The 57671-nt window shown below is 44.7% G+C and carries 49 protein-coding genes, 1 tRNA gene and 1 riboswitch (2 of these 51 cut by a window edge); of the genes, 30 read left to right on the top strand and 20 right to left on the bottom strand.

Features of this window, described 5'->3' with window-relative positions; genetic code table 11:
- A protein-coding gene (locus AB4263_RS06235) for a cation-transporting P-type ATPase (RefSeq protein WP_017061173.1) crosses the window boundary here: on the top strand, positions 1 to 1311 show its 3' end. Its footprint begins 1443 nt before the window's first position; only the last 1311 of its 2754 coding nucleotides appear in the window; the start codon falls outside the window, past its left edge; it ends in the stop codon at positions 1309 to 1311.
- Positions 1312 to 1491: 180 nt separating this feature from the next.
- On the opposite strand, the gene nth is transcribed toward AB4263_RS06235, so the two are convergent.
- The 8 genes from nth to AB4263_RS06195 all read right to left on the bottom strand — a co-directional run bounded on the left by nth (position 1492) and on the right by AB4263_RS06195 (position 8853).
- Positions 1492 to 2127, bottom strand: a complete 636-nt coding sequence (gene nth / locus AB4263_RS06230) for an endonuclease III (RefSeq protein WP_048610522.1) — start codon at positions 2125 to 2127, stop codon at positions 1492 to 1494.
- A gap of 164 nt (positions 2128 to 2291) precedes the next feature.
- Positions 2292 to 2984: an electron transport complex subunit E gene (locus AB4263_RS06225; RefSeq protein WP_012603531.1), complete on the bottom strand. Its 693-nt coding sequence runs from the start codon at positions 2982 to 2984 to the stop codon at positions 2292 to 2294.
- Positions 2984 to 3613, bottom strand: a complete 630-nt coding sequence (gene rsxG, locus AB4263_RS06220) for an electron transport complex subunit RsxG (protein WP_017061171.1) — start codon at positions 3611 to 3613, stop codon at positions 2984 to 2986. Before rsxG ends, AB4263_RS06225 begins: the two co-directional genes overlap by 1 nt.
- A gap of 13 nt (positions 3614 to 3626) precedes the next feature.
- On the bottom strand, positions 3627 to 4673 hold the full coding sequence (rsxD, locus tag AB4263_RS06215; protein ID WP_017063459.1) for an electron transport complex subunit RsxD: 1047 nt from the start codon (positions 4671 to 4673) through the stop codon (positions 3627 to 3629).
- Positions 4673 to 7108, bottom strand: coding sequence for an electron transport complex subunit RsxC (gene rsxC, locus AB4263_RS06210; RefSeq protein ID WP_372097889.1), 2436 nt, complete (start codon positions 7106 to 7108; stop codon positions 4673 to 4675). Before rsxC ends, rsxD begins: the two co-directional genes overlap by 1 nt.
- A gap of 7 nt (positions 7109 to 7115) precedes the next feature.
- Entirely contained in the window at positions 7116 to 7709 is a 594-nt protein-coding gene (gene rsxB / locus AB4263_RS06205; protein ID WP_004734040.1) for an electron transport complex subunit RsxB, read from the bottom strand.
- A gap of 2 nt (positions 7710 to 7711) precedes the next feature.
- Positions 7712 to 8290 carry an electron transport complex subunit RsxA gene (gene rsxA, locus AB4263_RS06200; protein ID WP_004734039.1) on the bottom strand — a complete coding sequence of 193 codons (579 nt, stop codon included), beginning with the start codon at positions 8288 to 8290 and terminating at the stop codon, positions 7712 to 7714.
- Between the two features lie 487 nt (positions 8291 to 8777).
- A tRNA-Asn gene (locus AB4263_RS06195) sits at positions 8778 to 8853 on the bottom strand.
- Positions 8854 to 9361: 508 nt separating this feature from the next.
- Here AB4263_RS06195 and uvrB point away from each other — a divergent pair.
- The 3 genes from uvrB to luxU all read left to right on the top strand — a co-directional run bounded on the left by uvrB (position 9362) and on the right by luxU (position 13452).
- The gene (gene uvrB, locus AB4263_RS06190) at positions 9362 to 11392 is read left to right on the top strand and encodes an excinuclease ABC subunit UvrB (RefSeq protein WP_372097887.1); all 2031 of its coding nucleotides are present in this window, start codon (positions 9362 to 9364) and stop codon (positions 11390 to 11392) included.
- A gap of 302 nt (positions 11393 to 11694) precedes the next feature.
- Positions 11695 to 13083 (top strand): quorum-sensing sigma-54 dependent transcriptional regulator LuxO, encoded by a 1389-nt coding sequence (gene luxO / locus AB4263_RS06185; protein WP_004734031.1) that lies wholly within the window; start codon positions 11695 to 11697, stop codon positions 13081 to 13083.
- Between the two features lie 24 nt (positions 13084 to 13107).
- The gene (luxU, locus tag AB4263_RS06180) at positions 13108 to 13452 is read left to right on the top strand and encodes a quorum-sensing phosphorelay protein LuxU (RefSeq protein WP_372097885.1); all 345 of its coding nucleotides are present in this window, start codon (positions 13108 to 13110) and stop codon (positions 13450 to 13452) included.
- A 74-nt stretch (positions 13453 to 13526) separates the two neighbouring features.
- On the opposite strand, the gene AB4263_RS06175 is transcribed toward luxU, so the two are convergent.
- A complete protein-coding gene (locus tag AB4263_RS06175; protein WP_017062178.1) occupies positions 13527 to 14414 on the bottom strand; it encodes a YvcK family protein in 888 nt (295 codons plus the stop codon).
- Between the two features lie 195 nt (positions 14415 to 14609).
- A riboswitch (molybdenum cofactor riboswitch) is annotated at positions 14610 to 14762 on the top strand.
- On the opposite strand from AB4263_RS06175, the gene moaA reads away from it, so the two are divergent.
- The 11 genes from moaA to AB4263_RS06120 all read left to right on the top strand — a co-directional run bounded on the left by moaA (position 14751) and on the right by AB4263_RS06120 (position 24918).
- On the top strand, positions 14751 to 15740 hold the full coding sequence (gene moaA, locus AB4263_RS06170; protein WP_009848642.1) for a GTP 3',8-cyclase MoaA: 990 nt from the start codon (positions 14751 to 14753) through the stop codon (positions 15738 to 15740). (Overlaps the previous riboswitch by 12 nt.)
- A gap of 86 nt (positions 15741 to 15826) precedes the next feature.
- Positions 15827 to 16339, top strand: a complete 513-nt coding sequence (moaB, locus tag AB4263_RS06165; protein ID WP_004734027.1) for a molybdenum cofactor biosynthesis protein B — start codon at positions 15827 to 15829, stop codon at positions 16337 to 16339.
- A gap of 12 nt (positions 16340 to 16351) precedes the next feature.
- The gene (gene moaC / locus AB4263_RS06160) at positions 16352 to 16831 is read left to right on the top strand and encodes a cyclic pyranopterin monophosphate synthase MoaC (RefSeq protein WP_004734026.1); all 480 of its coding nucleotides are present in this window, start codon (positions 16352 to 16354) and stop codon (positions 16829 to 16831) included.
- Complete coding sequence (gene moaD, locus AB4263_RS06155) at positions 16828 to 17073, top strand: molybdopterin synthase sulfur carrier subunit (protein WP_017063465.1); 246 nt, start codon at positions 16828 to 16830, stop codon at positions 17071 to 17073. The genes moaC and moaD overlap by 4 nt, the downstream gene beginning before the upstream one ends.
- 2 nt (positions 17074 to 17075) lie before the next feature.
- Positions 17076 to 17531, top strand: a complete 456-nt coding sequence (moaE, locus tag AB4263_RS06150; protein WP_102332513.1) for a molybdopterin synthase catalytic subunit MoaE — start codon at positions 17076 to 17078, stop codon at positions 17529 to 17531.
- 632 nt (positions 17532 to 18163) lie between these two features.
- On the top strand, positions 18164 to 19825 hold the full coding sequence (locus AB4263_RS06145; protein WP_372097883.1) for an ABC transporter substrate-binding protein: 1662 nt from the start codon (positions 18164 to 18166) through the stop codon (positions 19823 to 19825).
- Between the two features lie 120 nt (positions 19826 to 19945).
- Positions 19946 to 20866: an oligopeptide ABC transporter permease OppB gene (oppB, locus tag AB4263_RS06140; protein ID WP_017062174.1), complete on the top strand. Its 921-nt coding sequence runs from the start codon at positions 19946 to 19948 to the stop codon at positions 20864 to 20866.
- Between the two features lie 15 nt (positions 20867 to 20881).
- Positions 20882 to 21784 carry an oligopeptide ABC transporter permease OppC gene (gene oppC, locus AB4263_RS06135; protein WP_012603543.1) on the top strand — a complete coding sequence of 301 codons (903 nt, stop codon included), beginning with the start codon at positions 20882 to 20884 and terminating at the stop codon, positions 21782 to 21784.
- A gap of 42 nt (positions 21785 to 21826) precedes the next feature.
- The gene (locus AB4263_RS06130) at positions 21827 to 22798 is read left to right on the top strand and encodes an ABC transporter ATP-binding protein (protein ID WP_012603544.1); all 972 of its coding nucleotides are present in this window, start codon (positions 21827 to 21829) and stop codon (positions 22796 to 22798) included.
- The gene (gene oppF, locus AB4263_RS06125) at positions 22795 to 23781 is read left to right on the top strand and encodes a murein tripeptide/oligopeptide ABC transporter ATP binding protein OppF (RefSeq protein WP_017062172.1); all 987 of its coding nucleotides are present in this window, start codon (positions 22795 to 22797) and stop codon (positions 23779 to 23781) included. Before AB4263_RS06130 ends, oppF begins: the two co-directional genes overlap by 4 nt.
- A gap of 198 nt (positions 23782 to 23979) precedes the next feature.
- Complete coding sequence (locus AB4263_RS06120; RefSeq protein ID WP_102321139.1) at positions 23980 to 24918, top strand: glutathione S-transferase family protein; 939 nt, start codon at positions 23980 to 23982, stop codon at positions 24916 to 24918.
- An 82-nt stretch (positions 24919 to 25000) separates the two neighbouring features.
- On the opposite strand, the gene pta is transcribed toward AB4263_RS06120, so the two are convergent.
- Both pta and AB4263_RS06110 read right to left on the bottom strand, forming a co-directional pair.
- Positions 25001 to 27166 carry a phosphate acetyltransferase gene (gene pta, locus AB4263_RS06115; RefSeq protein WP_372097881.1) on the bottom strand — a complete coding sequence of 722 codons (2166 nt, stop codon included), beginning with the start codon at positions 27164 to 27166 and terminating at the stop codon, positions 25001 to 25003.
- Between the two features lie 147 nt (positions 27167 to 27313).
- Positions 27314 to 28510 carry an acetate kinase gene (locus AB4263_RS06110; protein WP_017062169.1) on the bottom strand — a complete coding sequence of 399 codons (1197 nt, stop codon included), beginning with the start codon at positions 28508 to 28510 and terminating at the stop codon, positions 27314 to 27316.
- Between the two features lie 341 nt (positions 28511 to 28851).
- On the opposite strand from AB4263_RS06110, the gene yfbV reads away from it, so the two are divergent.
- The 3 genes from yfbV (at position 28852) to AB4263_RS06095 (ending at position 32290) form a co-directional block, all read left to right on the top strand.
- Positions 28852 to 29304 (top strand): terminus macrodomain insulation protein YfbV, encoded by a 453-nt coding sequence (gene yfbV, locus AB4263_RS06105; RefSeq protein WP_017062168.1) that lies wholly within the window; start codon positions 28852 to 28854, stop codon positions 29302 to 29304.
- 302 nt (positions 29305 to 29606) lie between these two features.
- Positions 29607 to 30572 (top strand): ABC transporter substrate-binding protein, encoded by a 966-nt coding sequence (locus AB4263_RS06100; protein WP_017062167.1) that lies wholly within the window; start codon positions 29607 to 29609, stop codon positions 30570 to 30572.
- A gap of 251 nt (positions 30573 to 30823) precedes the next feature.
- Complete coding sequence (locus tag AB4263_RS06095; protein WP_136981693.1) at positions 30824 to 32290, top strand: sensor domain-containing diguanylate cyclase; 1467 nt, start codon at positions 30824 to 30826, stop codon at positions 32288 to 32290.
- 138 nt (positions 32291 to 32428) lie between these two features.
- Here AB4263_RS06095 and dusC read toward each other — a convergent pair whose 3' ends face one another.
- Positions 32429 to 33385: a tRNA dihydrouridine(16) synthase DusC gene (dusC, locus tag AB4263_RS06090; RefSeq protein ID WP_017069187.1), complete on the bottom strand. Its 957-nt coding sequence runs from the start codon at positions 33383 to 33385 to the stop codon at positions 32429 to 32431.
- Positions 33386 to 33560: 175 nt separating this feature from the next.
- On the opposite strand from dusC, the gene AB4263_RS06085 reads away from it, so the two are divergent.
- Positions 33561 to 34181 (top strand): YecA family protein, encoded by a 621-nt coding sequence (locus AB4263_RS06085; RefSeq protein WP_017062164.1) that lies wholly within the window; start codon positions 33561 to 33563, stop codon positions 34179 to 34181.
- A 121-nt stretch (positions 34182 to 34302) separates the two neighbouring features.
- Here AB4263_RS06085 and dsbB read toward each other — a convergent pair whose 3' ends face one another.
- Both dsbB and nhaB read right to left on the bottom strand, forming a co-directional pair.
- Positions 34303 to 34818 (bottom strand): disulfide bond formation protein DsbB, encoded by a 516-nt coding sequence (gene dsbB, locus AB4263_RS06080; RefSeq protein WP_372097895.1) that lies wholly within the window; start codon positions 34816 to 34818, stop codon positions 34303 to 34305.
- 147 nt (positions 34819 to 34965) lie between these two features.
- Complete coding sequence (gene nhaB, locus AB4263_RS06075; protein ID WP_372097879.1) at positions 34966 to 36558, bottom strand: Na(+)/H(+) antiporter NhaB; 1593 nt, start codon at positions 36556 to 36558, stop codon at positions 34966 to 34968.
- Between the two features lie 640 nt (positions 36559 to 37198).
- On the opposite strand from nhaB, the gene fadR reads away from it, so the two are divergent.
- Positions 37199 to 38038: a fatty acid metabolism transcriptional regulator FadR gene (gene fadR / locus AB4263_RS06070; RefSeq protein ID WP_372097877.1), complete on the top strand. Its 840-nt coding sequence runs from the start codon at positions 37199 to 37201 to the stop codon at positions 38036 to 38038.
- 194 nt (positions 38039 to 38232) lie between these two features.
- Here the strand turns inward: fadR and AB4263_RS06065 are convergent, their stop codons facing one another.
- Both AB4263_RS06065 and metG read right to left on the bottom strand, forming a co-directional pair.
- The gene (locus tag AB4263_RS06065) at positions 38233 to 38712 is read right to left on the bottom strand and encodes a DUF1456 family protein (protein WP_016783812.1); all 480 of its coding nucleotides are present in this window, start codon (positions 38710 to 38712) and stop codon (positions 38233 to 38235) included.
- A 221-nt stretch (positions 38713 to 38933) separates the two neighbouring features.
- Entirely contained in the window at positions 38934 to 40994 is a 2061-nt protein-coding gene (metG, locus tag AB4263_RS06060; RefSeq protein WP_017062160.1) for a methionine--tRNA ligase, read from the bottom strand.
- A gap of 157 nt (positions 40995 to 41151) precedes the next feature.
- On the opposite strand from metG, the gene apbC reads away from it, so the two are divergent.
- From apbC to AB4263_RS06045, 3 genes are all read left to right on the top strand, one after another.
- Positions 41152 to 42228: an iron-sulfur cluster carrier protein ApbC gene (apbC, locus tag AB4263_RS06055; RefSeq protein ID WP_017063474.1), complete on the top strand. Its 1077-nt coding sequence runs from the start codon at positions 41152 to 41154 to the stop codon at positions 42226 to 42228.
- A gap of 276 nt (positions 42229 to 42504) precedes the next feature.
- Positions 42505 to 43146, top strand: coding sequence for a uridine kinase (gene udk, locus AB4263_RS06050; RefSeq protein ID WP_004734002.1), 642 nt, complete (start codon positions 42505 to 42507; stop codon positions 43144 to 43146).
- Between the two features lie 106 nt (positions 43147 to 43252).
- A complete protein-coding gene (locus AB4263_RS06045) occupies positions 43253 to 45391 on the top strand; it encodes an AsmA family protein (RefSeq protein ID WP_372097875.1) in 2139 nt (712 codons plus the stop codon).
- Positions 45392 to 45614: 223 nt separating this feature from the next.
- Here the strand turns inward: AB4263_RS06045 and cobO are convergent, their stop codons facing one another.
- The gene (gene cobO / locus AB4263_RS06040) at positions 45615 to 46220 is read right to left on the bottom strand and encodes a cob(I)yrinic acid a,c-diamide adenosyltransferase (RefSeq protein WP_017062158.1); all 606 of its coding nucleotides are present in this window, start codon (positions 46218 to 46220) and stop codon (positions 45615 to 45617) included.
- 84 nt (positions 46221 to 46304) lie between these two features.
- Between cobO and AB4263_RS06035 the strand changes: the two genes are divergently transcribed.
- The gene (locus AB4263_RS06035) at positions 46305 to 46754 is read left to right on the top strand and encodes a low molecular weight protein-tyrosine-phosphatase (protein WP_017067202.1); all 450 of its coding nucleotides are present in this window, start codon (positions 46305 to 46307) and stop codon (positions 46752 to 46754) included.
- Positions 46755 to 46868: 114 nt separating this feature from the next.
- On the opposite strand, the gene AB4263_RS06030 is transcribed toward AB4263_RS06035, so the two are convergent.
- Positions 46869 to 48416, bottom strand: coding sequence for a SulP family inorganic anion transporter (locus AB4263_RS06030; protein ID WP_017063477.1), 1548 nt, complete (start codon positions 48414 to 48416; stop codon positions 46869 to 46871).
- Positions 48417 to 48674: 258 nt separating this feature from the next.
- Positions 48675 to 51842 carry a ribonuclease E gene (gene rne / locus AB4263_RS06025; RefSeq protein ID WP_372097873.1) on the bottom strand — a complete coding sequence of 1056 codons (3168 nt, stop codon included), beginning with the start codon at positions 51840 to 51842 and terminating at the stop codon, positions 48675 to 48677.
- A 618-nt stretch (positions 51843 to 52460) separates the two neighbouring features.
- Between rne and rluC the strand changes: the two genes are divergently transcribed.
- Positions 52461 to 53405 (top strand): 23S rRNA pseudouridine(955/2504/2580) synthase RluC, encoded by a 945-nt coding sequence (gene rluC / locus AB4263_RS06020; RefSeq protein ID WP_017078123.1) that lies wholly within the window; start codon positions 52461 to 52463, stop codon positions 53403 to 53405.
- Positions 53406 to 53664: 259 nt separating this feature from the next.
- Here rluC and AB4263_RS06015 read toward each other — a convergent pair whose 3' ends face one another.
- Positions 53665 to 54246: a nucleoside triphosphate pyrophosphatase gene (locus AB4263_RS06015; protein ID WP_372097871.1), complete on the bottom strand. Its 582-nt coding sequence runs from the start codon at positions 54244 to 54246 to the stop codon at positions 53665 to 53667.
- Between the two features lie 149 nt (positions 54247 to 54395).
- Between AB4263_RS06015 and yceD the strand changes: the two genes are divergently transcribed.
- From yceD to fabD, 5 genes are all read left to right on the top strand, one after another.
- Positions 54396 to 54923: a 23S rRNA accumulation protein YceD gene (gene yceD, locus AB4263_RS06010; protein ID WP_017062153.1), complete on the top strand. Its 528-nt coding sequence runs from the start codon at positions 54396 to 54398 to the stop codon at positions 54921 to 54923.
- A 35-nt stretch (positions 54924 to 54958) separates the two neighbouring features.
- Positions 54959 to 55129, top strand: coding sequence for a 50S ribosomal protein L32 (rpmF, locus tag AB4263_RS06005; RefSeq protein ID WP_004737376.1), 171 nt, complete (start codon positions 54959 to 54961; stop codon positions 55127 to 55129).
- A gap of 9 nt (positions 55130 to 55138) precedes the next feature.
- Positions 55139 to 56164: a phosphate acyltransferase PlsX gene (gene plsX / locus AB4263_RS06000; RefSeq protein ID WP_017062152.1), complete on the top strand. Its 1026-nt coding sequence runs from the start codon at positions 55139 to 55141 to the stop codon at positions 56162 to 56164.
- 5 nt (positions 56165 to 56169) lie between these two features.
- On the top strand, positions 56170 to 57120 hold the full coding sequence (locus tag AB4263_RS05995) for a beta-ketoacyl-ACP synthase III (protein WP_017054985.1): 951 nt from the start codon (positions 56170 to 56172) through the stop codon (positions 57118 to 57120).
- A gap of 80 nt (positions 57121 to 57200) precedes the next feature.
- Positions 57201 to 57671 carry the 5' portion of an ACP S-malonyltransferase gene (gene fabD, locus AB4263_RS05990; protein ID WP_017063479.1) on the top strand. Its footprint extends 453 nt past the window's final position, so the window shows 471 of its 924 coding nt (coding positions 1-471); the start codon lies at positions 57201 to 57203; the stop codon falls past the right edge of the window.

Genomic DNA, 57671 nt, shown 5'->3' with positions numbered 1-57671 from the left:
TTCGTACCAACGGTTGGCTGTGAAGTTTCAGGCAACTTGGCTCTCGATACCGCACCGTCTCAAGAGCTTCATTTAAACTTTGAAGCGGCAATCCAAACCTTTGGTGGTGATGCTCTGCGTACACTTGCCGTTGGTTTCCGTGAATTAAAAGAAGAAGAGCTTGAGTTAGATTTCCCTGAGCTTGAAAAAGACGTCAGCATCCTGGGTATCTATGGCATCATGGATCCACCACGCCCAGAAGTACGCGATGCAGTAAATAGCTGTTATAGCGCTGGTGTTCGTACGGTAATGATTACCGGTGACCACGCAGTCACGGCAGCAGCGATTGCTCGTGAAATCGGAATCATCCGTAGCGAAGACGATCTAGTGGTAACGGGTGCTGAGCTTGACCAAATGGATGACGAGAAGCTGTTGTCTATCTGTTCTCAGGTTGCAGTATTTGCCCGTGTTACTCCAGAGCACAAGCTGCGTATCGTAAAAGCGCAGCAAGAGAACAATGAAGTTGCCTCTATGACCGGTGACGGCGTGAACGATGCGCCAGCACTGCGTCGTGCAGACATTGGTGTTGCGATGGGTATTACAGGTACGTCTGTTGCGAAAGACTCAGGTGACCTTATCCTGTTGGATGACAACTTCAGTACTATCGTGAAGGCGGTACGTCAGGGTCGTCAAATTTTCGATAACCTACGTAAGTTTATCCGCCAAGCACTTACAGCGAACGTGGGTGAGGTTTCGGTAATCCTATTTGCATTCCTACTCATGGGACCAGATGTAGTACTTCCGCTAACTCCACTAATGATTTTATGGGTTAACCTCGTTTCTGATGGTCTACCAGCACTCGCACTCGGTGTTGAGCCAGAAGAGAAAGATCTCATGGAGCGTAAGCCAGGCAAACGTGACCAAGGCTTCTTCTCTAATGGTCTAGGCGCTCGTATCCTAACTCGTGGTCTCGCATTAGGTGGTCTAAGCTTTGTGACATTCTCTTACGCACTCGACGGTGGTTACAGTGCTCAATACGCACAAACCGTTGCGTTTTTAACACTGATCTTTGCTCAACTTTGGAGCTTGTTCGATGCACGTACGTTTACAACGATTTATCGTAAGAATCCGTTCACTAACCACTACCTACTTGGTGCGGTGGCAGTATCGGCTATCTTGTCTTTAAGCGTTGTGTACACAAGCTTCGGTCAGTTGGTATTCAGCACAGAAGCGCTAGAGTTTAATCACTTAATATCGTTAATCTTCATTGCAGCAGTACCAACATTTGTTCTATCTGCTATCAAAGAAGTGACTAAAGTGGAGTTTATCTAAGACAGACTTCTTAGCTAAATAATTGAATCCCGCCATAAAAGGCGGGATTTTTTATGCCTGTTGTCTTGGGAACGCAGAATTAGAAGTGAAAACTTATGTAGAGGCGGATTCTAGAGAGTGGCAATAAAAAAGCAGCGCTTTAAGCGCTGCCGTATTGATTAATCGTTGTGAACGGAAAGACTAATCTTCGCTCTTTTCTTTGAATTCACAGAGGTCTTCAATGATACAGCTGCCACAGCGTGGTTTACGTGCGACACAGGTGTAACGTCCATGAAGAATGAGCCAATGGTGGACATCCAGTTTGAATTCTTTTGGGATAACTTTAAGTAGTTTTGCTTCGACATCGTCGACGGTTTTACCCATCGCTAGCTTAGTGCGGTTTGATACACGATAGATGTGAGTATCAACGGCAATGGTTGGCCAACCGAATGCGGTATTTAACACTACGTTTGCTGTTTTACGACCGACACCTGGAAGGGCTTCTAATGCAGCGCGATCTTCCGGTACTTCACCATTATGTAGGTCAAGCAGCATACGACACGTTTTGATGGTGTTTTCTGCTTTTGAGTTAAATAGGCCGATGGTCTTGATGTACTCTTTTAAGCCATCAACACCTAGGTCGAAAATTGCTTGTGGCGTGTTGGCTACAGGGTACAGCTTATCCGTCGCCTTGTTCACACTAACATCGGTTGCTTGTGCTGACAATAGAACGGCAATCAGCAGCTCGAATGGGCTGTTCCAGTTAAGCTCAGTCTCTGGCTTTGGATTGTTTTCTCTTAAACGCTCAAGTATTTCTACTCGTTTTACATTGTTCATAGCGACATTACTTTCAAATAGTTAGGGCATGAAGCTTGGATTGCTTCTGCTTTATCATCGGTTACGCGCTCTTATGAGCGTCATTATTATATGTACTGTTTAGATCTGATTTCTCCCGCTGAGTGGTTGAGCTAACTCAGCGAGGTTTAAGCTAATTTAACTTATTAGGCATTGGTAACGCGAGCGCGTTCAATGACTGGTTTTTCTTGTTTTGGTTGTCTAGATTTTGCTTGGTTATCGATGATATTTTTCAAAGCAATTAAGAAACCAACACCAATGAAGGCACCCGGTGGAAGCAGGGCTAACAAGAAGCTGTTATCAAATTGGAATATCTGGATTCGTAACACCGAAGCCCAGTCACCAAGCAGCAGGTCTGCGCCATCAAATAGGGTCCCGTTACCAATAATCTCACGCATCGCACCTAACACGACCAATACTGATGTCATGCCTAGACCCATCCAGAAACCATCTTGAGCCGCTGGTAGCACTTCATTTTTTGAAGCGAAGGCTTCCGCACGACCAATGATGATGCAGTTGGTTACGATCAGCGGGATGAAGATACCCAAAGAGAGGTAAAGCCCATAGGCGTAAGCGTTCATCAGCAATTGAACACAGGTTACTAGCGAGGCAATGATCATTACGAATACTGGGATACGTACTTCTTTTGGCACATGATTACGAACCAAAGAAACAGAAACGTTTGAGCCGACCAATACAAGCAAGGTAGCAATGCCTAGCCCAAGTGCGTTAGTGACTGTTGACGATACAGCCAGCAGCGGACATAACCCAAGAAGTTGCACTAGGGCAGGGTTATTGGCCCACATGCCATTTTTGATCAATGTTTTATGGTCACTCATTATTCACCACCACAATTTAGAGGTTGAGCAAGCAATGCTTGGTTGTTTTGGTTAACGTACTGGACCGCTTGTTTGACTGACTTCACGACTGCTCTTGGCGTGATAGTAGCGCCAGTAAACTGGTCAAAATCACCACCGTCTTTACGAACCTTCCAACGGTCTAGATTAGAATCCGTCACTTGCTTACCTGCAAACGAAAGAATCCAATCACTCACACGCAGATCAATCTTATCACCCAAGCCCGGAGTCTCTTGGTGAGAAAGCACGCGAGTACCTAAAATAGTACCGTCAGTTTTCATTCCAACAATGACTTTAATCGCGCCATTGTAGCCGTCTGGTGCAATCGCTTCGATCGCAATCGCGCTTGGCTCACCATTAAGCTTAGCAATGTAAGCCGGCATCGCTTGCTCAGTACCAAGCTCTTCTGCTTGAACCAAAGTACAAGACGAAAACAGCTCGTTGTCGTGCTGATCGTGTGGGATCACTTGGTTAAGAACAGACAGTAACTGAGCCTGTTCTTGTTGTTTGATCTGATCTTTGGTCAGGTAGTGAGTTACCGCGACCAAACCCGTCGAAGCACACGCAAAAATCGCGAGTACAAGGCCGTTTTTCTTAATTGCATTTAGCATGGTATCCGCTCCCTTAGTGACCGTATGTGCGAGGTTTGGTGTAGTAGTCAATCAGTGGAACACACATGTTGGCTAACAATACAGCAAACGCCACGCCATCAGGGAAACCACCCCAACTGCGGATGATAAAGACTAAACCGCCGATCAGAGCGCCAAACACTAAGCGACCTTTGACTGTCGTGGATGCTGAAACTGGGTCGGTTGCAATAAAGAATGCACCAAGCATAGTCGCGCCAGACAGAAGGTGAATGGTTGGAGAAGCGGTTTCTCCAGGAGTGAGCACTAAGAACACTAAGCTAAACAGAGTAAGACTGCCGATGAAAGCCACAGGGATATACCATTGAATAACACGTTGCTTAATCAGCACTAAACCGCCGATTAGGTAAGCAAGGTTTACCCACTCCCAGCCTACGCCAGCTAACCAACTAAATTGAGGTTGAGATAGTGCTTCTGAGGCAGTATTGCCTGCCGTTAATGCCGTTTTGAATGCATCAAGCGGCGTCGCCATTGTGGTGCCATCAATGCCAAGGCGTGCTTGTTGCAGAGACAAACCTTCGTTATTGAAGCCAGTAAAGATCATCAAGAATGAGTCAATAAAGCTTGTTGCTTCTGCTGTCAGGCTCGCGGGAGCATTCCAACTGGTCATTTGAACTGGGAATGAAATCAGCAAAACAACGTAAGCGACCATCGCAGGGTTAAATGGGTTCTGCCCTAGGCCGCCGTATAAGTGTTTCGCGATAATAATAGCGAAGAACATACCAATGACGAGGATCCACCACGGAGAGTGTGGGGGAATCGCGACACTCAGTAGCCAAGCGGTTACAACAGCACTGTAATCACGCAGTGCCATTACTGGCGGGCGTTTTCTCAATAGCATGACGGCTGCTTCAAAGGTAACAGCAAGTGCAATAGCAAATACTAACTGGATGAGGGTACCCCATCCAAAGAAGTAGGTTTGAGCTAGTAGACCTGGCAATGCACAAATAGCCACCCATTTCATTAGATCTGGGGTGCTTCTACGGCTATGCGCGTGCGGTGAGCTGGCGATAAAGAAGGCCACTACTCTTTCTCCTCATTGTTCTTTTTATCTAGCTCTTGCTGGGCTTTTTTCGCTTTAGCACGAGCGATAGCTGCAGCAACAGCAGCTTTCTTCGGATCGACCTGTTCAGATTGAGTATCAGTTTCTACTTCAACTACTGGTTCAGATGTTTCTGCTTGCTTAGCTTGCTGTGCTTTTTTTGCTTTAGCACGGGCTATAGCGGCAGCAACGGCGTCTTTCTTAGCATCGCCAGAACTTCCAGCTTCAGTTTCAACTGCAGGTTCAGGAGCTTCGGTTGTTTCTTGTGTCGCTTGCTGTGCTTTCTTAGCCTTAGCGCGAGCGATGGCCGCAGCAACAGCAGCTTTCTTAGGGTCGACTTGCTCCGATTGAGTCTCGGTTTCAACTTCAACCACTGGTTCAGATGTTTCTGCTTGCTTCGCTTGCTGGGCTTTTTTGGCTTTAGCACGAGCGATAGCGGCAGTAACAGCATCTTTCTTGGCATCGCCGGATTTTTCAGCAGGAGCTTCAGCAGCAGATTCAGCTTGTTGAGCTTTCTTGGCTTTAGCACGAGCAATGGCCGCAGCGACAGCATCTTTCTTAGCATCGCCAGAGCTTTCAACAGGAGCATCCGAAGCAGATTCCGCTTGCTGTGCTTTCTTCGCTTTAGCGCGAGCAATCGCAGCAGCAACGGCGTCTTTCTTCGTATCGCCTGAGCTTTCTGCAGGAGTATCGGCTGCTGCTTGTTGTGCCTTGCGCTCTCTCGCTTGACGCTTGCGCTCTTCACGCAGTTTAGACATTTCAGAGTTGTCTGGTTCAGCGCCTTCCGCTTTTTGAGCTGCAGCTTGTTTCGCTTTTGCCTTCGCAATAGCGGCAGCAACCGCAGGTTTCACTGCTGGTTCTTCATTCGGAGCCTGATCCGCAGCGGCTTTTTGTGCTTTAACACGAGCAATCGCAGCAGCAATAGCATCATCACCGCCGGATGTTTTCATATCTTTACGGCGGTTATCTGCGGCTTTTTTAAAGCGGTTTTCACGTTCGGCTTTATCACGCTCCATACGAGCGTTCTTCTCTTCAAAACGAATCTTGGCGCGTTCTGCAGCAGCGGCTTCATCTTTTCGAGTTTTGATTTCAGCTTTTGCTTGGCGATAGTACTGAACAAGAGGGATTTCGCTTGGGCAGACAAATGCACATGCACCACATTCAATACAGTCTTTAATATTTAGCTCTTCACACTTATCCAACTCGTTGGCTTTGGCGTGCCATTGCAGTTGTTGAGGAAGTAGAGACGCAGGGCAAGCTTCAGCACATGCGCTGCAACGGATACATTCCATCTCGTAAGTGCTTGGTGAGATCTCACGACGCGTTGGCGCCAAAATACAGTTCGACGTTTTGGTGATTGGTACATTGGCATGCGGCAAGGTAAAGCCCATCATCGGGCCGCCCAAAATTAAACGCGGCAGTTTTTTATCTGCTTTGTAGCCAAACTCTTCAAGTAACTCATGTACTGGTGTGCCTAATAGCGCCCAAACGTTACGAGGTTGCTTAAAGGTTTTACCGGTTAATGTCACAACGCGGTTAACCACAGGTTCGCCGTCAATTACTGCTCGCTTAATCGAGTAAAGAGAGCCGACGTTCTGAACCAAAACACCAATATCTGCAGGTATACCACCAGCTGGAACCTCTTTATTGGTGAGGATCTTGATGAGCTGTTTCTCACCACCCGAAGGGTATTTAGTTGGGATAACTCGAATGACGATGTCTTTGTTTTTCGCTGCAACCTCAAGTGCTTTTATTGCATCAGGTTTGTTGTCTTCAATACCGATAACGGTCAGCTTTGGTTGAAGAATGTGTTCAACCACTTCGATGCCGTTTAATACTTCGTCGGCATGTTCTTGAAGCAACTTGTCATCAGAGGTGATGTAAGGTTCACATTCCGCAGCGTTGACGATCAAAATGTCGGTACGACCTAAGCCTGATTGAAGCTTCTTAGCCGTAGGGAAACCTGCGCCGCCCATGCCTGAAATACCAGCTTGGCGAATCACATCAAGCAGTTCGTCAGAAGTCTTTGTCGAAAAATCTTCAACTGGATTTTTTTCAATCCAAGTGTCTAGGCCATCAGGTTTAATAACCACGCATATTTCGCTCAAGCCTGAAGGGTGAGCGGTAGTTCGCGGTTCGATAGCGGTAATCACACCCGATGTTGGTGCGTGTACTGGCAAAGTAAAACCTGTGTCTAAGGCCGTAAGTTGCTGACCTTTTAACACAGTGTCGCCAGCAGCAACCAATAGGTTCCCCGGCTTACCGATGTGCTGTTTCACAGGAAGAACGATTTCTTCTGGAAGCCTTGCATGGACGATATCAGTAGTATTCGACTGTTTCTTGTTTTCAGCAGGGTGCACGCCACCAGGGAAGTTCCAAATAGAGCCCGTGCGAATTTGTTCAATTAAAGAGATCATACTAACCCTATGCTTTAGGCTCTGACGCAGTCGCATCAGTCGCTTGGTTAGTGATATCAGTAACAGGAATGATGTTCATCTGCCATTTCCAATTTTCAGTCGTTGTTGCCACTGGAATCATTTCAATACAGTCAGTAGGGCACGGTGCGACACATAGATCACAACCTGTACATTCATCTTTAATTACTGTGTGCAGTGCCTTGGTGCCACCAACAATGGCGTCAACAGGGCAGGCTTGAATACACTTGGTACAGCCGATACACATATCTTCGTGAATGAAGGCAACGGTTTTTACTTTGTTATCTAAGTCATGAGCGGAGTCTTCAACTTCTACGCCCATTAAATCTGCTAGCTTCTCAATGGTTGCTTGGCCGCCCGGAGGACATTTGTTGATCTTGTCTCCGTTAGCGATCGCCTCTGCGTATGGGCGACAGCCAGGGTAGCCACACTGGCCACATTGAGTTTGCGGTAAAATGGTGTCGATTTGATCGACGATAGGATCAGCTTCAACTTTAAAACGGATAGAAGCAAAGCCCAAAATAGCGCCAAAAACAGCGGCTAAAACGGCTAGCGCAATGATCGCAATTAAAATGGTACTCATGTTTATTTCACCAACCCAGTAAAGCCCATGAATGCCAGAGACATTAGGCCTGCTGTGATCATCGCAATCGATGCGCCTTTGAATGGCATTGGAACATCAGCAACCGCAATACGTTCACGCATTGCAGCAAATAAGATCAATACAAGAGAGAAACCCACCGCTGCGCCGAAACCATAGATGATCGACTGAATGAAGTTGTGGTTTTCATTGATGTTCAGAAGTGCCACACCTAATACCGCACAGTTGGTGGTGATAAGAGGCAGAAAGATACCCAGCAGGCGATAAAGAGTCGGGCTGGTTTTGTGAACGACCATTTCCGTAAATTGAACAACCACCGCGATAACCAAGATGAAACTCATGGTACGCAGGTATTCAATACCCAGTGGGGTAAGGATGTAGGTTTCTACTAGGTATGCAGAGACCGACGCTAACGTTAGAACGAAAGTCGTCGCGAGGCCCATGCCAATCGCAGTCTCCAGTTTCTTGGAGACTCCCATAAATGGACATAGTCCTAAAAACTTCACTAGCACAAAGTTATTGACCAGCACTGTGCCAACCAACAACAAAAGGTATTCGGTCATAATGGATTAATTCTTGAGATTCCGATCCCGATATTATCCTGCTTTGCTCACCTAATAACAACCAAGGATCACTAGGGATTTAGACACTTGGTGAAAAAAACATCAGGTAATCGATTGATTATTAAAGTTACCGTAAGTATAGACGGCCAATTTTTACTTCGTGAGACAAGTTTGTAGGAGTAGTTGAATTGGATCTTTCATAAGATCATTCTTGAATTGAACTCGATTTGCTTCCTACGAATAGGGTCATATTTGTGGCTTTTTGTGCTCAGAACTATCAAAAAGAGGAGTGAAAGAGGCGAGTAAAATACGAGCCCAAAGCACTAAAACGCAAAAAGCCGCATCGAATGATGCGGCTTCTTTAAATTTGGCCCCCTTGTCGAGACTTGAACGCGGGCGGCTAGGTTTGTGACATTAACTTGGAACAAGTTAGTCGCAGTTATATACGAAAAGAGCCCAATCTTTCGATTGGGCTCTTTTCTGAATTTGGCTCCCCTTGCAAGACTTGAACTTGCGACATACGGATTAACAGTCCGCCGTTCTACCAACTGAACTAAAGGGGAATTGCTTGTTAGCGACGCGAATTCTAATAATTGTCCGGATTTCTGTCAATAAAAAATATCAGAAAAAAGTAAGATAAAAAACTTTACTTTCTTGAACGCCTTATAGGATTTAGCTTTGCTTTAGTTATCCACCAAAATTGTGGATAAGTGTGTGTGTGAAACTTTAACAACAATAATCGGGATAAATCGAAAAATGTAAAAACCTTATCTAACGTAATGTATTTAAAAGATTTATAGCAAAATGTCGCAATTGTATAACTTCTGTAGATTATAAAACGAACAGTAAAACAAGCGGTATTTTTAGGTTTTTTGGGGAAAAGTAGTGGATTAAAATTCGAGTAATTTAGCTGGGGAAACTTTGCAGGGCACGGATAATACCAAGTTCTAAAAATAAAAGCTATAACTGATCTCTGATCTTAAGATGCATTTCTCTAGATAATTGTTGCAACGACACTCCTCCTAGAGTGACAATGACCTGATTAAAAAAACAGTATGGAAATGGCGACCTATGAGTAAACTCTTTGACTTGGTATCGGACTACAGCCCGTCCGGTGATCAGCCGACAGCGATAACCAAATTACTAGACGGATTAGATTCTGGTTTGGCACATCAAACTCTACTAGGGGTAACGGGCTCAGGTAAAACCTTTACCCTTGCCAACGTCATTTCCCAATCTCAAAGACCTGCGATTCTGTTAGCGCCTAACAAGACATTGGCGGCTCAACTTTATGGTGAGATGAAATCTTTCTTTCCAAACAATGCCGTTGAGTATTTCGTTTCTTACTACGATTACTACCAACCTGAAGCCTACGTTCCAACCACGGACACGTTCATCGAGAAAGATGCGTCTGTTAACGCTCATATCGAACAAATGAGGCTTTCGGCAACCAAAGCCTTATTAGAACGAAAAGACGCCATCATTGTGGCTTCTGTGTCGGCTATCTACGGTCTGGGTGATCCTAAGTCTTATTTGAAGATGATGCTTCATTTGAGTCGTGGCGAGGTGATGGATCAGCGAGACATCCTGCGTCGATTGGCTGAGCTGCAATATTCAAGAAACGATGTCGCCTTTGAACGTGGTCAGTTCCGTGTTCGTGGTGAGGTGATTGATATCTTTCCGGCTGAATCTGACCAAGATGCGGTTCGAATTGAGATGTTCGATGACGAAGTGGACTGCATTAGTATTTTTGATCCTCTGACTGGTGCGGTGAAACAAAGAGACTTGCCGCGCTTTACGGTTTATCCAAAAACTCACTATGTAACGCCAAGAGAAAAAATCCTTGAGGCGATTGAGAACATCAAGGACGAACTGCGCGATCGTGCTCAATACTTAAAAGACAACAATAAGCTTTTGGAAGAGCAGCGTATCTCTCAAAGAACTCAGTTTGATATTGAGATGATGACTGAGCTTGGCTTCTGTTCCGGTATCGAAAACTATTCACGATACTTGAGCGGCCGTGCGGAAGGGGAAGCGCCGCCAACGTTATTTGACTACCTGCCTGATGATGGTTTGCTGATCATCGATGAGTCACACGTGACTGTGCCGCAAATTGGTGCGATGTATAAAGGTGACCGTTCTCGTAAAGAAACCTTGGTCGAGTTTGGTTTTAGACTGCCTTCTGCATTGGATAACCGTCCAATGAAGTTTGAAGAATTTGAGTCTATAGCCCCACAAACGATTTTTGTGTCGGCAACACCAGGTAATTACGAGATTGAAAAATCAGATGGCGAGATTGCTGATCAAGTGGTACGTCCTACTGGTCTGTTAGACCCAATCATCGAAGTAAGACCTGTCGCGACGCAGGTGGATGACTTGCTGTCTGAAATCAGAATCCGTTCAGTGAAAGAAGAGCGTGTTTTGGTTACCACGTTGACCAAGAGAATGGCAGAAGACTTAACCGAATACCTAAGTGAGCACGGCGTTAAAGTGCGTTACTTGCACTCGGATATCGATACCGTTGAGCGTGTAGAGATCATCCGAGACCTACGTTTGGGCAAGTTCGATGTGTTAGTGGGCATTAACTTACTTCGTGAAGGTTTGGATATGCCTGAAGTGTCGCTGGTGGCGATTCTTGATGCAGATAAAGAGGGCTTCTTGCGTTCTGAGCGTTCTCTGATTCAAACCATTGGTCGTGCTGCTCGTAACTTGGAAGGTCGAGCAATCCTTTATGGTGATTCGATTACTAAGTCGATGAGAAAAGCGATTGATGAAACCGATCGTCGTCGCGAGAAACAGCAAGCCTACAACGAAGAGCAAGGCATCACTCCGCAAGCGTTGAAACGCAATATCAAAGACATTATGGAACTGGGTGATCTAACCAAGTCGAAGCAGCAGCGCCAATCGAAACAAGTTCCACTATCTAAGGTGGCAGAGCCTTCTGAAAGTTATGCAGTACTTACGCCGCAACAGCTTGATAAAGAGATCAGCAAGCTAGAATCTGCGATGTATCAGCATGCTCAGAATCTGGAATTTGAATTGGCCGCACAGAAGCGTGATGAAATTGAGCAGTTAAGAAAGCAGTTTATTACCAACAGCTAATCTCACTTTTCGCTCGAGAATTGATCCCCCTCAACACAAGAATTGAGAGTGTTTCAGACAAAAAAACAGCCAGTAGTAAATGTTCTACTGGCTTACGTTTGTGAACAATCGGTCCACTAACAACGTCAGTTGGCTAGGTGACCCGAAGGTCATTTATACCGTTGCATCGTTCGTGCCAGATAGATAAAACATTGATTGTTTGAAGCAAGTAAAAAAACACACTACAAATACTGTGGCTAATTTGCATAATGCAAGGCGGAATGCGACTATAATAAGAAATGCAAATTATAAATGGCTAGGATATGCAATCAAAAACGCTAGATAACAAATCGAAGTATTTGTTGATGGTAGAGGATACCGCTTCGGTAGCAGCTTTATATCGCTCGTATCTTACACCGCTCGAAATTGATATCAACATTGTCGGCACTGGCCGCGATGCAATCGAGAGTTTGAATCATCGAATCCCAGACCTTATTTTATTAGATCTACGTCTGCCTGATATGACGGGTATGGACGTACTATTTGCTGTAAAACAAAAATACCCTGAAGTTCCAGTTATCTTCATGACGGCTCACGGCTCTATCGATACCGCTGTAGAAGCGATGCGTCATGGCTCTCAAGATTTCCTTATCAAACCGTGTGAAGCCGACCGACTCCGTATTACGGTGAATAATGCGATCCGCAAAGCCACCAAGCTTAAAAATAGCTCGGAACACCCGGGAAACCAGAACTACCAAGGTTTTATCGGCAGCAGCCAAACCATGCAGCAGGTTTACCGAACTATCGATTCTGCTGCATCGAGTAAGGCGAGCATTTTCATTACTGGTGAAAGTGGTACCGGTAAAGAGGTATGTGCAGAAGCCATTCATGCGGCGAGTAAGCGTGGCGATAAGCCGTTCATCGCGATTAACTGTGCCGCTATCCCTAAAGACCTGATTGAAAGTGAGCTGTTTGGCCACGTTAAAGGTGCCTTTACCGGTGCGGCGACCGATCGCCAAGGTGCTGCTGAGCTTGCTGATGGTGGGACACTGTTCCTTGATGAACTGTGCGAAATGGACTTAGAGCTGCAAACCAAGCTGCTGCGCTTTATCCAAACCGGTACTTTCCAAAAAGTCGGCTCTTCGAAGATGAAGAGTGTCGACGTTCGTTTTGTGTGTGCGACCAACCGTGACCCTTGGAAAGAAGTACAAGAAGGTCGCTTTAGAGAAGATTTATACTATCGTTTATACGTGATTCCATTGCACTTGCCGCCATTGCGTGAGCGTGGTGAAGATGTCATCGAGATCGCGTATTCTCTGCTAGGCTATATGTCGGTCGAGGAGGGGAAGGCGTTTGTACGTTTTGCTCAGGAAGTACTTGATCGCTTTAATCAATATGAGTGGCCGGGTAACGTTCGTCAGCTACAAAACGTGTTGCGGAACGTGGTGGTTTTGAATAACGGCAAAGAGATTACTCTCAACATGCTTCCACCACCGTTGAACCAACCGATTGAAAACAGTCTGCGATTGAAAGAGAAGCAGAATGAAGACATCACGGTAAAAGATATTTTCCCATTGTGGATCACTGAGAAAACGGCTATCGAGCAGGCCATTAAAGCGTGTGATGGCAACATCCCTCGTGCGGCAGGTTTCTTAGATGTCAGTCCATCGACGATATACCGTAAGTTGCAAACGTGGAATGCGAAGCAGTAATCAACAAACAATAAGAAAATAATAATGACGAAAGTATTAAATCAGCAAAAAGTTGATGAGCTTGCCGGCGAAATAGGCCAAGAGAATGTCCCGGTTTTACTGGAAATCTTTTTAGGTGAGTTGAAAGGCTACCACGAACACCTAGAGATAAATAAAGAGTCGGATACCTCTAAGTACTTGGCTGATATCAGTCATGCGCTTAAGAGCAGCGCAGCAAGCTTTGGTGCGGATTCTTTGTGTAGTTTTGCGATTAGCTTAGACGCAAAAGTGAAGCAAGCGTTGCCTGTAACCGAGATTGATTTTCAAGATATGCAAGACCTCCTGTTATCGACGTACACTGAATATCAGCAGTTGATGACGGACCTTTAAAACAACGAGTTATTACTGAGATTAAAAAAGGAGCATCATGCTCCTTTTTTGTTGTTTGTCGCTTGAACCTATGGCTACGCCAACTGGGCTTCAATGGCTTGTTGAAGCTTCACACGGTCGTGTCGCCAATCTCGGTTTGCCGATGCAAGATCTGTGGTCACACAATTCCATTGCACTTCTAGTTCCGGGTGAGGTTCATTGCCTAACACGATGTCTATTTTCCTTGCCTTACAGGTACGTTCACACCACTCCAATTGCTCTTGAAGCGTCATTTTCCCTGCGGGACCGTGCTCTGGTGAAAGGTTTTCAACGAAGATAACTTTTGCCTTGGTGTTCTCAGAGATTGCTTTGCCAATCTCTGGAAGGAGAAGAGGGGGCATCACACTGGTTAAAAAGCTTCCAGGGCCAAGGACAATGCAGTCTGCTTGCTCAACGGCAGCAACGGCTTCTTTGGTTGCTGGCACTTCTGGAGACAAGTCCATCATGCGCAGCTTTTCCGTCATGTCATCAACGTTGGTTTCGCCGGTAACCCAGCGGCCGTCCATTGATAGAGCCGTGAGGTCTGAAGGATGCTCAGTCATCGGCACGATATTGACATCGACCTTGAGCATATTTCGAATCAGGTTAATTGCTTCCAATGGGCGAACGGAAAGGTTGTCTAACGCCGTCAGCATTAGGTTACCCAAGTTATGACCGTCTAGCTCACCTTGACCACGAAAGCGGTATTCGAACATCATCGAACTGATTGAAGGCTCTGTGATTAATTGGTTGATACAGTTGCGTGTATCTCCCCATGCGATGCCACCTTGGCAATCTCTAATACGTCCGGTGGAACCGCCGTTATCTGTCGTTGCAACAATGCCAGTTGCGTTGTTACCAAAGTCTTTTAATGCAGCTAACATGCGACCTAAGCCATGGCCACCGCCGATTGCTACGACTTTCTTTGAAGAGTAAATATTCATTTATTGTTCTTGTTAGGTTATTACCAACTATAATTTAGGTTAAATGCTTCTCGCTATATACTCAACAAGAGTTATTTTGAGCGTTTGATACGTTTTTTTTTGCCGATGTGACCCGTTTTTTACCATCAGAGCTAGATTCACGTACAAATATTAAGTATTTTATTACTCAGCTACTGCGCGTGTGAATATAACGCTCAGTTGCCATAACTCCGAGCTCTCGCATGCTAAGTCGCACAGTGGTATTTGCTGTACCGATACGCATCAAGAGCCAGTGACATGTTGTCACAAGGGCTTAATTGGAAATGATTATGCCTCCCGTGTTTGGAAAGGTGTTCCGTGGCGCAACAATTCGAAGATAGATTCCATCGCAAGTTTTATTACTTGCGCTTGTCGGTTACAGACGTCTGTAACTTTAAATGTACTTACTGCTTGCCAGATGGTTACAAACCGTCAGGGCAAAAAAACTCGTCTTTTTTAAGTGTTCCCGAGATCAAACGCGTTGTTAAAGCGTTTGCAGATTGTGGTACCTCAAAGATCCGCATTACAGGCGGAGAGCCGAGTCTGCGTAAAGACTTTCCTGAAATCATACATACCGTTGCTTCTACTCCAGGCATCGAAAAAGTAGCCACCACAACGAATGGCTACCGCATGGAGAAACAAGTAGGGCAATGGCGTGATGCTGGTTTAACCCATATAAACGTGAGCGTGGATAGTTTAGATTCGCGCATGTTCCATCAGATCACTGGTGAGAATAAGTTTACTGAGGTTATGCGAGGCATTGATAAAGCGTTTGAGGTTGGCTTTGAACAAGTCAAAGTCAACGTCGTATTAATGAAAGACCTCAATAGTCAGGAATTACCAGCCTTCCTTAATTGGATCAAAGACAAACCTATTCAATTACGTTTTATCGAGCTGATGAAAACCGGCGAGATGGACGAGTTGTTCGATAAACATCATGTGTCTGGCGTTGCGATTCGCAACCAGCTTATTGCTAATGGTTGGCTGTTAAAAGTCAAAGCCGTTAACGATGGCCCGGCGCAAGTGTTTGTCCACCCAGACTACAAGGGTGAAATCGGTTTGATCATGCCTTACGAGAAAGACTTTTGTGAGAGTTGTAACCGACTGCGCGTTTCTGCGACCGGTAAACTTCACTTATGTCTGTTTGGCGACCATGGTGTTGAACTGAGAGATCTGATTCAAGAAGATCAACAAGAGCAAGAACTCATTGATCGAATTCAGGCTCAGCTTCAAACCAAGTCCGTTAGCCACTTCTTACACGATGGCAACAGCGGCATGACTCCAAACTTGGCGTCAATCGGCGGTTAACCCGCTACACACTCTAAAGCATTTTATCGCTCAGCTTCTTCAGGCTGGGCGAATCAGTCTAATGAAAAATTTATATAGGTGAACAAATGGGTCACGCAGAAAGCAAATTCCAAGCAGCAAACATCGCAGTACTAACGGTTTCAGATACTCGTACAGAAGAAAACGACACTTCAGGCGGTTACCTAGCAGAGCATGCTAAAGAAGCGGGTCACAACGTGGTTGATAAGCAAATCGTTATTGATGACATGTACAAGATCCGTGCGATCGTATCTAAATGGATCGCTGATGAAAGCGTACAAGCTATCATGATCACGGGTGGTACTGGTTTCACTTCTCGTGACAGCACGCCTGAAGCGCTTAAGCCACTGTTCGACAAAGAAGTAGAAGGCTTTGGTGAGCTATTCCGTCAAGTATCTTACGAAGAGATCGGTACTTCGACAATTCAATCTCGTGCGATTGCGGGTTTTGCTAACCACACGGTTATCTTTGCGATGCCAGGTTCTACAGGCGCTTGCCGCACCGGTTGGACTAAGATCATCAAGCAACAGATGGATGCTAGCCACCGTCCTTGTAACTTCATGCCACACCTTTCTGTATAAGGCGGTTTGAGTATGAGCCAATTTACACACATTAACGCGTCTGGCGAAGCAAACATGGTCGATGTATCGGCTAAAGCGGAAACAGTACGTGAAGCGAGAGCGGAAGCCTTCGTTCAAATGTCGGCAGAAACGCTAGAGCTGATTGTCTCTGGTAGCCACCATAAAGGTGATGTTTTCGCAACGGCACGTATTGCGGGTATTCAAGCGGCGAAGAAGACGTGGGATCTGATTCCCCTGTGTCACCCTCTGCTATTAACTAAAGTAGAAGTGCAGCTTGAAGCTATCGAGTCTGAAAACAAGGTTCGCATCGAATCTGTTTGTAAGCTTGCGGGTAAGACGGGCGTAGAGATGGAAGCGCTAACGGCTGCTTCTGTGGCTGCGTTAACGATTTACGATATGTGTAAAGCTGTTCAGAAAGACATTGTTATCGAAAACGTGCGCCTGCTAGAGAAGACAGGTGGTAAATCTGGTCACTTTAAGGTGGAGTCATGATTACAGTACTTTTCTTTGCTCAAACTCGTGAACTTGTTGGTGTGGACAGCGTTGAAGTTGATGCACAATTTAAGACGATTGAAGCGATTCGTAGTCATCTTGTGACACAAGAAGGCAAATGGGATATCGCATTGGAAGAGGGGAAGCTTCTGGCTGCACTTAACCAATCAATCGTACCTCTGACAGCTGAAGTGAAAGACGGCGACGAAGTGGCTTTCTTCCCACCAGTGACTGGAGGCTAAGCATGGATCCAAGAGTATTAGTGACAGCTGAGGACTTCTCGGTAGGCGACGAATACGACTACTTGGCTCAAGGTACAGCTGCCGGAGCGATTGTGACGTTCGTTGGTAAAGTTCGCGACATGAACCTTGGCGACAATGTGATTGGTTTGTCTCTGGAGCACTATCCGGGTATGACAGAAAAATCACTGAGCGAGATCTGTGATCAAGCTGAGGCACGCTGGCCAATCCAAAAGATGCGAGTTATCCATCGTGTTGGTGACCTAGATATCGGTGACCAGATTGTTTACGTTGGTGTATCCAGTGCACACCGCGGTGCGGCCTTTGAAGCGTGTGAGTTTGTGATGGATTTCCTAAAAACCAAAGCGCCGTTTTGGAAGAAGGAACGCACCACTGAAGCAACTCGTTGGGTTGACTCTCGAGACTCAGACGCGAAAGCTGCAGAGCGTTGGGAAAAATAATCACCCAAGGTTACTCACCTTCAGAACGAATATTAAAAGCCGACTATTAAAGTCGGTTTTTTTGTACGTGCTACAAAGCTATTTATAAATAAGTGGTGTATTAATAAATGGTTAATCATTCAAGTTGCATATAAATTCGGTACGTGATTTTGCCTGTCTTGGTGCATTTCTAAATCTGTTTTGGTGCAGCGCATTATGCTGTTTTGTATAAAGTGATAACCCTCACAAATAGTGTAGTCTGTTTAGGTGATATGTGATGTGCAATTAGATTTCATGTGGCATTAATGTTAATTTGCGCTCAGTGCCCTAGCATAAGATGCTAAAAAAAAGTATCAACACAGATACATCAACACTAAAGGCTGTTTTTTAATGAGCCCCTCTACGTAACTCACTATCGATTGGGGATTTATTAGATACTTACACTGATTCCTTGAGTATTTCGGAGAATTATCCGATTTTTTGCGACTTGTTTATGGCAAATTACTTCAATGGTTGATAGTGTGTGCCTCAATCTTTGTATGGTTTTAGGTTTTTATGCTTAATTTTTTAGCTAAATAAACCTAAATCACTGCCGTTCAGTGAACCAAGCAAAGAAGTCATGGATGCAATACATAAAACTTGGAGTTTATTTAATGTACAAGAATAAAATCACACGTACCCTTCTTGCGGGTGCAGGACTATCTCTTGCTCTAACTGGTTGTGGCGACAAGCCAGAGGAAAAACAAGCCGTTCAACCCAAAGCTGAGCCTCAATCTACAGAAATCAAATATGCAGACGTGCAAGAGTTAGTTCGTGGTAACGGTACTGAAGTAGCAACAATTGACCCTCATAAGTCACAAGGTGTACCAGAGTCTCACGTAATTCGTGATCTTCTAGAAGGTCTAGTGAACCAAGACGGCGACGGCAATACTATCCCTGGTGTTGCGGAAAGCTGGGAAACGACAGACAACAAAACATTCACTTTCCACCTACGCAAAGACGCAAAATGGTCTAACGGCGATCCTGTAACAGCTCAAGATTTCGTATACAGCTGGCAACGTGCAGTAGATCCTGCAACGGCTTCTCCATACGCTTGGTACATGGAATACACCAAGATGGCGAATGCGAAAGACATCGTAGCGGGTAAGAAAGATAAGAGTGAACTAGGCGTTAAAGCAGTGGATGCGAACACTCTAGTTGTTGAATTAGAAACAGCGGTACCATATTTCGTAATGATGATGGGCCACACAACAATGAAGCCAGTACACCAGACAACTGTTGAAAAATACGGTGACCAGTGGACTAAGCCAGAGTACTTTGTTGGCAACGGCGCATTCTCTGTTGATCATTGGGTTGTTAACGAGCGTCTAGTACTTAAGCGTAACGAGCAGTACTGGGATAATGATAAAACAGTTCTTAATAAAGTAACGTTCCTACCAATCGAAAACCAAGTAGCGGAAATGAACCGCTTCCTATCTGGTGAAATCGACTTCACAAACGAACTTCCAACTGAGCACTTCAAGCGCCTTCAAAAAGAGCACGCTGAAGATGTATCTGTAGCGGGTAACCTATGTACTTACTACTACATCTTCAACACGAAGAAAGCACCGTTTGATGATGTTCGTGTTCGTAAAGCAATCTCTTATGCAATCGACCGTGATATCGTAACTGACGCAATCCTAGCGCAAGGTCAAAAACCTGCGTACTTCCTAACACCTGAAATCACTGCTGGCTTCAACCCTGAGCTACCTGCTTACGGCAAGATGTCTCAAAAAGAGCGTAACGCAGAAGCAGCACGCCTTCTTGAAGAAGCAGGTTACGGTAAAGATAACCCACTTAAATTCAACCTACTTTACAACACTTCAGAGAACCACAAGAAGATTGCTGTAGCGCTAGGTTCGATGTGGAAGAAAACACTGGGTCTTTCTGTAACACTTGAGAACCAAGAGTGGAAAACGTACCTATCTTCTAAAGATTCTGGTGACTTCGAAGTAGCACGTGCTGGTTGGTGTGGTGACTACAACGAAGCGTCTTCGTTCCTGACGCTAATGAAGAGTAACAACACTACCGGTGGTGTTCACTACGACAGCGCGGCTTACGATAAGATCATCGATAAAGCACTTAACTCAACTTCAGAAGAAGAGCGCAAAGCACTTTACCTAGAAGCTGAGGCGCTAATGGCAAACGACATGCCAATTGCTCCTATCTACCAATACGTGAAATCTCGTCTACTTAACCCGCATGTTGGTGGTTTCCCAATCAACAACGCGGAAGACAAGATCTTCTCGAAAGACCTATACATCAAAGCTCAATAATAAGCTTCGATTCTAAAAAGTTAATATAACTATAACTATAACGATACAGGCACTACATGCGCAGGGCGCGCATGTAGCGTCTTTCTAATTTTAATTGTCACAGACTGAAAGAGTGAGTTTATGCTTAAATTCATTATGAAAAGGATATTTGAAGCGATTCCAACCATGTTGGTGTTGATCACTATATCTTTCTTTCTCATGCGTTTCGCACCGGGTAACCCGTTTTCAAGCGAGCGTCCATTACCGCCAGAAGTTATGGCTAACATCGAAGCTAAATACGGCTTAGATAAACCAGTGTTTGAACAATACACCACGTATTTGACAAATATCTTACAAGGTGACTTCGGTCCCTCTTTTAAATACCAAGATTACACAGTAAATGAGCTGATCGCGGTTGCACTTCCAGTATCTGCGAAGGTAGGTTTCGTTGCTTTTATCTTCACATTATTGATGGGGGTAACGGTCGGAACCATTGCCGCCTTGAAGCACAATACCTGGGTCGACTACACCATAATGTCGACCGCCATGCTCGGGGTGGTGATGCCATCCTTCGTGTTGGCACCGGCGCTTATTTACCTTTTCTCCCTGCACTGGAACATATTCCCAGCAGGTGGTTGGCATGGCGGTACATTCATGTACATCGTGCTGCCTGTTATCGCGATGTCTCTTCTATACGTAGCAACCTTTGCTCGTATTACTCGCGGTAGCATGATTGAAACGCTAAACAGTAACTTTATCCGAACTGCTCGTGCAAAAGGCCTAAGCTACCGTTATATCATTCTAAAACATGCACTTAAGCCAGCAATGCTGCCTGTTGTTTCTTACATGGGACCTGCGTTTGTAGGTATCATTACAGGTTCTGTTGTTGTTGAAACCATCTTCGGCCTACCAGGTATCGGCAAGCTGTTTGTTAACGCCGCGTTTAACCGTGACTACTCGCTAGTAATGGGTGTAACCATCTTGATTGGTTTCCTATTCATCTTGTTCAACGCAATCGTTGATATTTTGCTAGCGCTAATTGACCCGAAAATTCGCTACTAACAGGGACGCATGGTTATGTTGAAGAAAAAAGAAAATTTAGAAGCGATCGAAAAGTTCTCTGAGAGCTTAGAGATTGAAGGTCGTAGTTTGTGGCAGGACGCGCGCATTCGTTTCATGCGAAACAAAGCTGCGATGGTGAGCCTGTGCATTCTTACGCTTATGGTACTGGCAGTTATCTTCTTACCAATGCTGGCTCAGTACACTTATGATGATACTGACTGGTACGCAATGCACGTTGGTCCGAATGCGGATCACTGGTTTGGTACAGATAGCTTAGGTCGTGATTTGTACGTTCGTACTCTTGTCGGTGGCCGCATCTCATTGATGGTTGGTGTGATGGGTGCCTTCGTAGCGGTACTGATTGGTACGCTTTACGGTGCAGCTTCAGGCTTCATCGGCGGTCGTACTGACCGAGTGATGATGCGTATCCTAGAGATCTTGTACGCAGTACCATTCATGTTCCTAGTAATCGTACTGGTAACGTTCTTTGGTCGTAACATCGTCCTAATCTTCGTTGCTATTGGTGCGATTGCTTGGCTAGATATGGCGCGTATTGTACGTGGTCAAACGTTGAGCCTACGTAGTAAAGAGTTCATTGAAGCTGCACACGTATGTGGTGTAAGCAAATGGAAGATCATTACACGTCACATCGTACCGAACGTACTGGGTATCGTAGCGGTTTATTCTACGCTGCTTATTCCAAGCATGATCCTTACAGAATCATTCTTATCTTTCCTTGGTCTTGGTGTTCAAGAGCCTATGACAAGCTGGGGCGCATTGCTTCAAGAAGGTTCGCAAACAATGGAAGTTGCAATCTGGCAATTGACATTCCCTGCGGCATTCATGGTAGTTACGCTGTTCTGCTTTAACTACGTAGGTGATGGTCTGCGCGACGCGCTTGATCCAAAAGACAGATAACGAAATAGCAATTAAAAGCTATAAAAGATTAAGGAAGCAATAATGAGCTTATTAGATGTCAAAGATCTGCGCGTCGAATTTACCACGCAAGATGGTATCGTAACCGCAGTAAACGACTTGAACTTCTCACTTAACCAAGGCGAAACGCTAGGTATTGTTGGTGAGTCGGGTTCAGGTAAATCACAAACGGTATTTGCACTGATGGGGCTGCTGGCTAAGAACGGCATCATCTCAGGCAGTGCAAAGTTTGAAGGTAATGAAATTCTCAACCTGCCTGAAAAAGCACTGAACAAGGTTCGTGCTGAACAAATCGCGATGATCTTCCAAGATCCAATGACCTCACTGAACCCTTACATGAAAGTAAGTGATCAGCTGATGGAAGTACTTATGCTGCATAAAGGCATGGGTAAAGCAGAAGCGTTTGAAGAATCAGTACGCATGCTTGAAGCGGTGAAAATTCCTGAAGCTCGTAAACGTATTACCATGTATCCGCACGAATTTTCGGGCGGTATGCGTCAGCGTGTGATGATCGCAATGGCACTGCTGTGTCGTCCTAAATTGCTTATCGCTGATGAACCAACAACGGCACTGGATGTAACCATTCAAGCGCAAATCATGGAATTGCTGAACGAACTTAAAGATGAGTTCAATACGGCAATCATCATGATCACCCATGACTTGGGTGTTGTTGCTGGCTCATGTGACAAAGTACTTGTGATGTACGCGGGTCGTACAATGGAATACGGCACGGTTGATGAAATCTTCTACGAGCCAAGCCACCCATATGCGGAAGGCCTGCTTAAAGCGATTCCTCGTTTGGATACCGAAGGTGAAATTCTACCGACGATTCCAGGTAACCCACCTAACTTACTTCGCCTACCAACAGGTTGTCCTTACCAAGACCGTTGTCACCGTGTAATGGACCGTTGTAAGCAAGAAGCACCGATTTTGCAGCCATTTGCTAAAGACCGTCAGCGTGCTTGTTTTTCAGATTGGGAGACTTGGACAAAATGAGTAAAGAATTACTATTAGATATTAAAGACCTGAAAGTTCACTTTAGCATTGCAGCTAAGTCTGCTTGGCCTTGGGCAAAACCATCAAACCTTAAAGCGGTTGATGGTGTTGATGTTCACCTTTACGAAGGAGAGACTCTGGGTGTAGTAGGTGAGTCTGGTTGTGGTAAGTCGACTTTTGCCCGTGCGATTATCGGCTTGGTTGAAGCGACTGAAGGTCAAGTGATGTGGTTAGGTCAAGACCTAACTAAGATGCAGGAAGTGAAGCGTCGTGAGACTCGTAAAGAGATTCAGATGATCTTCCAAGACCCGCTAGCATCGCTTAACCCACGTATGTCAGTAGGCGATATTATTGCTGAGCCTCTAGAGACTTTCTTCCCTGAACTTTCTAAACAAGAAGTGAAGGACAGAGTTAAAGAGATGATGGCAAAGGTTGGTCTACTACCCAACGTAATCAACCGTTACCCTCATGAATTCTCTGGTGGTCAGTGTCAGCGTATTGGTATTGCACGTGCGCTTATCTTGAAACCTAAGATGATCATCTGTGATGAACCTGTTTCTGCACTGGATGTATCTATCCAAGCTCAAGTAGTTAACCTTCTGAAGGAGCTACAAAAAGAGCTAGGTTTGTCTTTGGTATTCATCGCGCACGATTTGTCGGTTGTTAAACACATCTCTGATCGCGTATTGGTGATGTACCTAGGTAATGCGGTAGAACTTGGTGAATCAGATGCATTGTTCTCTGATCCTAAGCACCCATACACCAAAGCGTTGATGTCTGCAGTTCCAATTCCAGACCCACGCTTAGAGCGCAGCAAAACCATTCAGATGTTGGAAGGTGATCTCCCATCGCCAATCAATCCGCCATCAGGTTGTGTGTTCCGTACTCGTTGCCCACAAGCAACAGAGGCGTGTGCGCAAACTAAGCCAACGATTCAAGGCGATGACGTTCACGCAGTATCTTGCTTGCACGTACAAGTCTAGAGCCTATTTAAAACGGTTCAGCCTGTGACAGGCTTAAGCGCGACTAGTTATTAGAGTCGCGCTTTTTTTGTCTTAGGCTTATTGGTTCGCTCAACAAGCTTCATCAAAATATTCGAACAACTAAGCCAACTTCTTCTAGTTTTGAAAAAGTTGGCTTTTTTTATACTAGAGAAAAGTTTCGATGACAGAGGTTTGGATATGGGTAAGTTAGTTGAAGGTGTTTGGCACGATGTGTGGTACGACACCAAAGAAAGCGGTGGTAAGTTTGTTCGTGAAGATGCGGGCTTTCGTCACTGGATAGAGAACAAACCGGGCGCGCAGTTTGAGCCTGAAAGCGGCCGTTATCACTTATACGTATCATTGGCTTGCCCTTGGGCGCACCGAACCCTTATCTTCCGTGAGCTGAAAGACCTAACCGATCACATTGACGTGACGGTTGTTTGCCCAGACATGATGAGTGAAGGTTGGCAAATGGGGTTACCTGAGCCTCTATTCGGTCATACCCGAATGCATCAAATTTACACTCAAGCCAAACCGGATTACTCGGGCAGAGTAACGGTGCCTGTGTTGTGGGATAAGAAAACCAACACCATTGTGAGTAACGAGTCGTCTGAAATCATCCGCATGTTCAATTCAGAATTTAATGAGTTAACAGGCAACACCGATGATTACTACCCGTGGGAGTTGTCCAAGAAGATTGATGAGTGGAATGATTATATCTACCCAAACATCAACAACGGCGTATACCGAACCGGCTTTGCGACAACACAAGAAGCCTACGAAGAGGCGTATGAAGCGTTATTTGAAGCGTTAGATAAAGTGGATGCGCATCTTAGTGAGAAACGTTATTTAGCGGGAGAGCAGATTACTGAAGCGGATTGGCGGTTGTTCACGACTTTGGTTCGATTCGATGCTGTGTATGTGGGTCACTTCAAGTGTAACAAGCAACGAATTGCGGATTACAAACATATCCAAGGTTATCTAAAAGAGCTCTATCAAATAGAGGGTATTAAAGAGACGACGGATTTCTACCACATCAAGCGCCACTACTATTACAGCCATACGGGCATCAACCCGACTCAAGTGGTGCCTAAAGGGCCTGATCTGGATTTAGATTCGCCTCACGGACGTGGTTAGAATCATTAATTAATCCGCTTTTCTTCAGGCGTAAAAAAACCCTAGATAAACATCTAGGGTTTTTGCTTTCTGAAAAAGAAAATTAGTTAACTACTTTTTCTTCAGTTTGCGCAGCTTGGTCTGCTTGGATAGCCGTTAGAGCTACTGTGTAAACGATATCGTCTACTAGAGCGCCACGAGACAAGTCATTTACTGGCTTGCGCATACCTTGAAGCATTGGACCGATAGATACTAGATCTGCTGAACGCTGTACAGCTTTGTAAGTCGTGTTACCCGTGTTTAAGTCTGGGAATACGAATACTGTCGCTTTACCTGCAACTGGAGAGTTAGGCGCTTTAGAAGCGGCTACGTTTTCCATGATTGCTGCATCGTACTGTAGAGGACCGTCGATCACTAGATCAGGACGCTTCTCTTGAGCAAGTTTCGTTGCTTCACGTACTTTATCTACGTCTGCACCCTTACCAGATTCACCAGTAGAGTAAGAGATCATAGCAACGCGTGGGTCGATACCGAATGCCGCAGCAGAATCTGCAGATTGGATAGCGATTTCAGCAAGCTGTTCAGCTGTTGGATCTGGGTTGATCGCACAGTCACCGTATACAAGAACTTGATCAGGCAGAAGCATGAAGAAGATCGAAGATACGATAGAAGCATCAGGAGCAGTCTTGATGATCTGGAACGGAGGAACGATAGTGTTCGCCGTTGTGTGAACAGCACCAGAAACTAGGCCGTCAACTTCGCCAGCTTCAAGCATCATAGTACCTAGGAATACTGAATCTTCTAGCTTCTCACGAGCAACAACTTCAGTCATACCTTTAGCGCCACGAAGTTCTACTAGACGAGCTACGTAGTTTTCGCGAACTGATGCAGAATCGATGATCTCAACGCCAGCGCCAAGCTCAACACCTTGCTGCGCTGCAACGCGACGGATTTCTTCAGGGTTACCTAGAAGTACACACGTTGCGATACCGCGCTCAGCACAGATAGCCGCAGCTTTAACTGTACGTGGCTCATCACCTTCAGGAAGAACGATGCGCTTAGCCGCTTTACGAGCAAATTCAGTTAGCTGGTAACGGAATGCTGGTGGGCTTAGACGACGGATGCCTTGAGTACCTTCAGATAGAGAATCAATCCAAGGGCCATCAATGTGGCTTGCAACGTGATCGTTAACGAACTCGATACGCTCTTTATCGTCTGCAGGAACTTCTAGGTTGAAGCTCTGTAGGTTTAGAGATGTCTGCCAAGTGTTACCTTGAGCCTTGAAGATCGGTAGACCTGAAGCGAATGCTGGTGCACAAAGGTTTGCAATGCTTTCTGGAATGTCGTAACCGCCAGTAAGCAGGATTGCGCCAATCTCAACACCGTTTTTCGCAGCAAGAGCCGCAGCAACGATAACGTCAGGACGGTCTGCAGAAGTTACTAGCAGTGAGCCTGGTTTGAAGTGCTCAATCATGTGCGGTAGAGAACGTGCACAGAAAGTGATGCTCTTAATACGACGAGTTGAGATTTCACCTTCGTTAACGATTTCAGCGTTAAGGTGCTTAGCCATATCAACCGCACGAGTTGCGATTAGATCGATGCTCCATGGCACGCAGCCAAGAACACGGATAGGGCTAGAGTTGAAGATTTGCATTACTTCAAGGTTCGCTTGCTGAGCGCTGTCTGCATCATCAAAGATTTCAGATAGGTCAGGGCGAGTACGGCCAGCTTCATCAACAGGAGCGTTAAGCTTGTTGATGATTACGCCTTTGATGTTTTTGTTCTTAGTACCGCCGAAGTTAGAACATGCTACTTCGATACGCTCTTTAAGCTGCGTAGGGTTGTCAGTACCAGGAGTCGCAACGAATACGATCTCCGCGCCAAGTGTTTTTGCGATTTCCGCGTTCACTTGGTTAGCAAATGGGTGCTTACGAGTAGGTACTAGACCTTCGATTAGCGTTACTTCTGCGTCTTTGTTGATCTTGTTGTATTGCTCAACAACTGACTCAAGAAGCTCGTCCATTTTTTCACTACCGATCAAAGCTTCAGCTTTAGTCATTGCGATTGGCTCACCAATCTTAATGTCGCTGTTTGCGCTGATGATAGTAGACGTTAGATCTGGTTGGTTACCACCGCTACGAGGCTGAGCGATTGGCTTGTAGAAAGAAACACTTACGCCTTTACGCTCCATAGCGCGAAGAACACCCATGCTAACACTAGTAAGACCAACACCAGCGCTTGTAGGGATAAGCATAATAGTACGGGACATTGACGAACACCTTTAACTATTGGAAATAAAAAAAGCTCAACTGCTATTCCCACCGATATTAAAATTGGGGTAGGAATAGAAGTTGAGCCCCATTTTCTTGATATGAAAAACTGACTAGCTTCGAGTGAAGCTAGTCAGGAAAATCAATTAAAGACCTGCTAGTTTCGCAGTGTCTTCAGCAATTACTAGCTCTTCGTTAGTAGAGATAACCATTGCAGGGATACGGCTGTTAGCTGTAGTGATAGTACCTTCGCCGCCGAAACGAGCTTTAAGGTTAGCTTCACCGTCAACTTCGATGCCGAAGATGCCTAGGCGGTTTAGAACCATTTCACGGATTGGGCCAGAGTTTTCGCCGATGCCGCCAGTGAAAGTGATTGCGTCTAGACGACCTTCTAGAGTCGCAGTGTAACCAGCTACGTACTTAGCTAGACGGTGACAGAACACGTCCATTGCACGAGTTGCTTCTTCTTTCTCACCGTAGTTGTCTTCAACGAAACGACAGTCAGAAGTCACTTCAGTTAGACCAGCAAGACCAGACTCTTTAGTTAGCATGTTGTTGATTTCTTCAACAGAGTAACCAAGTGCGTCGTGTAGGTGGAAGATGATTGCAGGGTCTAGGTCACCACAACGAGTACCCATTACAAGACCTTCAAGAGGAGTAAGACCCATAGAGGTGTCTACAGATTTACCGTTCTTGATTGCACATACAGAAGCGCCGTTACCTAGGTGACAGTTGATGATGTTAACTTCTTCAACTGGCTTGTTTAGTAGGCCTGCAACTTCACGAGTGATGAATAGGTGAGAAGTACCGTGCATGCCGTAACGACGGATGCCGTGCTCTTTGTACAGGTTGTACGGTAGAGCGTATAGGTAAGACTCAGAAGGCATTGTTTGGTGGAACGCAGTGTCAAAAACAGCAACGTTTTGTAGACCAGGGAAGTTCTGTTGAGCCGCTTCGATACCGATAAGGTGAGCAGGGTTGTGAAGAGGTGCGAAAGTCGCAGCGTCTTGAATACCCTTAAGAACTTCATCAGTGATAAGTGCAGAAGAAGTGAACTGCTCGCCACCGTGTACGATACGGTGACCGATAGCGCCAAGGTTAGCTTTAAGCTCAGGCTTAGAAGCAAGAATAGTTTCTACCATGAAAGATAGTGCTTCTACGTGAGCTGCGCCCGCGCCTAGTTGTGCTTCATGCTTGCCATCAAGTTTCCACTTCATACGAGCTTCTGGAAGACCTAGACACTCAGCAAGACCAGTTAGGTGCTCTGCACCTGTTTCTGCATCAACAACAGCGAATTTAAGAGAAGAACTACCACAGTTTAAAACTAAAACTAGCTTAGACATTAATGACTACCTGTTTATTTTTCTGATCGAAATCAGTTAAGGATGAAAATTAATCTCAAGAATAGTCGAAGCACATAGGCTTGCGTACTAACCTTGGTCAAAAAAACGTTAATTTCCGTATAAAGTGAAAGCGCTCTTTATCAAAAAGAGGCTTGTGCATTCCTTGCAGAAGTCTTCTCAAAGTTGCTTAAATTGTAAATAAGGGCAACAATGAGATTGAGGTCTGCAAATAATAGCGATATTGTGCAAATATAACAAAAAAATTTGAAAGAATATTATTTTTCGTCAAATTTTTGTGTTTTTAGTTGATGATTTCAACTTTTTTTTAATGGGAGACTCATATGAGCAATAGAGTTGGTTTAGCTAGTAGTTTAAAAGATGGCCAAAAGTACATGGATCTCTGGCCCGTCCGAAAAGAGTTAAACGCGATCTTCCCAGAACAACGCATTATTAAAGCGACCCGTTTTGGCGTGAAAGTGATGCCTGCGATTGCCGCTATCAGTGTTCTTACACAAATGGTCTTTAATAATTACCAAGCGATGCCACAGGCTGTGGTTATGGCTTTGTTTGCGATCAGCTTGCCGCTACAAGGTATGTGGTGGTTGGGCAATCGCTCAAATACACAACTTCCGCCGGCGCTAGTATCGTGGTACCGCGAACTGCATGAAAAGATCACTGAAACGGGTTTTGCGTTAGAGCCTATGAAGCCGCGCCCTCGCTATAAAGAATTGGCAATCATTTTAAATCGTGCCTTTCGTCAGTTAGATAAATCCTCAATGGAGCGTTGGTTCTAAAGAATCCCAGCTCTCCCTCTTGTCTGAGAACAACTATTCATCTTCTATAGCTTGTTCTCAGATTTGCTCCTCTTTTTGTTACCTCGCTTACTTTCCGTTTAGCTTACCTGTCCTTATTCACTTGGTTTCTTACCTTCCTCCGAAGTCAATATAACCTTTCTCACATAACTCGAGCCTTGTTGTATTTTTGTTAAATATCACTTCAAGTTATCAATGGTTACTGGTAATAATGTCAATAGTGATTTTGATGTTGTTCTCTTTGAGCGAGTAATGACGGGTAGAGCTTGATTCAGGGAGCGATAATGAGTTCTGTAAGAAAGGTATTGGCAGCGGTTTTAAGTTGCTTGATGTTGCTATGGACTGGCAATGCAATGGCAAACGTTGCCAAAGTGTCGGTTTCACAAGTTGTTGACCATCCAGATCTGAATGCGACACGTTTAGGGCTTCTTGAAGGATTGAGAGCCAATGGTTATGAACCCGGTAAGAACTTAGAATTCTCCTATGAAATGGCGAATGGTAACCCGGCTCAGGCAGCCAAGATTGCCAGAGAGCTCGTCAGTGAAAATCCACATGTACTTGTTGGTATCGCGACACCGACTTCACAAGCCTTAGTGTCGGCGACTCGCTCGATTCCTATCGTGTTTACCGCGGTTACGGATCCTATCGGCGCTAGGCTCGTTAAACAATTAGAAAAGCCGGGGCGTAATGTCACGGGGCTTTCTGACTTATCTCCGATCACTCAGCATGTGTCATTAATCAAAGAACTGCTCCCTGAAGCTAATTCAATCGGTGTAGTTTACAACCCAGCAGAAGCAAATGCCGTTGCGTTAGTTGGGTTATTGAGAAAGGCAACTCGAGATTTCGGTTATACACTTCACACCGAAAAAGCGCTGACTGTTGACGATGTCGAAGCAAAAGCAGAATCCATTGCTAAGAAGTCCGATGTTATCTATGCCTTGACCGATAATACGGTTGCAAGCGGCATGGAGGGTCTTATCAAAGCGGCTAACCATGCAGATACGCCAGTCGTCGCAGGCGCCACATCTTATGTCGGAAAGGGAGCGATTGCTGGTTTAGGTCTAGATTATTATGATGTTGGGGTTCAGACCGCGGATTATGTCGCAGCCATTCTGGAAGGACAGAAGCCCGGGAAGTTGAGTGTCAAAACTGCGCAGAGTTCTCAGCTGGTGGTCAACCTAGATGCTGCTCGTGAGCTTGGCGTGACAGTGCCTCAATCTGTGATTGAGCGTGCGGTCATTAGCCGGTGAATTGAGTTTGGTGTTAGGTGAGCTAATAGGCCATAAGTCATATTATTAACAGCATTGAAATGGGCTCAGATAACAAACTCACCTGCTCTATATGTTGGCGCTTCTCTATTTTATTCATTTGTAAGCGGTTATTTGACCGTTAGGTGTGTCGTTAATATCAATTTACATTATTTTACGTCGAGCGAATTGCCGATTAATGTAATAATATTAACGGGGAAAATGAAAATAGCTGAACGCTAAGAGCACATTATATGAAAGTAAATAGGCACTTTAGCCTAACCTTTGTCTTCGGGTTTCCCGCTGTGATCGCCGCAATGTTACTTGGCCTAATAGGAAAGAATCATTTTGATTTGGTGAAGAAAGACATTGGCAGTGAATTCCAGCGTATTGAAGAGGTGTTCAAACGAACCACAAAGGTGGTGACAGCCTTAGACTACAGCTTCTCCAACTACTACAAATCAGGAAGCCCTCTCTTTCTTGAGCACAACAAACAAGTTGTGGATGGTCTTTGCCAAATTTGGCTTATTGATGTATTGCTACTTGCCGACGGTAAAACCTCAGACATTCCCTCTGTCGATATCGACTATATGCTAATCGGTCAAGAGTCTCTTTGTTCTGAAAGCAGTGATAGTTATAAGAGCGCGTCAGAAAAAATAGCGTTAGCTCCTATTCTTTCATTTTTATCCCAGCTTGATGAATACCATGCCGGCGTGCACTTTATTGATACGAGCGGCTATGTGATCTCTTCACCTGAAGGTTTTGCCAAAGGGCTGAGCAAAGAGTTACTCTCGACCATAAAGAGTCGTCCTTATTGGCAGAAAACTGCCAACAACCCTGACCAACTCACCCTTTCAGGCCCTGGTTATCGTTTTGATTCCCTTGACCGTATAATCAGTATGACGATCCCTGTATTCCATAAAGGCGTTCACCAAGGGATGCTGTCGGTGGATATTAATGCTGACAAGCTGCTCGCAAACTCGAATGAGCATCTTGCAGGTCGGATCGATATCATTGATACCACTTTAGCGACTCCGGTAGATTCTGCTGCTTTTTATCACGAGATCAAACTGGATGGTGTCTCGTCTCACCATGCGATGTATTACAAATTAGACATCGCGAAAGAGGTTGAGCACTTTTTCGTCTACGAGAAAGACAGCCTTATTGTTGCCATCATTGTGTATCTGTTCTCAGTAACCATCTTCTTCTACGTCAATTCCAATATTGAACGTGGTTACTTCAAAGATCTCGCAGCCAAAGACCCTATGACAGGGTTATTGAATCGTCGTGGCTTAGAAGCGTTCTGGCGCAGTGTAGAGCACGATCAACTGTTTGCATTAACCGTCTTCGATATTGATGATTTTAAGTCAATTAACGACACCTACGGCCACGATAAGGGGGATGATGTGATTCGTTATATGTCGCGTCAGATCAGCAACAGTATTCGAAGCAGTGACGTTGCAGCACGGTTTGGCGGTGAAGAGTTTGTCGTTTATATGAAAGGCGAAGATCGTGAAACTTTGATGAGAACATTAGAGCGAGTGAAGAATGCGATTTGTTCCACTTCAGCCGACATTATTCCAAATGGATTTACGGTGTCTGGCGGTGTCTGCATTGTTGAAACTGAGCAAAGTAAACTTAACTTCGATGAGATATTTAAGTACGCCGATGAAAAGCTGTACGTGGCTAAGACGACGGGCAAAGACCGTCTTAAATTTTAACCACGTTATTGAATCGATGCTTTGTATGAAAATGAAAATGAGAATGAAAGAGGGAAGAGCGAACGTGTCTACCAAGCAAAGCTTATTTGCACCGGTAAACACGTTTGTAGCGTTGGGTATTTAACCCTAAACATAATCTTAAACAGGTTGGCGGCGTTCTTCTTGATAACGCTGAAGGCGTTCTACAATCGGTGGCGCCTTTTTGAAAGTACGAATTTCTTTAAACAGTTCGTTCGCTTCAGGGTAGCCTTTACTTAGATAAACAAACCACTGCTTCACTCTATTGGGGTAGTACATGCCTTTGTCCCCTTTAATTTGAAACTCTGAATAGCGCAGCAAAAGTTCAATGACTTTATCCCACGGCATTTTCTGGTGGTTGTGCTTAACGACGTTACCAAGGTTTGGAATATTGAAAGCACCACGGCAGACCATTAATGAATCGACGCCTGTTGCTTCTATGCAATCTTGACCATCTTGATAGTTCCAGATCTCCCCATTAGCAATCAACGGCAGAGATGTTTTTTCTCTTATTTGATTGATGAAGTCCCATTTGATTTCGCTGGCTTTATAGCCGCCAACTTTGGTTCTTGCATGCACGGTGAGTTCGTCAGCTTTGGCTTGTTCGATGGCATCGACGATTTCAAAGCACTCTTCCGGATGCTCCCAACCTAATCGAATCTTTGCGGACACAGGAATGTGTGCCGGTACCGCTTCTCGACAGGCGTTCACCACTTGATAGATGAGCTCTGGCTCTTTTAGCAATGAAGCGCCACCATTACTTTTGTTGACCGCTTTTGCTGGGCAACCAAAATTAAGATCGATCCCTTTCGCGCCTAAGCTAGCAGCTTGAAAAGCATTCTCGGCCATCCAATTTGGGTGTTGCCCTAGAAGTTGGAGATGGATTGGCACACCAGCCATGGTCTGAGAGCCTTGATGTAGCTCAGGGCAAATACGGTGGAACACATGCGGGGGAAGAAGTTGATCTACGACGCGCACAAACTCTGTCACACAGAGATCGTAATCATTAATCTCTGTGAGAATTTCACGCATTAGGTGGTCTAGAACGCCCTCCATAGGGCCAAGTATTACGCGCATGTTGCTTTACCAAAACTGAATGAACCGAAAAATTCGAGGCGTGATTGTACGGTGTGCTTACAGAATTGTCACTATGAGTGTGGTGCATGTCTTAATGATGGTTTCGTCTCTTAATAGCGACATCTTTGGGAGGATGGCGTTATAATATCGAAAATGCCCAATATCCAGAGCTTTCATGACATATCAATTATTAAGCCTACCAGAATCAATCACTGACATTACTCCGCAGTTTATGGAAGGTGCAATCCTTGCCTCTAACTTAGCGACCAAACCACTCGATCCAGAAGAGTGGCTGGTTATCGTTGCGCCTGAAGCGGGTAAAGAGCTGGTAACAACGGTAACAGAACAGATTAATCGCCAGCACAACCTGATTCAGCGTAATGAATACCTATTAACAGACGTACTGGCTGAAGGTGACTTTAACGAACAGTTCGCTGATTTTTCTGAAGGCTTCATGATGGTTTGGCCAACAGTGGAAGAGCAGTGGCAGAGCGTGACAGTCGCGGATGGTACTCTGCGCATGTTGCAAGCGCTCTTAACCACCTTGATGCTTGCGATTGATGAAGAGCAAACTCAACAACAAATGATCGCTGCAGGGCTTACTAACCCACCATCGCTTGCCGATTTAGTGGGTCAAGTCGATCTGATGATCTCAGAAGTGGCAATGGCAGCGGATGAAGCTATGTTGGGCAATAAGTCCCAGAGCGTGAACCCGTTTAAAGACATTGGTCGAAACGACCTTTGCCCTTGTGAAAGCGGCAAGAAGTTTAAACAATGCTGCGGTAAAAGCAGCTAATCACGGCTTGTTGAGCAACTTAGTTTGTGTGAATAACAGACTCTCTTAATATGTTCAAAAGTTTAAGTAATAAAAAAGTCGACCTTTGGGTCGACTTTTTTGTTGTCCAAGTGTCAACGGCTTACTGCAAGTCCTTTTTCGACTTCACAAATTGAGAAATAACCACAATACCGAAAGCAACCAAGTTACCTGCAAAGATAATTACTAGCCACTGAGGCATAGAAAGATCGAAGAACTGCCACACAACCTTGCTGCAATCGCCGTAAGCCTCAAACATCCACGGAGCCCATTGGTTTAAAGGCGCCCAGCTAGGGAAGGTTACGAATAAGTCGCAGGTTGCGAAAGGGGACGGATTGAACTGGTAATCGACGTGCTCTAGAGCAAGCATCAAACCTTTGTATGCGCCAAATCCCCAGCTAGCAAGGCCTAACCAGCGTGATATTGGGTTATTCGGGGCAATCGCACCAATCATGGCGGCAACACCGATAGCGAGCATAGCAACGCGCTCATAGATACACATCACGCAAGGACCAAGCATCATCACGTGTTGGAAGAAGAGAGCGCACGCTTCAAAAAAGACAATAAAAGCCAGCAGTAAAAGCCAAGATAAACGTCCCTTAGAGAAGTCTTTAAGCATTGCAAAAAAGTTCACGAATTTAATCCCGTCTATAAAATAAAAAAGCCCTGATTACTCAGAGCTTTTTATCTTGGATAAGTTTCCTAATCAACTAATATTTTTGATTAGTTAGTTATAGTTATTGTGGTTTGCGACACAGTGTTTAGCTTAGTGACCACCAGAGATAACTGGAGCGACGACTTCACCAGTGCGTTGAATGATCCAACCAGCATCGTAGAACCATGCTGTCATTGGCTCTACGATGAACACAATGCTTGCTAGGCCAACCAGTGCCAATACGATGGTGTATGGCAGCGCCATGATAACCATGCGACCGTAAGACAATCGAATTAACGGAGCAAGTGCTGATGTTAATAGGAATAGGAATGCAGCTTGGCCATTTGGTGTAGCAACAGAAGGTAGGTTAGTACCAGTGTTGATAGCAACAGCAAGTAGGTCAAACTGGTCACGAGTGATAATGCCTTCAACCAGTGCAGTTTTCACTTCGTTGATGTAAACCGTACCTACGAATACGTTATCTGAAACCATCGACAAGATACCGTTGGCAACATAGAAGAGTGCGAGCTGTGCGCCTTTATCTTCAACGTGAAGTACAGCATCGATTACTGGCTTAAATAGAGCTTGGTCGATGATTACAGCAACAACCGCGAAAAAGACGGCAAGAAGTGCGGTAAATGGCAGTGCTTCTTCAAAGGCTTTACCCATTGAGTGCTCTTCGATAACGCCAGTAAATGCCGTTGCCAAGATGATCACTGAAAGGCCAATCAAACCTACTTCAGCGACGTGAAGCGCAAGGCCAACAATCAGCCAAACTGCGATTGCACTCTGAACCCATAGTTTTGCTACGTCTTGCTTTGTACGGTTTGCACGTTCTTTGTTGTCAAACTCAACTAAGATTTGGCGAACATTCGTTGGCAGTTCTGCACCGTAACCAAACACTTTGAATTTTTCGACAAGTGTGCAAGTTAGAATACCGCAGAAGAAAACAGGCAGTGTTACTGGCAGCATACGGATGATAAATTCACCGAACTCCCAACCCGCTTGCTTAGCAATTACTAAGTTTTGTGGTTCACCTACCATGGTCATTACGCCACCCAGTGCAGTACCAACACCGGCGTGCATAAGTAGTGAGCGTAGGAAAGCACGGTAGTTTTCTAGGTCATCACGAGTTAGCTCAGAGATCTCTTCATCATGAGTATGATCGTGCGCAGATGTTGTGCCTTTGCCCGATGCAACTTTGTGGTAGATAGAGTAGAAGCCGACCGCAACGCTAATAACTACGGCGATTACTGTTAGTGCATCTAGGAATGCTGATAAGAAAGCGGCAGCAACACAGAAGGCAACGGAGAGTAAAATTTTAGATTGGATGCCAAGCAAGATCTTCGTGAAAATGAACAGAAGTAGTTCTTTCATGAAGTAGATACCAGCAACCATGAATACAAGTAAGAGTAATACTGGAAGGTTTGCTTGTAGCTCGTGATAAACCATTTCTGGTTTGGTCATGCCAATGGCGACGGCTTGAATTGCCAATAAGCCACCCGGTTGAAGAGGGTAGCACTTTAGAGCCATAGCTAGAGTGAAAATAAACTCAACCACCAACAGCCAGCCCGCAACAAATGGGTCAACTAGGAAGAAAACAAACGGGTTGATGATTAAAAAGGAAATGATGGCAAGTTTATACCAATCAGGAGCTTTACCAAGGAAGTTCTTGATAAAAGCGTTTCCGAGAGACATCGGCATGTTAATACTCTTTTATGTTGATTATGAATAGACAAGCAATACAACATTTTGAGAATCGAGTTATAGAAATTGTTAAAAACTATAACTAACAGTGACTTAGAAAAACTACATTCCATGTAATGTTCTGTGGTCTTGCCAAGTCACTCCCTTAGAAACTCAAGCACTGCTTATTTTTGAGCGCAACTTTACTCTTAGATAACATTTAGTCAACAGGAAAAGCCCTGTAGCCCTAAAAATACCTCTTTTTTGTTGAGAAACGCGATCAAAGTAGCGCAAGCATACCACTTAAAATGTGATAAAAACCGACTAGAATCAATATTTCAGCGAAATGATTGAAAGTTACAGAATAACGACGGCTTATATATGATTATTACAACTTAATATTGCAAATTAATCGCTTTAAAAATATGACCAATCCCATTGATTTTAAAGAAAAATTGTTGTGTTAACGGTTTGTTTAAATGGTGGTTTAGAGTCGCTTGCTTTACAAACCTGAGGTGCAAACGTGTGCTGAACTTTAGAGTTATAACTCTAACGGTGTTTAGGGTGAGTAAAATTTTTGAGGGTGTTTCCGCTAGGTGTGAACTAGTGGTATGATGAGTAAATTAGAACAGAATAATTAAATTGGATTGAAGTGTAGATGGTCATTAAGGCGAAGAGCCCGGCAGGATTTGCAGAGAAGTATATCATTGAAAGTATTTGGAATGGCCGTTTCCCTCCAGGTTCTATCTTGCCCGCAGAGCGTGAGCTTTCTGAGCTGATTGGTGTTACACGTACTACGCTTCGTGAAGTACTACAACGTCTTGCTCGTGATGGTTGGTTGACAATCCAACATGGCAAACCAACTAAAGTTAACCAGTTTATGGAAACCTCAGGTCTTCATATCCTTGATACGCTAATGACGTTGGACGTTGATAACGCAAGCAAAATGGTAGAAGACCTGCTTGCTGCTCGTACTAATATCAGCCCGATCTTTATGCGTTATGCATTCAAAGCAAACAAAGAAGCTTCAGAGCGTACTATCAGTAACGTGATTGAATCTTGTGAAGCGCTACTTGCGGCACCAACTTGGGATGAGTTCCTAGAATCGTCGCCATACGCTGACAAGATCAAACAAGCGGTAAAAGAAGATTCAGAAAAAGATGAAGCGAAACGTCAGACGATCTTAATCGCGAAGACTTTCAACTTCTATGATTACATGCTTTTCCAACGTTTGGCATTCCACTCAGGCAACCAGATTTACGGCCTGATCTTTAACGGTGTGCGTAAATTTTATGACCGTATCGGTAGCTACTACTTCTCTAACCCAGAAGCACGACGTTTAGCGATGGACTTTTATAAAGAGTTGTTCATTATCTGTGAAAGTGGCGAGCGCGAAACTTTGCCATTAGTGATTCGTAACTACGGTATCGCAAGTGCACAAGTTTGGAATGAAATGAAAACGACATTGCCGACGAACTTCACTGAAGACGACAGCTAAGCCATAGGTTTACTATTGTTGTTCCTGTTTAGTCAGTGACGTAAAGAAAACGAAAAAGCGGCGAGATAATTCAATTATCTCGCCGCTTTTTATTTATCTGTCGTTACTAGAAAATTATCAGTGGGTCAGTTACTTACCTATGACGAGTAATTTATCTATGTGTAGCAACTTAAAATTTATCTAGGAGTAGTAACTTAACCCGTAAATTCTTCTGAGTCTGGACGGTTGGTAAATTGCACACCATTTAGAAAATCGCAAAGTAGTTGGTCTTCACACACTTTGTAGTTTTTGTTTTCTGGCTTGCGGAAGTAAGCGCCGATTTCGTACTTGCTCAAGCTAATGCCAACCACTTCTAGTACGTCCAAAACATCTTCTGCTTTCATGTTCAATGCGATACGAAGCTTCATGAAGATCATGTTGTTCGTCAGTGCAACTTCAGGTTTAGGTTGCTCGCCTTCTTTTTTGCCACGCTTAAGGTTGATGAAACCATTTAGGAATACCGCTAACTCTTTATCTTTCATCTTAGAGCATGACTTGTCGTTGTCATCTTTTAGCCAGTTAATCACTTGGTCATGAGCAACAGTCACATCAGCTTGTTCGATAGCTTTGATGATTTGTGCATTTTTAAGGTTTAGTGCGTGTTGAATACGACGCAAGATTTCGTTGTTAGTCACTGGGGATTCCTAAAAAGGGTTTTAGAGTAAAGAGGTGTTGGTTTAGCCTATTTTTGTCGACGAACCAATTTCTACTCTACATAGCATAGTTGACGGCGACTCTAACAGAGAACGCTAATTTTCGGTAGATATAAAAAATCCCCAATGCTGATTAACTCTTTCAAGTCAAAAATGCATTAGGGATTTAGTGATGGGTGCTTGTTATCTGACTGGAGTCAGAATTACATTACACGCATACCAGGTTGAGCACCTTCGTGTGGCTCAAGGATCCATAGGTCGCTGCCGCCAGGGCCCGCTGCTAGGATCATGCCTTCAGACATACCAAACTTCATCTTACGAGGTTTTAGGTTTGCTACCATTACAGTTAGCTTGCCTTCTAGCTCTTCAGGTTTGTATGCTGATTTGATACCAGAGAATACTTGGCGAGTCTCACCACCGATGTCTAGTTGGAACTTCAGTAGTTTGTTCGCTTTTGGTACTTCTTCACAAGAGATGATACGAGCGATACGCATGTCTACTGCTGCAAAGGCATCGAACTCAATCTCGTCTGCGATTGGCTCTTTGTCTAGCTCAGTTTGGCTTGCTTGCTCTTTTTCAGCTTCTGCTTTTTCTTTCGCTGCTGCTTCAGCGGCTGCATCTTCTTTAGAAGACTCAACCATTGCTTCCACTTTCTTAGGGTCAATGCGGTTGAATAGCGCTTTGAACTTAGTGATCTCGTGATCAGTTAGCGGAGTAGCAATCGCTTCCCACGTTAGCTCTTCGTTTAGGAAAGCTTCAGTGCGAGCTGCAAGCTCTGGCATCACTGGTTTCAGGTAAGCCATCAGTACGCGGAATAGGTTAATACCTACAGAAGAAACTTGCTGAAGCTCAGCTTCTTTGCCTTCTTCTTTAGCAAGAACCCAAGGTGCTTTTTCGTCGATGTACTGGTTAGCTTTATCCGCTAGTGCAGTGATTTCACGGATAGCACGGCTGAATTCACGAGTTTCGTATAGCTCACCGATACGCTCAGCAGCAGCAACGAATTCGTTGTATAGCTCAGGCTCTGCAAATTCAGCAGCTAGCTTGCCTTCAAAACGCTTAGTAATGAAGCCAGCGTTACGAGAAGCTAGGTTAACAATCTTGTTTACTACGTCAGCGTTTACACGTTGAGTGAAGTCTTCAAGGTTAAGATCTAAGTCATCGATGCGGCTGTTTAGTTTCGCAGCGTAGTAGTAACGTAGACACTCAGGGTCTAGGTGGTTTAGGTACGTGCTTGCTTTGATGAATGTGCCTTTCGACTTAGACATCTTCGCACCGTTCACTGTTACGTAGCCGTGTACGAATACGTTGTTTGGCTTACGGAAACCTGCGCCGTCTAGCATTGCTGGCCAGAATAGGCTGTGGAAGTAAACAATGTCTTTACCGATGAAGTGGTAAAGCTCAGTTGTGCTGTCTTTCTTCCAGTATTCATCGAAGTTTAGATCGTCACGTTTGTCACATAGGTTCTTGAAAGAAGCCATGTAGCCAACAGGTGCGTCTAGCCATACGTAGAAGAACTTGTCTTTTTCGCCTGGGATTTCAAAGCCGAAGTAAGGTGCATCACGTGAGATATCCCACTGTTGCAGACCAGACTCAAACCATTCCTGCATTTTGTTTGCAGTTTCATTCTGTAGAGAGCCAGAACGAGTCCACTCTTTAAGCATGCTTTCGAACTGAGGTAGGTCGAAGAAGAAGTGCTCAGAGTCTTTCATTACTGGAGTTGCGCCAGAAACCGCTGATTTAGGGTTAATTAGCTCAGTTGGGCTGTATGTCTCACCACAGTTATCACAGTTATCACCATACTGGTCTTCTGACTTACACTTAGGGCAAGTACCTTTTACGAAGCGGTCTGGTAGGAACATCTCTTTCTCAGGATCGAAAAGCTGAGAAATAGTGCGGCTAGAAATGAAGCCGTTCTTTTTAAGTTCTAAGTAGATGTGAGAAGCCAGTTCACGGTTCTCTTCGCTGTGTGTGCTGTGGTAGTTATCAAAGCTGATATCAAAGCCAGCGAAGTCTTTTTGGTGCTCTTCACTAACAGCAGCGATCATCTCTTCTGGCGTGATACCCATCTGTTGAGCTTTAAGCATAATTGGCGTGCCGTGAGCATCGTCAGCACAGATGAAGTTTACAGTGTTGCCACGTAGACGCTGGTATCGAACCCAGATATCAGCTTGGATATGCTCAAGCATATGGCCAAGGTGAATAGAGCCGTTAGCGTACGGAAGCGCACAAGTTACCAAAAGTTGTCTTGGATCAGTTGCCATACTTAATAATTCGCTTTTTTGATAGGTATAAATTTGAGAGGTAATACTACTTTATAACGTGTGATACGCCAAGGTATCAGACTAAGGATTCCCCTAGTTTTTTAGGGGTTCAGTCTTCATCTCGTGGGTGATAGCATAAATAAAAAAAGGAGTCCCAATGCGTAACTTTACTTCTAAGCAAGATTTCTGTTCATGGTTGAATGAGTTCGAGTCACCAATCCTCATCCCAGAGTGGGCGCTACACCAAAATATTGTATCGGTTGATCCGCGTGGATCATTTGTTATCACCTTACCTTTTGCCGCTAATCAGCTTGCGGTTGAATTGGAACAGTGGATTCACTCTCAGATTGAACAACAGCTTGTTAGCGCTTTTCAGTTTGAAGTGAAGGTGAAGCCGTCTGCGTTAGAAACCACGGTTGCGACACCATTGAAGGGGGTGAAGAACATCATCGCCGTGACATCTGCAAAGGGTGGGGTGGGTAAATCGACCACTTCAGTCAACCTTGCTTTGGCTTTATCTAAGTCTGGTTCAAAAGTGGGTTTGTTGGATGCGGATATCTATGGTCCTTCTGTACCTATGATGCTTGGCCAATTAGATGCGAAACCAGAAGTCCAGAATAACAAGTGGATGATGCCAATCGAAGCGCACGGTATTTTCACTCACTCTATCGGTTATCTTGTGTCGAAAGATGACGCTGCGATTTGGCGCGGTCCAATGGCGGCCAAGGCTTTAGGTCAGCTTGTTAACGAAACCGTATGGCCAGAGTTGGATTATCTAGTTATTGATATGCCACCGGGCACGGGCGATATTCAGCTGACGTTATCGCAACAGATCCCAGTGACCGGGGCTGTAGTGGTGACCACTCCTCAAGATTTGGCGCTAGCGGATGCACGTAAAGGCGTAGCGATGTTTGATAAGGTGAGTGTGCCAGTCGCAGGCTTAGTTGAAAACATGAGCTATCATATTTGTAGTCACTGTGGTGAGAAAGAGCATATCTTTGGTGTTGGTGGTGCCGAAGCTATGTCAGAAGAGTTTTACCTCGATATTTTGGCACAGATCCCTCTTCATATTGATGTGCGAGAAGATATCGATGCAGGTTGCCCGACGGTGATTCGTCGTCCAGATAGTGAACATACACGTCACTACTTAGAGCTTGCAGAGAATGTGGCTGCGAAGATGTTCTGGACCGGCAAGGCGAGACCAGAAGCGATTAACTTCTCTATGGTTGAATAACGAATCTATGGTTGAATAGCGCAAGTTAATCACAAAGTCGTTTAAATATAGTTTGGATTAGATAAACAGCGGTGGATTTAAGTCAATATCCATTGGGCTTGTGCAAATAGTTGTAGGCAAGTTATTTGAAAGCAAACGATTGCATTCATTAAATGCATTGATATCATCAATTTGACTGCAATTAGCTAAAATGGCGACTAGAATCTATGTGCTTTAGCCCCTATAATCAGGCGGTTTATCTCTTCCCACCACCAAACCATATCGGGTGCAAAATTAATGTCTGATAATAATCAATGTGTCATCGTAGGTATCGCTGGCGCTTCAGCTTCAGGAAAAAGTCTGATTGCTAGTACAATTTATAATGAATTGCGCGAAAAAGTAGGCGACCATCAAATTGGTGTTATCACGGAAGATTGCTATTACAGCGACCAAAGCCACTTGAGTATGGAAGAGCGTGTTAAAACTAACTACGATCACCCAAATGCACTAGATCATGATCTTTTATGTGAACATCTACAGCAGCTAATGAGTGGCAACGCCGTAGAAGTTCCTGAATACAGCTACACAGAGCACACACGTACTTCTGAAACGACTACACTTACTCCAAAGAAAGTGATCATTTTAGAGGGTATTCTGCTTCTAACAGACCCGCGTCTTCGTAAACTAATGCACGCAAGTGTGTTTATGGATACACCATTAGACATCTGTCTATTACGCCGTGTTAAGCGTGATGTAGAAGAGCGTGGTCGTACAATGGACACTGTACTTAAGCAATACCAAGAAACAGTACGTCCAATGTTCATGCAGTTTATCGAGCCTTCAAAACAACATGCAGACATCATCGTTCCTCGTGGTGGTAAAAACCGTATTGCGATTGATGTGCTAAAAGCGCACATTGCGAAGTTGTTGAAGTCTTAATCGAATAAAATTTTGCCTAAGTGACTCACTTAGCTTTATTTTTTACCGAATCAGTGGCACTTTTATAGTGCCACTTTCTTTTGGAATCTAAGCAAGGAATATGCGGATGAAGAAACTACTCATTTTCATAGCTGTACCAGTGTTTGTTGTCGTTGCAGCAATTCTGGCACTAGTGCTGTTAGTGAATCCCAACCAATTTAAGCCATTAATTGTCGAACAAGCCCAAAAACACACAGGCCTAGAGCTAGTGATCGAGGGTGATATCAGCTGGCAATTCTTCCCATCCATTGGCTTTGAACTTGGTCAAACTGAATTACGCAACCCTGAAGGTTTTACGCAACCTAACCTATTTAAGGTTGATACCGTTGGCGTTGACGTTTCGGTTACTCCGCTATTTAGCAACCAACTAGAGATCGGCAACATTACTCTAGATGGTGCAGAATTCTATTTAGAAACGCTTAAAGATGGTCGCAAGAACATTGATGCACTAACGCAAGCGTCAGCGCCTCAAGAATCTGAGCCTGCAGCAGGCACAAGTTCTGAATCAGCGCCTGCCCCTCAAGAGCAAACTACCACAGACGCATCGGGTTGGACGATCAACCTTGCAGGCGTAACTGTATCAAACGCATTGTTTGAAATGGACGACAAGCAAGCGGGTTCATTCACTAAGCTATACGATGTGTCTTTGAATCTTTCTGAGTTTGCCGTTGATACATGGACAACCGCGACATTTGCGGCTTCTGGTGAGAACAATCAACAGAAGTTCTCTGCACAAGGCAGTGCAGAATTCAAATTAGCTGAAGGCTTTGCAAGTTACGCACTTCGTAATATCGACTTAAACGCTAAGTTCAATGATCCAGCGACGTCGATTGAGTCAGCAAAAATTGGCTTGAATACGTTTGAGTTCGATAAGGTAAACCAACTGACTTACGCTGTAATCGGTAATGCAGCTGGCCTTGACCTTGATCTTAAAGGTGGCGGTGAACTTACTGTTGATAGCGCGATTTCAAAAGTAACGCTGAACAAGTTAACGTTAGACTCAACATTCAAAGGCGACACGCTTCCTCAGTCTCCAATGAAAGTCGACATGCTGTCTGACTTAAGCTTCGATCTTAACAAGAGCCACCTGAGCTTTGTGTTAGAGAAGCTACAAGCTAACGCTATTGCATTAGACGGTAAAGCAGACGTAATCCTATCTGAAATACCAAAGGTTCGTTTCTCTCTTCATAGCCCGAATATTGATTTAGATGAATTCTTAGGCTTAGGCAATACAACAGAAACAGCGAGCACAGCGCCTTCTGGTTCTGCTGGTGGTTCAACGTCAAGTTCTGGTAGTTCAGAACCAGCTAAAGAAGTGGAACCTGATCTGTCGGCTCTGAAAACGTTAGACGTGAAAGGTGACATCACGATTGATAAGTTCAAGGCGAACAACGCGAAGATGCAGAATGTTAAAACCGCATTTTCGGTTAACCGTGGTATCGCAGAGCTAACCTCATTCACCTCGAATCTTTACCAAGGTTCTATTTCTGCTACTGCAAAGTTAGACGCTCGTAAAACACCAGCGACTTACACGGCTAAGAAGAAAATCAAAGGCGTGAAAGTACAACCGTTACTGGTTGATGTTGCAGATAACGATATGCTGGAAGGTACCGGTAATATTGATGTCAACGTGAAAGGTAAGAGTCTAACTCCGACGGGTATCAAGAAAAACCTAGTCGGTACTATCGCGATTAACTTTGAAGATGGTGCAGTTAACGGCATCAACGTAGCTCAACTGATTCGAGAAAACTACGCTAAGATCAAGGGCGAGAAAGTTGAAAGCACAAATGAAGCTCAAAAAACGGACTTCAGTGCAATGAAAGCGACGCTGAAAGTGGATAAAGGTTGGGTTTCAACTAACGACTTATCAGCACAGTCGCCACTGTTACGTGTGACAGGTCAAGGTAAAGCAAACTTCATCAATGAAACGGTCGACTTCCTTGTGCGTACATCAATTGTGGGTTCACTTGAAGGTCAGGGCGGTAAGAGCATCGACGACCTGAAAGATGTGACTATCCCAATTAAGGTAACAGGTCAGTGGGCAGCCCCGAAATTTGCACTTGTTTTTGATGATGTATTGAAACAGAAAGCACAGAAAGAAATTGATCGTGGTTTAGAAAAGTTAGACGAAAAGTACGGTGACAAGATCAAAGATGAGAAAACAAGAGACGCAGTAAACGGTCTACTAAAAGGTTTGTTTAACTAGTCTTCATCTCATTTAAAAATGAACAAAGCGCCACTCCTGTTGTAGGAATGGCGCTTTTTATTTTTGGCTCGATAATACTCAAGAGAGATTCCCTATGACACTCGTCCCTCGCTCTAGGGAATGACGATAGGCCGTCGTCCTTTGTTCAAGAGCGTAACGGCCTAGTGGTCGTCATCCTCGAGAGGGAAGAATGACCGAGTCGGGGATCTCTGGTTGAAGGTGATTACCAGTCAACGCCTTGTAGCGCTTTAACACCAGATTCAAAAGCGTGTTTCACATTGCGAACTTCAGATACTGTATCTGCTATCTCAGTAAGAGTACGGTGCGCGCCACGACCTGTAATGATGACAGACTGCATCTTCGGGCGGTTATTCAACGCCTCAACCACTTCATCGAGTTCGATGTAACCGTAGCTAACCATGTAAGTCAGTTCATCAAACAGAATCACATCGATCGACTCATCAGCCAGCATGCGTTGGCACTCTTTCCATACACGCTGCGCAGCTTCAATATCTTGCGCTTTGTTCTGAGTTTCCCAAGTAAAGCCTGTGCCCATGACTTGGAACTCGACATCAAGCTTTTGCAGAACGTTTTTTTCGCCGTTATCCCAGGTACCTTTAACAAACTGAGCAACGGCGCATTTCTTACCATGACCAACTGCACGTGTAATCGTACCAAAACCGGATGTTGATTTACCTTTACCGTTACCCGTGATGACCAGCAATAGGCCTTTTACTTCTTGTGCTGCAGCGACACGTGCATCGACTTGTTCTTTTACTTTCTGTTGTCTTGCTTTGTGGCGTTGTTCTTTGTTGTCTTCAGTCGACATAACAAATCCTTTTAAGTTGTGATTGCGTCTATCATAGCCTAACTTAACGATAGCAAAAACCATCGGAAGAACAGGTGATTAGGGATGAAAAAGATACTCGTAGTTTGTATGGGGAATATTTGCCGCTCGCCAACAGGTGAAGCGGTGCTAAGGAAGAAAGCGCAACAGCTGGATATTGATGTTGTGGTCGACTCTGCGGGGACGATTGGTTTTCATCAAGGCAACCCGCCAGACTCGCGATCCAAATCTGCAGGAGAGAAGCGAGGCTACAGCTTTAAGGGGATTACTTCTCGTAAAGTGGTAGATAATGACTTCGAAGAATTTGACCTGATACTCGCGGCCGATAGGGCGAATTTAGACGACTTAATGAGTCAATGCCCAGTTCACCTCCAATACAAGCTCGCATTATTTTTGAGTTTTGGAGAGTCACAATATCAAGAGATCCCCGATCCGTATTATGGTGAGGGAAATGGTTTTGAATTGGTGTTGGATTTAATCGAAGAGTCTAGCGAAGCGATACTGCGTTCGATGTAGTGTAGGAACAATGTACGTCGTTTTGTTATCAGCGTAAGGGCTGACCGATAGGTATAAAAAAGGCCGACATTGAATGTCGGCGTCTCTAAATCTAACTTAAAGCTACAGCTAAGATTACTTAGACATTACTTTGTAGATTGGGTCTTCTGCAACGTTCGCTTCAACTAAGCTACCTGCTTTGTGCAGCATAGCAACACAGTCTTGGCTTAGGTGGCGAAGGTGAAGTGTTTTACCTAGCGCCGCGTAACGGTCAGCAATCGTGTCGATCGCTTCAATTGCAGAGTGGTCAGTCACGCGTGAGTTTGCGAAATCAACGATTACATCTTGTGGATCGTTGTATGCGTCAAACAACTCTAGGAAGTTAGCCGTTGAACCAAAGAAGATTGGGCCGTTAACTTTGTACTCTTTTGAGCCTTCAGCGTTTACTGATGTATCTGCGTAGATGTGTTTAGCATGTTGCCAAGCAAACATTAGCGCAGAAGCGACAACACCAACACCTACTGCCACAGCAAGATCAGTCAGTACTGTTACTACGGTAACAAGAACGATAACGAAGAAGTCTTGTTTAGGAACGCGACGCGCAAGCTTGAAGGTTGCCCATTCAAATGTGCCGATAACAACCATGAACATTACGCCCACAAGTGCTGCTAGAGGAATCATTTCAATCAGTGCAGAACCGAACAGGATGAACATCAGTAGTGCAACTGCGGCGACGATACCTGAAAGACGACCACGACCACCTGAGTTTACGTTGATCATCGATTGACCGATCATCGCACAACCACCCATCGCACCGAATACAGAACACGTTACGTTAGCCATACCTTGACCAACACATTCACGGTTAGATTGACCACGAGTGTTTGTCATTTCATCTAGTACTGTCAGTGTCAGTAGAGACTCGATCAGGCCGATAGCCGCAAGGATAATTGCGTACGGTAGGATGATCTGTAGTGTCTCAAAAGAAAACGGAACAGCAGGAATAGAGAACGTTGGTAGAGAACCCGCTAGCGTTGCAGCTTCGTCACCAGACATTGTACGTAGGAAGTCGACAACAGTTCGAGTTTCAAGGTCAAGACCCACAACCAAAGCCGTTACTGTAACAATAGCAACTAATGAAGATGGTACTGCTGTTGTTAGCTTAGGTAGGAAGTGGATGATAGCCATTGTAAGGGCTACTAGACCTAGCATTAGTGTCATTTGACCGCTTGGTAACCAAGTCAACGCACCTGTTACGTCTGGCGCTTTAAATTGACCAAGTTGAGCTAGGAAGATAACAATGGCCAAGCCGTTCACGAAACCAATCATTACTGGGTGTGGAACGATACGGATAAATTTACCTAGTTTAAATACACCTGCTGCAATTTGCAGAAGGCCAGCCAGCATAACGGCTGCGAATAGGTATTGAACACCATGGGTTGCCACTAGGCTCACCATTACAACGGCCATTGCACCGGTTGCGCCAGAAATCATACCTGGACGGCCGCCAAAGACAGAAGTGATTAAACCTACGATGAATGCTGCATAAAGACCAACCATTGGGTCAACGCCAGCAACAAAGGCGAATGCTACAGCTTCAGGTACCAGAGCCAGGGCTACTGTAAGACCTGAAAGCACGTCATTCTTTACAGAGTGCTTTGAAAATTGTGGGAATTCGAACATGTTTGCTCAGCTATGCTTAAGATGGATTTACCGACACGGGTGTATTGCGTAGCCAAACAGTGATGGAAAAGAGCGGCAATAGCGAAGTGTCGAAAAGATAAGTGCGCGAATGCTACCCAAAAATGTGATTAAGTTCAAGGTTGAACCTAACTTTGAGTAATATATCTGTTAATTTTTATTCGATTAGTAGATATGAAAAAGGCTGCTTTAATAAGCAGCCTTTGATTCTATTTACTCGCGATTACCTATCAGTAATCACTAGTAGTTTGGCTTAGTCATCGCCGCGCCAGCTTTGTTCGACGCTGCCTGACTGCCTGCACCTTTCGATACAAAACGTTCAGTGCGGAACGGAGCTGCAATCACTTCAATCTCTTTGATCTCTTGAGGACCAGGAGCTTTAGTCATTGGTGAACCGGCTTGCTTCTTAGCAACAGTTGCCTTTGGTGCCGCTTTAGGAGCTTCTGCTTTAACAACAGGTGCTTCTTCAACTTTTGCACTTTCAGCTTTAGGCGCTTCAGCTTCAACAACTGGTGTTGCTTCTGCTTGCACAGCTTCTGCTACAACAGGCGCTTCAACTTTCGTCGCTTCTGCAATCACTGGAGCTTCAACTTTCGCGGTTTCAACAACCACTGGTGCTTCTTCAACGACTGCAGGAGCTTCAACTACAGCAGGAGTCTCAGCTACTTGAGCTTCAACAGCAGCATCTTCACGACGGATGATAACTTTACCCATTGCAAGCTCTGGACATGCGAAGCCGCCAGTCATTGCTACGTTGCTTTGTGGTGCCGTCTCTAGAGCAACATTCTGCTCTTGAACAGATGTTTGAGCTTCAGCTGCTACTTGAACTTCAGCCACTTCAGGCTTTGCCTGCTTGTGGTGAGGTTTTGGAATGAAGCGAGGCATCACTTTACCCATAGCCATCTCTGGAGAAGCTACACCACCTTTACGTAGGCGGAATGGGTTAGGGCGACGATCACGACCGCGACGACGACGTTGACCACTTGCACGTAGGTGACGTGGAGAACGACGGTTACGACGTTGTTTCGGCTCTTCCTGTTCAGTTTGCTCTGCATTCGCTTGAGTTGCTTCTACTTGTTCCGCAACTTTTTGCTCTTGAGCTACTGACTGTTCTTTTGAAACAGATAGTTCTTTAGCAGCAACCTGCTCTTTTGAAGCGTTATCTTCAGCTTGAGCTTGTTGGTCTTTAACACGAACTTGCTTGTTCAGTTTACGACGCTGACGACGCTCTTTAATCTTAGCTGCTTTCGCTTCAGGTTTAGCCTTAGGCGCTTCCGGTTTACCAGCTTGTGCTTCTGCTGCTAGCTGTAGACCTTCTTCTGCTAATTTAGATGGTGCTTGCTCTTCGCGTTGCTTCTGCTCATCACGTGGCTTGTTGCGACGGTCTTGCTTAGGCTTGCGAGGCTGACGAGTTTGCTGTGGAGCTGCTTCTTTTTGCTCTTCAGGCTTCTCATCACGAGCTGGCTTACGGCGGCGTTTGTTGTCACGGTTTTCGTTACGATTGTCACCACGTTCACCACGGTCGTTACGCTGTTCGCCACGCTCACCACGTTGGTTACGACGACGGTTATCGTTACGATCACGGCGTTGACGGTTGCCGTTGTTACGATTGTTTTTAGGTTTTTCTTCTTCTTTCTTCTCTTCTTCTTTTTTCTCTTCTTGAGTTGAAGAGCCAAATAAGAAGCTACCGATAGCTTTGAAGAAACGACCAATTAGGCCTGGTTCTTGAGTCGATGCTGGTTCAGCTTTCTTCTCTTCTACAGCTTTAGGTGCTGGAGCAGGAGTTGGTGCTGATTGAGCAGGAGCTGCGAAGCCTTTCAGAGCAGGTTCTTCGATCTTCTTAGGACGAATAGTCTGTTCAGCAGGCTCTTTGCTTTCCGCTTCTTTTAGAGCTTCTAGCTTGTTAGGCAGCAAGTAAGATAGTAGATCGAACTCTTCACCTTCACGAACACGGATAACCTCAAAATGCGGCGTTTCCATGTCTGAGTTAGGAACAACAGTGATCTTAACTTCTTGGTTCTTCTCGATGTGGTTTACTGAGCGACGTTTTTCGTTCAGAAGGTAAGAAGCGATTGGAACAGGCACAACAGCAAGTACTTGTGCTGTGTTGTCTTTTAGAGCTTCTTCTTCAATCAAACGTAGAACAGAAAGTGCTAGAGATTCGTTATCACGAACAACACCAGTACCTGTACAACGAGGACAAATGTGGTGGCTTGCTTCTGCTAGTGATGGGCTCAAACGTTGACGAGACATCTCTAGAAGACCAAAGCGAGAAATACGACCAATCTGAACACGTGCGCGATCTAAACGAACGGCATCACGTAGACGGCTTTCTACTTCGCGTTGGTGGCGAACCGGGGTCATATCGATAAAGTCGATTACAACAAGACCACCTAGGTCACGTAGACGTAATTGACGTGCAATTTCATCGGCAGCTTCTAGGTTAGTGTTAAGTGCTGTTTCTTCAATATCGCCGCCCTTTGTTGCACGAGCAGAGTTGATATCGATAGAAGTCAGTGCTTCTGTTGGGTCGATTACGATAGAACCACCAGATGGAAGACGAACTTCACGTTGGAAAGCAGATTCGATCTGGCTTTCAATCTGGTAATGGCTGAATAGTGGCACTTCACCATCGTATTTCTTAACGCGATTCATGAAATCTGGGCGTATTAATTGAATGTGCGCTTGTGCACGTTCAAAAATAGTATTGCTGTCGATTAGAATCTCGCCAATATCACGACGTAGGTAGTCACGAATTGCGCGAACAATAACGTTACTCTCTTGGTGAATTAGGAAAGGAGCTGCATTTGAATCAGAAGCTTGCTTGATAGCGCCCCAATGGTTCAATAGAACATTCAGGTCCCACTCTAGCTCTTCTGCGCTTTTGCCAACACCCGCTGTACGCACGATTAAGCCCATACCTTGAGGAAGCTCAAGAGTGCTTAATGCTGCTTTCAGTTGAGTGCGTTCATCACCTTCGATACGACGAGAAATACCGCCAGCACGAGGGTTATTAGGCATAAGAACTAAGTAACTACCAGCCAAAGAGATGAAAGTTGTCAGTGCAGCACCTTTGCTACCACGTTCTTCTTTCTCTACTTGTACGATTACTTCTTGGCCTTCTTTTAGCACTTCTTTAATGCTAGGACGGCCTTGGTATGTATAACCTTCAGGGAAGTATTCGCGGGCAATTTCTTTAAGAGGGAGGAAACCGTGACGTTCTGCGCCGTAATCAACGAATGCCGCTTCTAGGCTTGGTTCAATACGGGTAATACGTCCTTTGTAGATATTCGCTTTCTTTGACTCGTGACCTGGACTTTCGATATCTAGATCGAACAGTCGCTGGCCATCAACCAAAGCGACACGCAACTCTTCTTTTTGAGTTGCGTTAATTAACATTCTTTTCATTTAGAAATTCTCATTGTCTTTTCTTATTTTCATCATTGGTCTTATCGCTTTATTCGTTTCTCATGGTGCCAGATCCCATGGCTTTATCGGTGCAGCCTCCCGGCTGGAGTAGGGATGCTCTGGGGCACGTCAGTCATCATAGGGAGTTAGCCTATGATCCGCGATGTGGCGGTGAATACTCAACATGAGTGTACGTGAGTAGAGCGATAAGGAACTCAGTTGACCGTGTCTTACGCCGATTGCAGCACTGTCTAATCTGAGTCATCTACTCATTTACTTGCTTATGAATGGTTAGCTGTTTAAATATTAGTCAATCCATTGATAGCAGCTGTGAACTATAGCAGTGGTCGGTAAACACAGCAATCTGCTTTGTCGTAATGCGGAAAAAAAAACAGTTTTTGTTTGGGTTTTGATAGCTCTAACTCACTGTCTATAAATAATTTATCAATTGATATTTTAATTTGCAGGAAGCTTGGTGCTTTTTTGTTCGAAGAATCAAAGAAATATAGAACTTCAATGACCTTTTAGGGATAGATCGGCAGGGATTATAGATAAATAAGTTCAGAATAGGGTTAAGAAAATCTCAATTATCAAAAGTGACAGTGATACAATGGCCCAATGAGCGAAATTAGAACCCAAGTCCAATTTGTCGACATTGACGAAGATATGGCTGGTCAGCGTATTGATAACTTCTTACGCAACCAATTAAAAAACATCCCGAAAAGCATGATTTACCGAATCGTGCGTAAAGGCGAAGTCCGCGTAAACAAAAAACGCATCAAGGCTGAATACAAACTAAAAGCAGGTGATTTAGTTCGTATCCCGCCAGTCACTATTGAAGAGAAAACAGAAGAGAACGTGCCAAGCACGAAACTCAATAAGGTTTCTGAATTAGAACAGTGCATCATTTATGAAGATGATCACATGCTAATTCTGAATAAACCATCAGGAACTGCGGTTCATGGTGGTAGCGGGCTAAAGTTTGGCGCGATTGAAGCATTGCGTGCACTTCGCCCTGATGCTCGTTTTCTTGAATTAGTGCACCGTATTGATAGAGATACGTCTGGCATTTTGCTTGTTGCTAAGAAGCGCTCAGCGCTAAGACACCTTCAAGCACAGTTCCGTGAAAAAACGGTTCAAAAATACTACTTCGCTTTAGTGATGGGCGAATGGAAGAACAGCTGTAAAGTGGTTAATGCCCCTTTATTGAAAAATGAAGTAAACAGCATTGTTCGCGTTAACCCGAATGGTAAGGCTTCTGAAACTCGTTTTAAGGTTTTGGAAAAATTCCAAGATGCGACGTTAGTTCAGGCAAGCCCAATTACCGGCCGTACGCACCAAATTCGAGTACACGCCCAGTATACTGGTCACCCAATTGCTTGGGATGACCGTTACGGTGATCGTCGTTTTGATGCTTACACGGGTAAAGTAGGATTGAATCGTTTGTTCTTACATGCTGCCAATATTAAGTTTACCCACCCAGGTAGCGAAGAGAAGATGGATATCTCGGCTCCAATGGAAAAAAGGCTAGAGAGAGCACTCACTGGTCTACGTAAGCTTTAAGAAGATACAAGATACGAAAGGGTTAGCTGTTTCTAGCCTTACCTATCTACTAACAAAAAGGTTGACGAAATTCGTCAACCTTTTTTGTTTTCATCTGTTGTAGAAGATCCCCAACTCGCTCGTTCCTCGTTCATGAGGATGACGACTTTTTAAAGTAAGGTTCTACATCATGAGCTGATTGGATAATGTAGCTATCTTCGTCCTTCCCTAGACTGACGAAGGAAGGAGTAGGGAATCTCTAACAAAGAGAGGGTATCCGTTATAGTACGCTCATTCCTTGCGCTTCTAACATATCAACCAGATCGATCAGAGGTAGACCGATCAAGGTATTCGGGTCCTTACCTTCCATCTGTTTAAATAGCGCGATACCTAACCCTTCACACATAAAACTGCCTGCGCAGTAATAAGGCTGTTCTTTCTCGACATAACTCATGATCTGTTGCTTAGTTAAATCGCGGAAATGCACAACAAAGGTGTCGAGACGCGTGTCAGCTTCATTGGTCTCGTTGTTCCAAACCGAAAGCCCAGTATAAAAAGTAATGCTCTTGCCGCTTTGACGAGATAACTGCTCGATCGCTTTTTCTCGAGTGTGAGGCTTACCTATGATCTCTCCATCAATCACACAAACCTGATCAGAACCGATGACTAAGCTAGGTTGCTCCAATGAACAAGACTTAGCTTTGGTCTCAGCAAGGCGCATCACCAGCTGTTGAGGCGTCTCTTCAGGAAGCGGCGTTTCATCGCAGTCTGGCTTGGCTGTAATGAAGCTTAACTGTAGTTTTTTGAGGATCTCTTGCCTAAATGGTGATGTAGAGGCTAAAACTAGTTGGTAATTTCTCATTTTAATTTACAATTCAAGGAAGCATTTATCTCAGGATAACGTAACTTGTCCTGCTATTCATAATGCTCTGAATAGGAAAGGCAGGAAAGTACATTTTTTTTGCCATTTCCTTTGACTAAACACGATTTGGAAGATAAGATTCGCGCCCTATGCAAAAGGAAAAAATACCGCGTACAGTTGATCCGGCAAGAACGGCTCAAAAACGACTCGATATGGATGGTATCATTCAGGTCAGTCTTTTGAAGCGTTTAACTGAAGCAACTGAAGGCGTAAAACGTGACGCGCAAGTCTCAATGTCATTTGGGCTTGATGAACAACGATTAGTCGTTATCTCTGGTAAAGCTAACGTCGAAGTCGATTTAGAGTGTCAACGTTGTAATGAGGTTTTCGCACATGAGTGCGATGTCCAATTTACTTATACTCCTGTTTACAGTGAGAAAAGTGAAGAGGAAGCACCGGAAGAGTACGATTTGGTAGATCTGAACGAGTACGGTGAGTTAGACCTGATTCAATTAGTTGAAGACGAGTTCATCCTTGGATTGCCACAAATAGCAATGCACGACGATGCGAAATGTAGCGTTAACTCAAATAACTTGGTGTTTGGTGAACTTCCTGAAGAAATTGAGGAAGACAAAAAGCCGAATCCATTTGATGTTTTAAAAAGCTTAAAGAAGTAATTGCTTCTTTAAGAATTTACATAGGAGTAGGGTCAATGGCCGTACAAAAGAGCAAGAAATCACGTTCAATGCGTGGCATGCGTCGTTCACACGATGCGCTAACTACAGCTGCACTTTCTGTAGACGCAACTTCAGGTGAAACTCACCTACGTCACAACGTGACTGCCGAAGGTTTCTACCGCGGCAAAAAGGTTATCAACAAGTAAGGTTGACCTTTGCAAAATCTAACCGTTGCGCTTGATGCAATGGGCGGGGACTTCGGTCCTCGTGTAACAGTGCCTGCCGCCGTGCAGGCACTGTCGTATTTCCCAGAGCTAAAAGTCATTCTAATAGGTGATCGAAACGCGATCACATCTCAATTATCTTCATTAGGTCGAATGCCTGATTCTCGTTTGAGTATCCAGCATTGTGATCGAGTCATTTCCAATTCTGAAAAACCTTCACTAGCCTTACGTAATAGTCAGGGTAGCTCTATGCGTGCCGCTATCGATCTGGTTGCCGAATCACAGGCTGATGCTTGTGTGAGTGGTGGTAACACTGGCGCATTGATGGCTTTATCCCGTTTCAGACTCAAGCTTCTTCCCGGTATTGATAGGCCTGCATTGGTTTCAGCTTTGCCTACTGCATCCGGAAATCGCACATGGATGCTTGATTTAGGGGCGAACGTTTCTAGTGACGCAGATTCACTGTTTCAGTTTGCTGTCATGGGCAGTGCATTAGCAGAACAACATTTAGGTCGCGCACCACGTGTCGCTATCTTGAATATCGGTGCAGAAGAAATTAAAGGCAATGACCTTGTAAAACGATGCGCTGAAATGTTGTCTAATACCCAGTCTGTGAACTTCATAGGCTATATTGAAGGTAATCAATTACTTCAAGATGCTGCTGATGTCGTCGTATGTGATGGTTTTGTGGGCAATGTCTGCTTAAAAACGTGCGAAGGTACGGCTCAGCTCTTTATTGATAAGCTAAAAACGCGCATGATGGCTTCAACAATAAAGGGTTGGATAGCCAGAATGCTGTTTTCTGAGCTATTTACTGAATTAAAAACCTTGAACCCCGACCAGTATAACGGCGCAAGTTTGTTAGGATTGCGCGGCATTGTCATTAAAAGTCATGGAAGTGCTGATGTGTCTGCAGTCGTCAACGCGATTGGTGAAGCAGTACACGAGGTCAAACGACAAGTCCCCAGCCGCATTAGCGATCGTTTGGAAGCGGTTTTACTCGAGAGGCATTATTAGTCTTCATGTATAGCAAAATTTTAGGTACTGGCAGCTACTTGCCATCTCAGGTGCGTACTAACGCAGACTTAGAGAAAATGGTAGAGACTAGCGATGAGTGGATCGTTGCTAGAACGGGTATTAAAGAGCGTCGTATTTCAGCGGAAAACGAAACCGTTGCTGATATGGCGTTTTACGCTGCTGAAAATGCCATTGAAATGGCAGGTATCGACAAAGAAGAGATTGATTTAATCATCGTTGCGACAACCAGCAGTAGCCACACATTCCCGTCTTCGGCATGTCAGGTACAAGGCAAGCTTGGTATCAAAGGCTGCCCTGCGTTTGATTTGGCTGCAGCGTGTTCTGGTTTTGTCTACGCACTGTCTGTTGCTGATCAACACATCAAGACTGGCATGTGTAAGAACGTTTTGGTAATTGGTGCGGATGCACTGTCAAAAACCTGTGATCCGACTGACCGCTCTACTATCATCCTATTTGGTGATGCAGCAGGCGCGGTGGTTGTAGGCGCAAGCGAAGAGCCAGGTATTTTGTCTACTCATATTTACTCTGACGGTAAATACGGTGAGCTTCTAAGCTTAGAAGTACCAGAGCGTGGCGGTGATGCAGACAAATGGCTGCACATGGCGGGCAACGAAGTATTTAAAGTGGCGGTAACTCAGCTTTCTAAGCTAGTTAAAGACACATTAGCGGCGAACAATATGGATAAGTCAGAGCTTGATTGGTTAGTTCCACACCAAGCGAATTACCGTATTATCTCGGCAACCGCTAAAAAGCTGACGATGTCGCTTGACCAAGTTGTGATTACTCTTGATAAGCATGGCAATACGTCGGCAGCTACCGTACCAACGGCCCTTGATGAGGCTGTTCGCGACGGGCGAATTAAACGTGGTCAAACGCTTCTACTTGAAGCATTTGGCGGCGGCTTCACTTGGGGTTCTGCGTTAGTTAAATTCTAACCCCAAGCGATAATCAACAAACAAGGCACATAACTTATGTGCCTTATTCAATTTTTTGCTTTGCTTAAAGGAAAATTACAATGAGCAAATTTGCTATCGTATTCCCAGGCCAAGGCTCTCAAGCTATCGGTATGCTTGCTGACCTAGGCGAACAGTATGATGTTGTTAAAAAGACATTTGCTGAAGCTTCAGAAGCACTTGGTTACGATCTATGGGCATTGGTTCAAGATGGTCCTGTAGAAAATCTAAATGAAACTTTTCGCACTCAACCGGCTCTATTAACAGCGTCTGTTGCAATTTGGCGTGTATGGCAAGAGCTTGGCCTAGAGCAACCTGTAAATCTAGCAGGTCACAGCCTAGGTGAATATTCTGCACTTGTATGTGCCGGCGTTATCGACTTTAAAGAAGCGATCAAGCTGGTTGAACTACGTGGTCAACTGATGCAAGAAGCGGTTCCTGCAGGTGTTGGTGCAATGTACGCAATCATCGGTCTAGACGATGAAGCGATTGCTAAAGCGTGTGAAGAAGCTGCGCAAGACGAAGTTGTGTCT

Origin of the sequence: Vibrio sp. 10N.261.55.C5, assembly GCF_041470505.1 — a bacterium.
Lineage (GTDB): Bacteria > Pseudomonadota > Gammaproteobacteria > Enterobacterales > Vibrionaceae > Vibrio > Vibrio crassostreae_C.
The sequence above is the reverse complement of the archived record's forward strand: the minus strand, read 5'-3'. Positions and strand labels throughout refer to the sequence as shown.

Excerpts from the sequence above, each read along its gene's own strand:
- cobO (WP_017062158.1), bottom strand. The coding sequence starts at position 46,220 with ATGTCGACTGAAGACAACAAAGAACAACGCCACAAAGCAAGACAACAG.
- dsbB (WP_372097895.1), bottom strand. The coding sequence starts at position 34,818 with ATGCTTAAAGACTTCTCTAAGGGACGTTTATCTTGGCTTTTACTGCTG.
- uvrB (WP_372097887.1), top strand. The coding sequence starts at position 9,362 with ATGAGTAAACTCTTTGACTTGGTATCGGACTACAGCCCGTCCGGTGAT.
- AB4263_RS06175 (WP_017062178.1), bottom strand. The coding sequence starts at position 14,414 with ATGAATATTTACTCTTCAAAGAAAGTCGTAGCAATCGGCGGTGGCCAT.
- rsxC (WP_372097889.1), bottom strand. The coding sequence starts at position 7,108 with ATGATCTCTTTAATTGAACAAATTCGCACGGGCTCTATTTGGAACTTC.
- metG (WP_017062160.1), bottom strand. The coding sequence starts at position 40,994 with ATGGCAACTGATCCAAGACAACTTTTGGTAACTTGTGCGCTTCCGTAC.
- AB4263_RS06120 (WP_102321139.1), top strand. The coding sequence starts at position 23,980 with ATGGGTAAGTTAGTTGAAGGTGTTTGGCACGATGTGTGGTACGACACC.
- AB4263_RS06100 (WP_017062167.1), top strand. The coding sequence starts at position 29,607 with ATGAGTTCTGTAAGAAAGGTATTGGCAGCGGTTTTAAGTTGCTTGATG.
- AB4263_RS06130 (WP_012603544.1), top strand. The coding sequence starts at position 21,827 with ATGAGCTTATTAGATGTCAAAGATCTGCGCGTCGAATTTACCACGCAA.
- nth (WP_048610522.1), bottom strand. The coding sequence starts at position 2,127 with ATGAACAATGTAAAACGAGTAGAAATACTTGAGCGTTTAAGAGAAAAC.
- luxO (WP_004734031.1), top strand. The coding sequence starts at position 11,695 with ATGCAATCAAAAACGCTAGATAACAAATCGAAGTATTTGTTGATGGTA.
- oppB (WP_017062174.1), top strand. The coding sequence starts at position 19,946 with ATGCTTAAATTCATTATGAAAAGGATATTTGAAGCGATTCCAACCATG.
- AB4263_RS05995 (WP_017054985.1), top strand. The coding sequence starts at position 56,170 with ATGTATAGCAAAATTTTAGGTACTGGCAGCTACTTGCCATCTCAGGTG.
- luxU (WP_372097885.1), top strand. The coding sequence starts at position 13,108 with ATGACGAAAGTATTAAATCAGCAAAAAGTTGATGAGCTTGCCGGCGAA.
- AB4263_RS06045 (WP_372097875.1), top strand. The coding sequence starts at position 43,253 with ATGAAGAAACTACTCATTTTCATAGCTGTACCAGTGTTTGTTGTCGTT.
- moaD (WP_017063465.1), top strand. The coding sequence starts at position 16,828 with ATGATTACAGTACTTTTCTTTGCTCAAACTCGTGAACTTGTTGGTGTG.
- oppF (WP_017062172.1), top strand. The coding sequence starts at position 22,795 with ATGAGTAAAGAATTACTATTAGATATTAAAGACCTGAAAGTTCACTTT.
- udk (WP_004734002.1), top strand. The coding sequence starts at position 42,505 with ATGTCTGATAATAATCAATGTGTCATCGTAGGTATCGCTGGCGCTTCA.
- yfbV (WP_017062168.1), top strand. The coding sequence starts at position 28,852 with ATGAGCAATAGAGTTGGTTTAGCTAGTAGTTTAAAAGATGGCCAAAAG.
- rne (WP_372097873.1), bottom strand. The coding sequence starts at position 51,842 with ATGAAAAGAATGTTAATTAACGCAACTCAAAAAGAAGAGTTGCGTGTC.
- dusC (WP_017069187.1), bottom strand. The coding sequence starts at position 33,385 with ATGCGCGTAATACTTGGCCCTATGGAGGGCGTTCTAGACCACCTAATG.
- rsxG (WP_017061171.1), bottom strand. The coding sequence starts at position 3,613 with ATGCTAAATGCAATTAAGAAAAACGGCCTTGTACTCGCGATTTTTGCG.
- AB4263_RS06035 (WP_017067202.1), top strand. The coding sequence starts at position 46,305 with ATGAAAAAGATACTCGTAGTTTGTATGGGGAATATTTGCCGCTCGCCA.
- AB4263_RS06085 (WP_017062164.1), top strand. The coding sequence starts at position 33,561 with ATGACATATCAATTATTAAGCCTACCAGAATCAATCACTGACATTACT.
- apbC (WP_017063474.1), top strand. The coding sequence starts at position 41,152 with ATGCGTAACTTTACTTCTAAGCAAGATTTCTGTTCATGGTTGAATGAG.
- rsxB (WP_004734040.1), bottom strand. The coding sequence starts at position 7,709 with ATGAGTACCATTTTAATTGCGATCATTGCGCTAGCCGTTTTAGCCGCT.
- pta (WP_372097881.1), bottom strand. The coding sequence starts at position 27,166 with ATGTCCCGTACTATTATGCTTATCCCTACAAGCGCTGGTGTTGGTCTT.
- AB4263_RS06225 (WP_012603531.1), bottom strand. The coding sequence starts at position 2,984 with ATGAGTGACCATAAAACATTGATCAAAAATGGCATGTGGGCCAATAAC.
- nhaB (WP_372097879.1), bottom strand. The coding sequence starts at position 36,558 with ATGCCGATGTCTCTCGGAAACGCTTTTATCAAGAACTTCCTTGGTAAA.
- moaE (WP_102332513.1), top strand. The coding sequence starts at position 17,076 with ATGGATCCAAGAGTATTAGTGACAGCTGAGGACTTCTCGGTAGGCGAC.
- rluC (WP_017078123.1), top strand. The coding sequence starts at position 52,461 with ATGAGCGAAATTAGAACCCAAGTCCAATTTGTCGACATTGACGAAGAT.
- fadR (WP_372097877.1), top strand. The coding sequence starts at position 37,199 with ATGGTCATTAAGGCGAAGAGCCCGGCAGGATTTGCAGAGAAGTATATC.
- moaC (WP_004734026.1), top strand. The coding sequence starts at position 16,352 with ATGAGCCAATTTACACACATTAACGCGTCTGGCGAAGCAAACATGGTC.
- rpmF (WP_004737376.1), top strand. The coding sequence starts at position 54,959 with ATGGCCGTACAAAAGAGCAAGAAATCACGTTCAATGCGTGGCATGCGT.
- AB4263_RS06145 (WP_372097883.1), top strand. The coding sequence starts at position 18,164 with ATGTACAAGAATAAAATCACACGTACCCTTCTTGCGGGTGCAGGACTA.
- oppC (WP_012603543.1), top strand. The coding sequence starts at position 20,882 with ATGTTGAAGAAAAAAGAAAATTTAGAAGCGATCGAAAAGTTCTCTGAG.
- AB4263_RS06095 (WP_136981693.1), top strand. The coding sequence starts at position 30,824 with ATGAAAGTAAATAGGCACTTTAGCCTAACCTTTGTCTTCGGGTTTCCC.
- moaB (WP_004734027.1), top strand. The coding sequence starts at position 15,827 with ATGGGTCACGCAGAAAGCAAATTCCAAGCAGCAAACATCGCAGTACTA.
- AB4263_RS06030 (WP_017063477.1), bottom strand. The coding sequence starts at position 48,416 with ATGTTCGAATTCCCACAATTTTCAAAGCACTCTGTAAAGAATGACGTG.
- yceD (WP_017062153.1), top strand. The coding sequence starts at position 54,396 with ATGCAAAAGGAAAAAATACCGCGTACAGTTGATCCGGCAAGAACGGCT.
- AB4263_RS06015 (WP_372097871.1), bottom strand. The coding sequence starts at position 54,246 with ATGAGAAATTACCAACTAGTTTTAGCCTCTACATCACCATTTAGGCAA.
- AB4263_RS06110 (WP_017062169.1), bottom strand. The coding sequence starts at position 28,510 with ATGTCTAAGCTAGTTTTAGTTTTAAACTGTGGTAGTTCTTCTCTTAAA.
- rsxA (WP_004734039.1), bottom strand. The coding sequence starts at position 8,290 with ATGACCGAATACCTTTTGTTGTTGGTTGGCACAGTGCTGGTCAATAAC.